Origin of the sequence: Virgibacillus indicus, from assembly GCF_002266285.1 — a bacterium.
Lineage (GTDB): Bacteria > Bacillota > Bacilli > Bacillales > Amphibacillaceae > Virgibacillus_K > Virgibacillus_K indicus.
Genome location: NZ_NPMS01000016.1, coordinates 1 through 43,154 on the forward strand (window position 1 = coordinate 1; position 43,154 = coordinate 43,154).

The 43,154-nt window shown below is 38.0% G+C and carries 31 protein-coding genes, 14 tRNA genes, 2 rRNA genes and 2 pseudogenes; 9 read left to right on the forward strand and 40 right to left on the reverse strand.

Annotated elements, in window-relative coordinates; genetic code table 11:
- Window positions 1-297: 297 nt before the first annotated feature.
- The 8 genes from CIL03_RS18635 to CIL03_RS18680 all read right to left on the reverse strand — a co-directional run bounded on the left by CIL03_RS18635 (window position 298) and on the right by CIL03_RS18680 (window position 9,199).
- On the reverse strand, window positions 298-603 hold the full coding sequence (locus CIL03_RS18635) for a hypothetical protein (protein ID WP_094887393.1): 306 nt from the start codon (window positions 601-603) through the stop codon (window positions 298-300).
- Between the two features lie 635 nt (window positions 604-1,238).
- A complete protein-coding gene (locus tag CIL03_RS18645; RefSeq protein WP_094887395.1) occupies window positions 1,239-1,655 on the reverse strand; it encodes a DUF3888 domain-containing protein in 417 nt (138 codons plus the stop codon).
- A gap of 1,319 nt (window positions 1,656-2,974) precedes the next feature.
- Entirely contained in the window at window positions 2,975-3,745 is a 771-nt protein-coding gene (srtB, locus tag CIL03_RS18655; protein WP_094887397.1) for a class B sortase, read from the reverse strand.
- Window positions 3,746-3,775: 30 nt separating this feature from the next.
- Complete coding sequence (locus tag CIL03_RS18660; protein ID WP_094887398.1) at window positions 3,776-4,546, reverse strand: ABC transporter ATP-binding protein; 771 nt, start codon at window positions 4,544-4,546, stop codon at window positions 3,776-3,778.
- A complete protein-coding gene (locus CIL03_RS18665) occupies window positions 4,536-5,519 on the reverse strand; it encodes a FecCD family ABC transporter permease (RefSeq protein WP_094887399.1) in 984 nt (327 codons plus the stop codon). The genes CIL03_RS18660 and CIL03_RS18665 overlap by 11 nt, the downstream gene beginning before the upstream one ends.
- 23 nt (window positions 5,520-5,542) lie before the next feature.
- Entirely contained in the window at window positions 5,543-6,493 is a 951-nt protein-coding gene (gene isdE, locus CIL03_RS18670) for a heme ABC transporter substrate-binding protein IsdE (RefSeq protein WP_094887400.1), read from the reverse strand.
- A 243-nt stretch (window positions 6,494-6,736) separates the two neighbouring features.
- Window positions 6,737-8,542, reverse strand: coding sequence for an NEAT domain-containing protein (locus CIL03_RS18675; protein ID WP_094887401.1), 1,806 nt, complete (start codon window positions 8,540-8,542; stop codon window positions 6,737-6,739).
- Window positions 8,543-8,569: 27 nt separating this feature from the next.
- Window positions 8,570-9,199: an NEAT domain-containing protein gene (locus CIL03_RS18680; RefSeq protein ID WP_094887424.1), complete on the reverse strand. Its 630-nt coding sequence runs from the start codon at window positions 9,197-9,199 to the stop codon at window positions 8,570-8,572.
- Between the two features lie 569 nt (window positions 9,200-9,768).
- On the opposite strand from CIL03_RS18680, the gene CIL03_RS18685 reads away from it, so the two are divergent.
- On the forward strand, window positions 9,769-9,999 hold the full coding sequence (locus CIL03_RS18685; protein ID WP_094887402.1) for a hypothetical protein: 231 nt from the start codon (window positions 9,769-9,771) through the stop codon (window positions 9,997-9,999).
- Between the two features lie 251 nt (window positions 10,000-10,250).
- On the opposite strand, the pseudogene CIL03_RS18690 reads toward CIL03_RS18685, so the two are convergent.
- From CIL03_RS18690 to CIL03_RS18715, 6 genes and pseudogenes are all read right to left on the reverse strand, one after another.
- Window positions 10,251-10,490: pseudogene (locus CIL03_RS18690) on the reverse strand (GMC oxidoreductase); the annotation flags it as partial.
- Window positions 10,491-10,539: 49 nt separating this feature from the next.
- Window positions 10,540-12,198: a glycerol-3-phosphate dehydrogenase/oxidase gene (locus tag CIL03_RS18695; protein WP_420855433.1), complete on the reverse strand. Its 1,659-nt coding sequence runs from the start codon at window positions 12,196-12,198 to the stop codon at window positions 10,540-10,542.
- 170 nt (window positions 12,199-12,368) lie between these two features.
- The gene (glpK, locus tag CIL03_RS18700; RefSeq protein WP_094887404.1) at window positions 12,369-13,859 is read right to left on the reverse strand and encodes a glycerol kinase GlpK; all 1,491 of its coding nucleotides are present in this window, start codon (window positions 13,857-13,859) and stop codon (window positions 12,369-12,371) included.
- Between the two features lie 22 nt (window positions 13,860-13,881).
- The gene (locus CIL03_RS18705; protein WP_094887405.1) at window positions 13,882-14,715 is read right to left on the reverse strand and encodes an MIP/aquaporin family protein; all 834 of its coding nucleotides are present in this window, start codon (window positions 14,713-14,715) and stop codon (window positions 13,882-13,884) included.
- 221 nt (window positions 14,716-14,936) lie between these two features.
- Window positions 14,937-15,491: a glycerol-3-phosphate responsive antiterminator gene (locus CIL03_RS18710; protein WP_420855434.1), complete on the reverse strand. Its 555-nt coding sequence runs from the start codon at window positions 15,489-15,491 to the stop codon at window positions 14,937-14,939.
- Between the two features lie 230 nt (window positions 15,492-15,721).
- On the reverse strand, window positions 15,722-16,912 hold the full coding sequence (locus CIL03_RS18715; RefSeq protein WP_094887406.1) for a DUF4317 domain-containing protein: 1,191 nt from the start codon (window positions 16,910-16,912) through the stop codon (window positions 15,722-15,724).
- A gap of 225 nt (window positions 16,913-17,137) precedes the next feature.
- Between CIL03_RS18715 and CIL03_RS18720 the strand changes: the two genes are divergently transcribed.
- The 3 genes from CIL03_RS18720 to CIL03_RS18730 are packed head-to-tail and all read left to right on the forward strand — an operon-like array spanning window position 17,138 to window position 19,265.
- On the forward strand, window positions 17,138-17,704 hold the full coding sequence (locus CIL03_RS18720; RefSeq protein ID WP_338061902.1) for a GbsR/MarR family transcriptional regulator: 567 nt from the start codon (window positions 17,138-17,140) through the stop codon (window positions 17,702-17,704).
- Window positions 17,701-18,378, forward strand: a complete 678-nt coding sequence (locus tag CIL03_RS18725; RefSeq protein WP_094887408.1) for a cysteine hydrolase family protein — start codon at window positions 17,701-17,703, stop codon at window positions 18,376-18,378. The genes CIL03_RS18720 and CIL03_RS18725 overlap by 4 nt, the downstream gene beginning before the upstream one ends.
- Window positions 18,375-19,265 (forward strand): glycine betaine ABC transporter substrate-binding protein, encoded by an 891-nt coding sequence (locus tag CIL03_RS18730; protein WP_094887409.1) that lies wholly within the window; start codon window positions 18,375-18,377, stop codon window positions 19,263-19,265. Before CIL03_RS18725 ends, CIL03_RS18730 begins: the two co-directional genes overlap by 4 nt.
- A gap of 129 nt (window positions 19,266-19,394) precedes the next feature.
- Here the strand turns inward: CIL03_RS18730 and CIL03_RS18735 are convergent, their stop codons facing one another.
- The 4 genes from CIL03_RS18735 to CIL03_RS18750 all read right to left on the reverse strand — a co-directional run bounded on the left by CIL03_RS18735 (window position 19,395) and on the right by CIL03_RS18750 (window position 23,725).
- Complete coding sequence (locus CIL03_RS18735; protein WP_094887410.1) at window positions 19,395-19,739, reverse strand: LysM peptidoglycan-binding domain-containing protein; 345 nt, start codon at window positions 19,737-19,739, stop codon at window positions 19,395-19,397.
- 274 nt (window positions 19,740-20,013) lie between these two features.
- Window positions 20,014-20,454: a YbaN family protein gene (locus CIL03_RS18740; RefSeq protein WP_338061903.1), complete on the reverse strand. Its 441-nt coding sequence runs from the start codon at window positions 20,452-20,454 to the stop codon at window positions 20,014-20,016.
- A gap of 176 nt (window positions 20,455-20,630) precedes the next feature.
- Window positions 20,631-21,290, reverse strand: coding sequence for a DUF429 domain-containing protein (locus CIL03_RS18745; RefSeq protein WP_094887412.1), 660 nt, complete (start codon window positions 21,288-21,290; stop codon window positions 20,631-20,633).
- A 152-nt stretch (window positions 21,291-21,442) separates the two neighbouring features.
- Window positions 21,443-23,725 carry an ATP-dependent DNA helicase gene (locus tag CIL03_RS18750; RefSeq protein ID WP_094887413.1) on the reverse strand — a complete coding sequence of 761 codons (2,283 nt, stop codon included), beginning with the start codon at window positions 23,723-23,725 and terminating at the stop codon, window positions 21,443-21,445.
- 237 nt (window positions 23,726-23,962) lie between these two features.
- Between CIL03_RS18750 and CIL03_RS18755 the strand changes: the two are divergent.
- A pseudogene (locus tag CIL03_RS18755) lies at window positions 23,963-24,166 on the forward strand (IS1595 family transposase); the annotation flags it as partial.
- A gap of 173 nt (window positions 24,167-24,339) precedes the next feature.
- Window positions 24,340-24,792 (forward strand): hypothetical protein, encoded by a 453-nt coding sequence (locus CIL03_RS18760; protein WP_094887414.1) that lies wholly within the window; start codon window positions 24,340-24,342, stop codon window positions 24,790-24,792.
- Window positions 24,793-25,086: 294 nt separating this feature from the next.
- On the opposite strand, the gene CIL03_RS18765 is transcribed toward CIL03_RS18760, so the two are convergent.
- Window positions 25,087-26,421 (reverse strand): amidohydrolase family protein, encoded by a 1,335-nt coding sequence (locus tag CIL03_RS18765; RefSeq protein WP_094887415.1) that lies wholly within the window; start codon window positions 26,419-26,421, stop codon window positions 25,087-25,089.
- 126 nt (window positions 26,422-26,547) lie between these two features.
- Between CIL03_RS18765 and CIL03_RS18770 the strand changes: the two genes are divergently transcribed.
- The gene (locus CIL03_RS18770) at window positions 26,548-27,438 is read left to right on the forward strand and encodes a helix-turn-helix domain-containing protein (RefSeq protein ID WP_094887416.1); all 891 of its coding nucleotides are present in this window, start codon (window positions 26,548-26,550) and stop codon (window positions 27,436-27,438) included.
- A gap of 782 nt (window positions 27,439-28,220) precedes the next feature.
- Here the strand turns inward: CIL03_RS18770 and CIL03_RS18775 are convergent.
- The 5 genes from CIL03_RS18775 to CIL03_RS18795 all read right to left on the reverse strand — a co-directional run bounded on the left by CIL03_RS18775 (window position 28,221) and on the right by CIL03_RS18795 (window position 38,626).
- On the reverse strand, window positions 28,221-29,501 hold the full coding sequence (locus CIL03_RS18775; protein ID WP_094887417.1) for a TIGR02679 family protein: 1,281 nt from the start codon (window positions 29,499-29,501) through the stop codon (window positions 28,221-28,223).
- Between the two features lie 12 nt (window positions 29,502-29,513).
- Window positions 29,514-33,650, reverse strand: a complete 4,137-nt coding sequence (locus tag CIL03_RS18780) for a TIGR02680 family protein (RefSeq protein WP_094887418.1) — start codon at window positions 33,648-33,650, stop codon at window positions 29,514-29,516.
- Window positions 33,640-34,806, reverse strand: a complete 1,167-nt coding sequence (locus CIL03_RS18785; protein WP_094887419.1) for a TIGR02678 family protein — start codon at window positions 34,804-34,806, stop codon at window positions 33,640-33,642. Before CIL03_RS18785 ends, CIL03_RS18780 begins: the two co-directional genes overlap by 11 nt.
- Complete coding sequence (locus CIL03_RS18790) at window positions 34,803-36,290, reverse strand: TIGR02677 family protein (RefSeq protein WP_094887420.1); 1,488 nt, start codon at window positions 36,288-36,290, stop codon at window positions 34,803-34,805. Before CIL03_RS18790 ends, CIL03_RS18785 begins: the two co-directional genes overlap by 4 nt.
- Window positions 36,291-37,150: 860 nt before the next feature.
- Window positions 37,151-38,626, reverse strand: coding sequence for a sodium/proline symporter (locus CIL03_RS18795; RefSeq protein ID WP_094887421.1), 1,476 nt, complete (start codon window positions 38,624-38,626; stop codon window positions 37,151-37,153).
- Between the two features lie 158 nt (window positions 38,627-38,784).
- On the opposite strand from CIL03_RS18795, the gene CIL03_RS18800 reads away from it, so the two are divergent.
- Window positions 38,785-39,492 carry an L-2-amino-thiazoline-4-carboxylic acid hydrolase gene (locus CIL03_RS18800; protein ID WP_094887422.1) on the forward strand — a complete coding sequence of 236 codons (708 nt, stop codon included), beginning with the start codon at window positions 38,785-38,787 and terminating at the stop codon, window positions 39,490-39,492.
- Entirely contained in the window at window positions 39,485-40,705 is a 1,221-nt protein-coding gene (locus tag CIL03_RS18805; RefSeq protein WP_094887423.1) for a Zn-dependent hydrolase, read from the forward strand. Before CIL03_RS18800 ends, CIL03_RS18805 begins: the two co-directional genes overlap by 8 nt.
- 329 nt (window positions 40,706-41,034) lie before the next feature.
- On the opposite strand, the gene CIL03_RS18810 is transcribed toward CIL03_RS18805, so the two are convergent.
- The 16 genes from CIL03_RS18810 to CIL03_RS18885 form a co-directional block, all read right to left on the reverse strand.
- A tRNA-Leu gene (locus CIL03_RS18810) sits at window positions 41,035-41,118 on the reverse strand.
- Between the two features lie 14 nt (window positions 41,119-41,132).
- Window positions 41,133-41,206 (reverse strand) — tRNA-Cys (locus CIL03_RS18815).
- Window positions 41,207-41,221: 15 nt separating this feature from the next.
- Window positions 41,222-41,293: transfer RNA gene (locus CIL03_RS18820), tRNA-Gly, on the reverse strand.
- Window positions 41,294-41,297: 4 nt separating this feature from the next.
- Window positions 41,298-41,372 (reverse strand) — tRNA-Gln (locus CIL03_RS18825).
- Between the two features lie 14 nt (window positions 41,373-41,386).
- Window positions 41,387-41,462, reverse strand: a tRNA-His gene (locus tag CIL03_RS18830).
- Between the two features lie 12 nt (window positions 41,463-41,474).
- Window positions 41,475-41,548, reverse strand: a tRNA-Trp gene (locus CIL03_RS18835).
- 18 nt (window positions 41,549-41,566) lie between these two features.
- Window positions 41,567-41,651 (reverse strand) — tRNA-Tyr (locus CIL03_RS18840).
- 25 nt (window positions 41,652-41,676) lie between these two features.
- Window positions 41,677-41,752, reverse strand: a tRNA-Phe gene (locus CIL03_RS18845).
- 71 nt (window positions 41,753-41,823) lie between these two features.
- Window positions 41,824-41,900, reverse strand: a tRNA-Asp gene (locus CIL03_RS18850).
- 135 nt (window positions 41,901-42,035) lie between these two features.
- Window positions 42,036-42,112, reverse strand: a tRNA-Met gene (locus CIL03_RS18855).
- Window positions 42,113-42,143: 31 nt separating this feature from the next.
- Window positions 42,144-42,219, reverse strand: a tRNA-Val gene (locus CIL03_RS18860).
- Between the two features lie 6 nt (window positions 42,220-42,225).
- Window positions 42,226-42,300, reverse strand: a tRNA-Glu gene (locus tag CIL03_RS18865).
- Between the two features lie 16 nt (window positions 42,301-42,316).
- A tRNA-Ser gene (locus tag CIL03_RS18870) sits at window positions 42,317-42,408 on the reverse strand.
- Between the two features lies 1 nt (window position 42,409).
- Window positions 42,410-42,484: transfer RNA gene (locus tag CIL03_RS18875), tRNA-Asn, on the reverse strand.
- Between the two features lie 279 nt (window positions 42,485-42,763).
- Window positions 42,764-42,879, reverse strand: a 5S ribosomal RNA gene (rrf, locus tag CIL03_RS18880).
- A gap of 154 nt (window positions 42,880-43,033) precedes the next feature.
- A 23S ribosomal RNA gene (locus CIL03_RS18885) occupies window positions 43,034-43,154 on the reverse strand; the annotation flags it as partial.

Here is a 43,154-nt window from a genome sequence, read left to right on the forward strand (position 1 = left end):
GAGATTTGCCGCCGACTTCCTTCAGATTCTGGGTCGCCCCAGACACCCTTGTCTTAAGCTAACCACTACTACTGCCTTCGTGGCTCGGGACTTCAACCCTAAAGAATGTGTGCATGCCTGGCACACACTAAAACGCTCAGAAAATATTCTGAGCGTTTTTATCTTAATATTTAATTTTTCTTCTTCAACTAAACTGCCACTTACCTCAATGTCGCTTCTTTCGCTAATGCACCCGTTAGTAAAGTAGAATGACAAAAACAATATTTATTACTTCTATTATTCTGTATGGTTGCGGGCTTATCTTATAAAAACGTCGTAAAAGAATGGTATGCCTACATCCAGGATAAGCAAAGTGATGGCGATGAACAGGGCGGTTCCAGCTATTGGTGGAATCCATTTTCTTTTCTTGACTTGGAACCAGTAATTGATTGCCCACATTGCAGTTAGGAAAACAAGAGTAACGAATGCAATCATACCAGAGGTGAGGTTTTTGTTTGGGCTAATATTTACTACAGAGAAAAACGCAAGAAAACCGATAACTCCCAATAGAATTAAATTAACAGTATGCACGACAATATAATAAATAGTACCCTTATTTTTCATTAAATCTCCACCCCGAACATTTATAGTTTACAATCACATTTTATTATTCTTTTTCCCGTCCCACTAATCTTCGACTGCCATCCCTTTAACAAGATAGTCATCTTTGAGTAAAGCACCGGTTAGGTCATCATTGTACTGAGTGAATCAGCTTTGTATTTATCCCCCGAACGATAAGAATGCAATTATATACAAAACTATAGATACCACATATAAGTAGGGTAATTTAAAATTAAAGCGTAAACAAAAGTTTTTAAAATTATTAGTAACCTTGTTATTGATAAGATTTGTGAGAAGAAAAACAATAACTAATACAAATATCAATTGAAGGAAAAGGTTAGTTAAAAAAACCTGAAATATAGGAAGTAACCTACTAATGAATAAGAATGCCAAAAAGTACAAAAAAGATTCATACGGTTTTGTATTATATTCAATTTCGTTTATTTTTTTCAAATTCATCCCCCTCTTTATGTGTAACACAAGATTTCTTTTTTTCCCCACCTACTTCTTGTTCCATTAAACTGCCATAGCTAAAAAGACCACCACAATGGCGATTTTATTGTTGTGTTAAAGCACCATATAGTTTAAGTACAAGTTGTCACAAACTTGTTAGTTAAATTAAAATGCTAACTTATCCATTATGCAGGTTCTCTACATTCATATTCTTGATTATTTGGATCATACTTTCTCACTTTGTAATCCTTTAGTACCCAATTACTATCTTCCCAATCTTTTTTTACTGTTACTGTAAAAATATCGTGTGGTGGGCTATGTGCCCCAGAATATGTCATCCCTTCCAAGGTAGCTTCAAACATCCACGATCCTGGATGATGGAGTTTTTTAATGTCCACCACCTTTAAACATTGAAAAGCCTTATCATATGTAGTTCCATAGAATTCTTTAACTGCTTCATACATTTGTGGTTGTAGGAGATCAATCACTGCATCTTCTAACAAATTTTCTCTTGTTGCTTCCGTTTTTGTTGGCTGGATAGCATTAGCTGTTGGCGTTAACAAAAAGAGAAAGCAAAAGAAGAACAAAAAAATTCTTTTCAATTTTTTCACCTACTGTTTTAGTAGGTATTTTCCCCAAATGAAGTAGTTACATTCACCTAAATTAAATCGTCTCACTACCGCTACTTAAATTAGACTAATATAGAAGTAAACTGCCTTTTTAGCACAATAAGCGATAAGAGCTGAAATGACAAACCTTTCTTTCGTTAACGCACCCATAAATTAAAGAAAAATATAGATACTTACTGCCAAAATCGTTGTACTGGGTTACATTAAAGCAATATCACTTCCACTTCTAAGTCTATTTTATATTTATCATGTTCAACCTCGACTTGTATAACTGAATAAAACTGCACAAGTACCACATGCTAAGATAAAACAAAAGGTGGGTATTTTTGATGGCAAATTTTTTTAGGATAATAAATGCAATCGTTTTGTGGGCTATTGTATTATTATTTCTCCCAAAACACTCCTTTAAAAAGTATTTACCAGTTACATTATTTTGCTCTTGTATTTTGTTAATACAATCTCTACTAAACTCCAACTTCAAATGGTGGGTGGTAAAAGGAGGAAAAGGATACAGGATATTTGATGACCTAGCCTTTATATTTGGACCATTTTTTACTATTAACTTGTGGGTGTTTCATTTTACCTATGGAAAATTCTCCTTATATGCAATATGTAATTTAATAATCGATCTTGTTTATGCCTACCCCTTAAATGCACTTTTTCAAAAAATGGGCCATTATAAATTAATAAAGTTTAATTCAACAGTACTTTTTTTAAAAACTGTTTTACTATCCTTATTGAACTATGGTTTTCAAAAATTCATCAAAAAGACAAATTCTTAAAAATCGCCTACGTAATTAAACTTTTTTTGTTTAATGACAACCTTTAGATTGACTCAAATTATGGGCACTACGCACAATAACAACCTAAAGTTGCTTGTTAAATTAACCTGCCAGTTAGTTTAAGTGTAATCGTTCACAATATCTATATTTATTTTAACATAAATATTCAGATTACCTTGTAAAATCAAGTGGAAACTAATCAACTTTCAATTTATTGGTAAATTTATGTATGCCAATTTGCATATGAATTTGTAGTACAAAGTGTAGTAGACATACACTGGCTATTGTTATCTAACAAATAGGGGTACAAATCGCACTACAATTTTAATGTATATTATAAAGAAAACACTATTAAACCAGCAAAAAATGACCATCAAATTAGCATACAAATAGATGGTCATTTTACATTACATTTTTAATGTTTGCGATAGGTAACGGAACCCGTTAGTAATATACGTTCTCCTCTTTTATGTGTATTGTTGATATATCCGTATGGTTCAGGAGAAGGTGTTATCCCTTCTTCACCAACTTCGCCTGCACGACCAGCCTTCCATCATTATCATCACGATCGTAATCACAGGTAGATAATGTAAGAATGCGGTCATCCGAAGTTACTTCTACGTCTGTTTCATACATGGATTCCTCTCGAATTCCTGTAAGCAGCTGTTCGTAGTCTTCATCACTTGCAAAGTCCGTTTGAATATAATTAAAATCAATCGTTGTATTGTAAACAGCGAAAATCTCTGCTTCATAACTATCATATAATGTATCAAATTCAATTGTTTGATGGTTCTTGAAAAATTCCCGATCCTCATACTTGGATAAATGTTCAAACATGGAACCATCCTTCGTGCGATGTCCATATACAATTGTATTTAAACCTGGGGATTTAACGTTATTCCGAAAATCCATAAAAATGCTGCCAACAATGTTGTCCTCTTTATAAAAATCTTGCCTTAAATAATCAGTATTATTATCTGCTTTCAGGATGGGGTAATCAATTTGTGTATCCTCTATCGCAATCCAGCCGACAAGTTCCTTATTTTCCTTTAACAAGATATCAAACCCTGAACGGACGGAATTGGGATTGGTGCCATTTTCACGCTTATTTATTTCACCAGGATCAGACGCATAGAATGTTTCCTGGATATTGTTCAGTACTTTGCGGTTTTTATAGTAATCTATCGCCGTATCAATCAGTCCATTTGCTGCATAAATAAATACACCTAAACATAGAATCGTGAGCATTACAGATAAAACCTTCTTCATTTTTACGCTCATCCAAACGTCACCCCATTCATCGTCAATCCATTAAATTCCTAAAGGAACAATATACATTCCGACATCCGCTTCATTTTTCACAACAACATTCACACCGTAAACCTCTTGCATCAATTGTTTCGTAACAATCGTTTTCGGATTGCCCTTTTTGATTACTTTCCCTTGTTTCATCGCAATAATATGATGGCTATATTGAATGGCCTGATTTATGTCGTGCAGAACCATTACAATGGTCAGGCCGTGTTCTTTACATAATTGTTTAACTAATTCCAGTATCTCATATTGATAATACATATCCAGGTTAGAAGTTGGTTCATCCAAAAATAGAAATGGTGTATCCTGAGCAAGCGCCATTGCTATCCATACACGCTGCTGCTGACCACCGGATAATGTATCAATCGCTTCATTTCTTTTTTCATACAAACCTGTACATTCAAGCGCCCACTTCACCATCTCTTCGTCCTTTTCGACCTTCGGGGAGAACGTATTTCTATAGGGCAGGCGTCCATAATAGACAAGTTTTTCTACTGTCATATCTGCTGGCGCGGTATTTTGCTGGTGGACAACGCCCAGCTTTCTAGCAAGTTCCTTCGGCTTATATTTATTAATCGCTTTCCCGTCAAGAATAACTTGTCCAGCTTGCGGCTGATGATTATTCGTCAGCACCCCAAGCAGTGTAGACTTGCCACAGCCATTTGGCCCAATAATCGTTGTGATTTGACCTGGTGTAATTTCTGCAGCTACATTGTGCAGGCGTTTGATTTTATCTTGATATGAAAAAGATATATCCTTAATTTCCATAAATACGATCACTCTTTCTAAGCAGGAATATCAGGAATGGTCCACCAATAATAGCCACGATAATCGAAGCTGGAATTTCGATTGGTGAGACAAGCGTTCTTCCCAGAGTATCTGCAGTCAGGATTAGCAGCGCCCCCGCTATTGCGGAAAATGGAATAAGCAGTTTATGATCATTGCCAATAAGCGTGCGGCCAATATGCGGGATAAGCAGTCCGACGAAGGTAAACATTCCTGCAATTGCAGTGGCAATGGATGCAAGCAATACAGCGACGATGGAAATAATGAAACGTGCCCGGTTCACACGGAATCCTAGATTTTTCAATGTTTTATCCCTTAATCCCAAATGGTTGCACCAGGCAAAAAGGAGCATGCTGAGAATCAATCCAATCGAACCATACAGGACCATCACTTCAACGTCTCCCCATGTTTTCATCGTAAGTGTTGAGGACGTAACCGAAATACCGGACATCATGCTGCTCGCATTTTGGGAGGTAATAAATTCACTTAATCCCGTAAACACCGCATTGATGGCAACACCAATTAAGATCATTCTTAGTGGATTGAGTCCAGATTTCCAGGAAAACATATAGACGAGTAAAAAGGCAATCGCTCCACCGATAAAGGAAAACAATGGTGTATAGAAATACAATGTGGGAAAGAATGTAATCATAATAATGGATACAAAGCCTGCACCAGATGAAACCCCGATAATCCCAGGTTCCGCCAGCGGGTTACGCATGACGGCCTGTAAGAGCACACCGGAAACTGACAAGGCTGCCCCGGCAAAGATGGCAATCACAATGCGCGGTAAACGCAAGTCTTTTATAATTTCCACATTTTCATTGGTGCCTGTAAAAAGTCCTGTAATCAATTCCCCTGCTGTGATCTCAATACTCCCAGTTATCATCGAATAGATTGTTACGACTAGAAGCAAACCGATTACGACGATAAAGCTGATAATCTTTTTATACATCATAAAAACCTCTTTCGCAGGCCCTATTCGGCTAATTCTGGGTAAAGCATCCCGACTAATTCTTCCAATGCTTCAGCAGCAGCTAAGTTCGCAGTTGTTCCAAAAAGTGTTTCCTCTAAATCATAAACTCTGTTCTCTTGGACTGCTTTAAAATGACTCCATATATCATTTTCTTTAAATTCCTTATCAAACATTTCCACAACTTCTTCAGGCATACCGTGTGCCATGCGCAATATAACGTCAGCATCGGATTGCTGCAGGTTTTCTGTATTTGCTGCGACGTATTCCACACCTTTTTGGGCAATAGCATTTACCCCACCAGCACGTCTTACAAGGTCACCAACATAGGAATCCTCTGTCGCAACAAGATAGCTTCCCGGGACCCCAAGTAAAATCAGCACTTTTGGAGATTCTTTGCCTTCGACTTTTGCCTCGATCTCCGTCATTTTTTCTTCAAAGTTGTTTACGATTTCTTCCGCTTGCTGCGTGCGTCCATATTTCTCACCAAGAGACAAGATACTCTCATTCATTCCTTCTACACTTTCTAAGTCGATATATGTTGCTGGTGTATTTGTTTGAGTAAATGTTTCTTCTACATATGATGTCAATGTCGTAACCGTTAATACATCTGTTGGTTTCAATGATCTAATTAATTCCATGTCTGGTGTCATCGCAAGTCCAACCTCAGGCAATCCTTCATATCGCTCAGGTAAATCCTTATACGATGTAGGAACACCAACAAGATCTAATTCCAATTTATCCATGATTTCTGTTAAAGCGACGGTTGTTGAAATAATTTGACCATCCGTATCGAGTGCATCTGTTTCTTCATTTGAATCTGCTTCTTCTGTATTTGTTTGAGTATCAGCGCTTGAGGATTGACTATCTGCTGCAGTAGATTTTCCATCTGTGCCACAGCCAGTTAAAACAATTAGAAGGATGATGGAGAGTAAAAAACTAATTTTATTTTTCATGACGGCTACACCTCTTTTCAATATATGCTTCAAAAAGGAGGATAAAAAGGACCGAGAAGTTCGAGGCAGCTTAGCTTTGAGTATCGGAACGTATGCAATTAATACGTGAGTAACGCAAAAGCAAGCTAACGAAGAAATTCGAAGTGTCATTTTTACCGGACTTTTTGAACAACCTCTATATGAAACTTGGAGTCTTACTGCCTGTTAGGAACAGTAAGACTCACTTGTTTGGAAACTTATCAATTAAATAAAACGTCTTCTTAATTTGAATGCCAGCGGAATAGCTGAACCAATCAATAGGATGACATAAAGCAAGGTGTTTGTTGTTTCACCTGTTTGTGGGTTTGTTGCTTGTCCATTAGTTTTTGTTTGGCCAGCTTTATTAGTATCATCATCAGAACCAAATTCAGGTTTTTCTGGAATTGTTTTGTCATCGTCTTTAGGTGTTTCATTACTGTCACCATCAGTTACTGGTGGATTGTTCTCAGGGTCAGGTGTTTGATTTCCGTCACCATTTTCTCCTTTAACAGTTGGTCCATTTGCATTGTCAGAAGCTGCCAGGCGATAATCACTTGCATCGGCTTCTTTCATGCTGCTTTCATCTAGGAATAGTCGTGCTTTATGATTCTGTCCCTCATAGATTCCTGGAACGGTAATAATCATATCTAGTAAAATAACTTCAGATAGATTACCATCTAATTTAAATTGATAAACGATTGTATCTCCATTTTCTTCGACTACAACCATTTCACCGAATTTATTCTTCAATGATTCAATATATTGTTTACCTGTTACAGTAATCTGAAGATACTTTTGTCCATCTTTTTCTAATAACACAGCCGGTCCTTTAAAGAATGAATCAGCTGCAGATGCTTGATCTTTGGTTTCATGTTTGATTTCAAAATCAATTTCATGCGCTTTATCTGGTGCTAGCTGATCTTTTACTTCAGGATTTTTCGGTTGTTTTTTGCTGTCATCCTCTACATCAGCTGAATCTTCATTATTAACTGGTTTGTCGTTATTTACCGGTTTATCGTTATCTTCTAGTTTTTCATCATCTGCTGATTCTTCTTTACCACTGTCTTCGTCTTTATTTTCTTCCTCATTTGCAATGCCTGCACCAGGCTTTTGTGATGCGTTAGATGGAGTAATACTTGTTTCATTTAATGATACATCGAAATTGGCTTTGCCTTCATATACGCTGCCATTATAAGGTGCTTGATATTCAACATACGCATGAGAAAGGGAGGTTAAACTATCCACATTAAAAGTTTCATAACGCTTGTCTCCATCTACTTTCTTTTCTGCAGCGTTCTTTCCATTGATCTGTAACAATGTTACCGTATCATTTGCATTTACAGTTATGGTTACTTCCGCTTTTCCTTCTGTGACAGATAAGAACAAGGAACTGCCCAAATATCTGCCCATTGTGGACGCTTCATCACTGTCACTTTTTAGATAACTGGCATCAATTGTATAGTATCCATCCTGCAGGTCAGCAAGGCTTGGTTCAGTTGGTTCTTCTTCAGGAGCATTCGGTTCCTCTTCTGGTTCGGTTGTTTCTTCTGCAGGAGGAGTAGTTTCTTCTTCTTTTTCTTCTTCTGCTTTTAGTGGTACTTCACTTACATCAAAATAGGCACGAGCAGTATGGGTTTTTTCATATACACCTGGAACAACCACGTGCATCTTCATTACTACAGGTTCAGATAAATCTCCTTCTACCGGAAAACCTACCACTCTCGTATCATTTTCTTTATCTTCAATTACATCAACCTCACCACTTGGAGCAGATAATGATTTAATCATGCTGCTGCCTTTGAGTTCAAGCTGAATATACTGGTTTCCATTTTCAACAATCAGTGATGCTGGTTTAGTCATGAAATTATCGGCTGCTGATAGGTCATCTTCCGTCGCATGCTTTACGATATAATCTATCTCATCATAGGTGCCGTCTTCAAACTGGCTTGTTTCTTCTGCAAACACTGCACCACTAAAAAATGGCAGTGCAAGTATTGTTATTATTAAGGATAAGATCCATTTATTTCGCATCTTTTTCTCTCCCTTACAGGTTTCTATTTAGTTTCGTACAGGCCGCAATTTCCAAATTGCAACTAAAGCAATTGCTGATCCAAGCATTAATAGAGCATAAAGTGCAATGGATGAGTCTTCGCCAGTTTGTGGATTTTCCACTGTTTCACCTGTACCATTGCCCGTTTCAGCTGCAGCTTCAGAAGCCTGATCATTTGAATTATTTCCTGCTGGTGCAGCAGCTTGTTCTAATCCACTTACATCAAAAACAGCACGTGCCGTATGAGTCATATCGTACATATCTGGAACGATGATATGCATATCCATATTTACTGGTTTAGATAAGTCACCATCCACTTTGAACTTCACTGTTCTTGTATGGTTTGCTGTATCCTCACTAATGACGCTTAAAGGGCCTGATGGTGCTGTAAGTGATTCTATATAATTGCTGCCAGTAACGGTTAGCTGAATCGTTTGAACCCCATTTTCCACGATTAATTTCGCAGGCTTTGTAAAGTAACCATCCGCAATCGATGTATTCTCACTATCAGCCTCTTTCACTTCATAATTCACCTCATATGTACCGTCAGCAATTTGTGCAGATACCGGAGATGCAATAAAGAAAGCAGTTAAAATTAAAGCAGTTAAAGCCATGAATAACGGAAATCTATTTTTCATTCTCTTTTTCCTCCTAACGATTTATAAAAAGTTTGACTAGAAGTAAAATATCCCCTCAAATTTATGCCAAGCTACACTGTGAATACTGCCTTCGAATATAATTTTAGAAAGCTTAAACACATGAGTTCGCCCCTAGGACCTCCCAGCTATTAATTTGGTAATATTCTCGACATTATTAAATGTACCAATGAGGGTTTGACAGAACAACAGACGAAAGGTGAACAAAAAACGACTTATTTCCGAACGTTCTCGTTAAACATGACATTTTAGTAGCATTTATTCTGCTTCTCTGCTACTTGTCGCCCCTCGAATATTGCCGAAATATAAGTACATCCAAACTATAATACAGTTTCAAAGGGAAGAACGTGATGTAACTCACGCAATGTACAGCGTATACGTGAAGTTTTTATGAACTTAGTAAACTTTTCAGTATAACTTTTTCCACATTTCAGAATAAAAACTTATATGTTATAATGCGCGTAGCACTTCGTGAAGAAAAGTACTTAAATTAAATGACAGGTTGGCAGAAGAGTGTAAGATATGCAATTCACCAAAGAGGAGGTATAAAAGTGGACTCATTACTTTGGATAACTATTGGTTTCATCATATCCGGATTTGTTGTTCTCTTTTCTATGAAAAAAGGCATGGAAAGTAAGCTCGCTTTTATAAAAGCAAATATGGAGAGCGAGGAAAGTTCAGGTAAAACTAAATCCATAGTTTGGTGGATAGTGAGTACCATAGCTTGGGGAATAGTGAGTATCATTCTTATTGTTTGGTGGTTTCATAATCACTTTGGATAACCACTGGTTTCAAATGTACTAAAACGAAACTGGTGCGATTGTTGAACTTTTTATAAAAACAAAACTGGGCTTCTCCAGCAAGTTAAGGATATAGACCTCGTATGGATCCTTGTCCTGCAGCACGGATAATACGTGAATAAGAAAATGCGATCCTATTACGTTCTAGTGAAGCCCTATAATATGTTAAATTTATCCATTTTCAGCTATATTTTATGCCTGTATTATTTCCATTACATGCTACCCCTTTATTCCTATGTTCTAATACTGTTCTTTGCTTTAACAAGTTGTCCATCTTCTCCCCTAAATTTTAAAATGCCTTCGGCTGCCCGATAAGCTAATGCTCCTACTGTGCCTATAGGGTTATAACCTCCATTATGAGGAAAGGCAGAAGCACCGATTACGAATACATTATCCATATGCCACATTTGGAGATAATTATTGAGTGCAGATGTCTCAGGGTCCTCTCCAATGATGACACCGCCAGTAATATGACCATACCAAAACTTCCCGATAGTATCTTAAAATGATGTCCATAAAATGTTATTCCTCTGGATGTGTTGCTTCATACATAAGCTGATTTAATTCTTTCACGTAATCTGCTGTTTGTTCGTCTGACCAGTTGAAAACTTTTGCCATATATGCAATTACCCGGTCTTTATGCAGGTCCACCCAATCTATGTCGAAGAACAATGCTCCTGTACGTCTGATGAAAAAGTCAACTGGTTTGTATGCTAATTCGTACTTGATGGCATAACGAAGTACAGCAAATACTGCCGGGTCAATATTTTCAGCTTTGGCATCGGCTTTTTCGCGTTGATAGATATCAAAAATCACATCGATATTTGAACCGTATTTTCCCACTAAACTTTTAGCTGATTTTTCTTCCATCCCCAGGTGTACCGCTTCAGATACCTTCTCATTTACAAACGTTTCAAAGCCTGCAGAACCTCCTACATCCCCACCTGAAATGCGCAATTCTTTTGTTTGTGTAACGGGGAATGATCTTCCTTCTTCCTCTTGCAATTGCTCTCCAACCAGATTTACAATACTTTCAGCCATTTTGCGATACCCTGTCAGCTTACCGCCAGCAATAGAAATAAAGCCTGAATCGGATACAAAGATTTCATCTTTACGGGAGATCTCTGAAGGATCTTTCCCCTCCTCATGAATAAGGGGGCGTAAACCAGCCCAGCTTGATTCAACATCCTCGGGCTTAATATTAACCTCTGGAAACATATAATCAATGGCCTTTAAGACATAATCACGATCTTCTATTGTCATTTTTGGATGCGCAATATTTCCTGTATAAACTGTATCTGTAGTACCGACATACGTTTTACCTTCCCGGGGAATAGCAAAAACCATCCGTCCATCAGGTGTGTCAAAGTATATCGCTTGCTTTAATGGGAAACGTTCTCCGCCGAATACAAGATGAATCCCCTTCGTAAGATGTAAATATTTCCCTCTTTTTGAGTTATCTATTTCACGTAATGTATCAACCCATGGTCCAGCCGCATTAACAATTTTCCTGGCAAAAAGCTTTTGGGTGGAACCATCGATCTGGTCCTCTGCTTCAACTCCAATAACCTTGCTATTTTCATAAACCAGGTTCGTCACTTTCATATAGTTTAAGGCGAGTGCCCCTTTTTCTGCTGCTTTTTTCATAACCTCGATGGTTAAACGGGCATCATCTGTTTTGTACTCTACATATACACCAGCACCTTTAAGGTCTTTAGCGTTTAATAAGGGTTCCCGTCTAACAGCTTCTTCCGGTTTAAGCATTTTCCTTCTTTCGCTTTTCTTTACACCTGCAAGGAAGTCGTAAACACGTAAACCTATATTTGTAGTAAATGGACCAAAAGTTCCTCCTTTGTAAAATGGAAGCATCATCCGTTCCGGTGTTGTAACATGTGGTCCATTTTCATAGACAATCGCCCGTTCCTTTCCGGTTTCTGCAACAACGCCAATTTCAAATTGTTTTAAATAACGAAGACCTCCGTGAACAAGCTTGGTTGAACGGCTCGATGTACCTCCGGCAAAATCCTGCATTTCTACAACAGCAACTTTCATGCCTCTTGTTGCAGCATCAAGTGCAATTCCGGCACCTGTAATTCCTCCACCGATCACAAGCAAATCAAGGGATTCATCATTTATCCTAGTTTTTATATCATTTCGATTTAAGCTTGAAAACATGCCCATTCTCTCCTTTTTATCATTATCTGAATAACTTAATTTTTAAAGTCAGGCAAAACAAAAGAGACCACAAAACACTCTATGAAAATAGAGTACTGTGGTCTCTCAGGAATCTCCGTCCGACTTATTAACTTGCCTTTATTATAACACATTTCAATGCTTTAAGATAGACATTTCTATTTAAATACTCTTGTTGCTTCTACAGCCTTTTTCCATCCACTGTATAGTTCGTCACGTTTCTCTTCAGATAAGTCTGGTGTGAAAGTACGCTCGACATTCCAATGTTTAGCAATTTCCGCCTTATCCTTCCAGTAGCCAACAGCCAGACCCGCTAAATAAGCTGCACCTGATGCGGTTGTTTCATTAATACCAGGGCGATCCACTTGAACTCCTAAGAGATCGCTTTGGAATTGCATTAGGAAATTATTTTTAACTGCACCACCATCTACGCGTAATGATTTAACATCAATACCTGAATCAGCAACCATTACATCTACAAGGTCTTTCGATTGATAAGCCAGGGATTCAAGCGTCGCACGAATAAAATGTTCTTTTGTTGTACCACGGGTTAGACCGAATACTGCTCCACGTGCATCACTATCCCAATATGGCGTACCTAACCCCACAAACGCGGGGACAACATAAACACCATCAGTTGAATCTACTCTTGCAGCATAGGCCTCACTCTCAGGTGAGTTATCAATTAATTTTAATCCGTCACGAAGCCACTGGATAGCAGAACCCGATACAAAAATACTGCCTTCTAAAGCGTATTCAACTTTTCCGTCAACACCCCAAGCTAGAGTTGTTAATAGACCATTTTTCGATTGAACGCCCTCTTCGCCAGTGTTCATCAACAGGAAGCCACCTGTACCATACGTATTTTTAACCATTCCTTCTTCAAAGCAAGCTTGTCCAAATAATGCAGCTTGTTGATCCCCTGCCATACCCGCAATTGGAACTTCTTTTCCGAAGAAATGATAATCCACTGTGTTTGCATATACTTCAGAAGATTGCCGAACCTCTGGCAGCATACTTTTTGGGACAGTTAAAATTTCCAGCAGCTCATCATCCCACTTTAAATCATAAATATTATACATAAGGGTACGTGATGCATTCGAGTAATCCGTTACATGGGCTTTTCCACCAGATAGTTTATAAACCAGCCAGCTGTCAATGGTGCCAAACTGTAGTTCCCCTCTATCTGCTTTTTCTCTGGCTCCTTCTACATTGTCTAAAATCCATTTAACTTTTGATCCAGAGAAATACGGATCTAATAGAAGTCCGGTTTTTTCCTTAAACAAATCGTTATACCCTTGCTCTCTAAGTTCTTGTACAATGCTCTCCGTTTGGCGGGATTGCCATACGATTGCCTTATAAATTGTTTTTCCGGTATTTTTGTCCCAAACAACTGTTGTTTCTCTTTGATTCGTAATTCCAATTCCTGCAATTTGATCCGGTCCAACATTTGCTTTTCTAAAAACTTCTGCAATACACGCAAGAACAGATGTCCAAATTTCATTCGCATCATGCTCCACCCAACCAGGCTTTGGAAAAAATTGCTCAAATTCTCTTTGTGCCGTTTCGACAATCTCTCCTTCATGGTTAAACAATATTGCACGGGAACTAGTTGTTCCTTGATCTAAAGATAAAATAAATTTACTCATTATTAGCTCTCCTCCTTATTATCTATGAAGCTTTATAAATTTCATTCTCCGTTGAATCTTTATTTACCTTTTTTAACTCTATTGATGCGGCGGCAATTAAAATAATTGCAATAACTGCACTAAATACCCAAAATGCTGCTGAATATCCGCCTGTAAAAATAGCCTTATAAAATAATGCACCATAAATACCGCCTATTATTGGACCAACTACTGGGACCCAAGCATAGCCCCAGCCAGAGCTTCCTTTACCAGGGATAGGGAGTAAAGCATGTGCAATTCTTGGACCTAAATCCCGGGCCGGATTGATTGCATAGCCAGTAGGTCCACCTAAGGACATTCCTATTGCACAAATCAATAAACCAACAACTAATGGATTTAATCCTTCTGTAAACTCATTAATTCCGATAAATAACAGTCCAAAAACAAGGACAAATGTTCCAATTAATTCTGTAACCATGTTTGATAATGGACTACGGACAGCTGGTTCTGTTGAGAAAACAGCTAATTTCGTGCCCGCTTCTTTTGTTTCTTTCCAATGAGGTAAATATGCAAAGTAGACGATTACTGCACCAATAAAGGCACCAATTATTTGGGCCGAAATATACGTTGGAACTTTCCCCCAAGGGAAATCTCCAATTGCTGCAAATCCAAGTGTAACAGCCGGATTAACATGTGCACCTGATACACTTCCAACAGCATAAACTGCGAAAGCTACCGCAAGTCCCCAACCGATTGTGATCAGCACCCAGCCCCCACCGTTACCTTTTGACTTATTTAATTCACTAGTTGCTACCACGCCACCACCAAAAATAATGAGGATCATGGTACCAATAAGTTCCGCTGAAAATTCTGACATCATTATATCACCCTTTGTAGAATCGATTTCTAAATACAACAAGTTGCTAGCGCGCGCTATGATTAAACACAAAAAACCACACTAAACCATGCATATCTCTGGCAAGAAATATGCTTGTAGTGTGGGCTCAAAGTCTCTATCACATTAATATTAATTAACTTGTTAACCCTAGTTTATACATCTTTGAAAACGTTGTCAACAAATTTCCGCAATATTTACATTTACATTAGTTTCCAAAGTTCAGGATTGGACGTACTAACTGCTTTAGCACCATCTTCAAGGGCGTTTATAACATCTTGCTCAGACCGGATTAATCCACCAGCAATTACAGGTATTCCTGTTTTCTCATGAACCTCTGTAATAATTTTAGGGACAACACCAGGTAAAACTTCAATATAGTCAGGCTGAACTCTATTACATATTTTTAAATTATGATCGAGTGCATGACTATCCAACGCAAATAAACGCAGAATACCAATTACTTGATATTTTTTTACAAATGAAATTGCTTTCCCTCTTGTTGAAATAATACCATCCGCTTTCACATTATGAATCAAAAATTCAATTCCATATTCATCAGCTTTAAGGCCTTTGACAAGATCAGCATGTATAAACACTTTTTTAGAGTGTTGGTGGGCATATTTCACCAAATCCTTTAGTTGGGAAACACGGGTTTCTAAAAATACAACAATTTCATGTTGACTTTTAAGGATTTTTTCAAAGTGCCTCATATCCTTAAGAACTGGGAAAATACTTTTTTCAATATTATTCAAAATAACACTCCATTTCAGTGAAATACTTCAATTCTGGTATATTGGGGACAAGTCACTTTTCCCACTATCTAACCTAAGACAGTGGACCGTTCCATAAATAATCTAAGGTTGTGTGCCACCCCTCTGTGCTGAAAGCCGCGCGATATTCTAACAAAGTGGTACTATTGCACGATCTTCCATGGCTGTCGCACAACTTCAACTGGTCTTCGCACGACTTCAAAATATCATACAATTTATTCTTCAGTCTCTTTGGCTTTGCCAAATAAAGCTTCCGGAATCATTTCAAAGCCTTCAATCTCCGTATTTCCTTCCACTTCAATCATTAAGAAAAGCTTTCCGTTAAACTCGACTTGGCGAAGATGTCGCAGGTCTTGTGGACTGACAGATATATCGGCTGCTTTTGTCTTAATTTTGATAGACTTTGATGTGTATTTTGGGACGATGCTGCTTGCTTTTAACTCATATTTTTCATCATCGATCACTGTCTTGAATGCCTCTTCTACCTTTTCCGATTCGACATCGTTTACTCCACTGCTTTTTAAAACGTTTTCTACATCCTTGTAGTCTAATTTAGGTATCTCTTCCTCTTCATTCTCTTCCATGACTTGGTGGATCTCTTCATATACATTGGAAAGTGTGGATGTATTCATTTGGTCCCCTGCTACTTTTTTAACGATTTCCTCAAAGACAATTTTATCCTCCTGTGCAGTCATTGTTTCTTCCGCATTTAATACTTCCTCTATGAAATGATAATTCAGTTCATATGCTTTTCCTGCAGAATATAGTACGTGATTGACATCCTGAGCATTATCCGTGAAGCACGGGAATAAAAATCCGGAAATTGGGGCTTTCAAATTGATAATTGGATCTACGACAAAATTATATTTGAACTCCTTTTCCACATAGTCAAACACTAATTCCTTTTTCGGATCTTGCGTTTTATTCATACTGCATAAAATAAAAGAATTGGAATAAACCGAATCCCGTTCGCTTTCGTCTGACTCTTCACTCTTACGCTTCGCCGCTTTCATATATTCTCCGCGAATAAAGGTTACGACAATATCCATTTCGTATTGCTTATCCTTCAGCATTTTCTCTACCATTTGCAGCATTTGGCTTTTCCATTCTTCGGAATCATTACTTAATAGACCCTGGTGAAGAATGAACTGACTGCTATTTTCCACGTCGCGCTGGAACTTTAATTCAAATAATTTCTCGTCCAATTGGCCTGACAATACTTTCTTGAAATTTGCCATGAACAACTCTTTCTGTTCCTCTTCCAGCAAATCAAACGGCAGGCTTTCCTGATGATAGATTTCACTCGATTCTTTCATAATGTACACATTAAAGATTTCATGGATTTTTAATAAATCATTATTTATCTTAAATTGTTTACGTATATTTGCGATGTCTTTTTTATTCAATCCTGTTTCACTCCTAGGTTTGTTATCAGCATGATGTATTTTCCTATATACATTCTATCATTCTATCATTTTATTGCACTAATCCACTCTATTTTTGGATTAATTTTGTTATTCCTTTTCGTTCTTCCAATTCATCTTCATCGTACCTCTCATCGAAAAGTTGATTTTTTAATTCAATTAGTTTAATATGTACAATATGAATTAAATAAATTGAATGATCAAGGGGTGATTCTATTGTCTAATGAGCATGAATCAATTGAGCAAGCAAGAGACATAATGATCAGCGCGATCGCACAATCCATGGTTATCTATGGTGTGACTCCATCTGTTGGCAGGATCTACGGTGTGCTTTATTTTTCTTCCGAACCGTTGACCCTTGATGAGATCAAGGATCAGGTAGCCATGAGTAAAGCAAGTGTAAGCAATGGAATGCGGGAACTCTTAGAGACAGATATGGTCACGAAAGTCTGGAAAAAAGGTGATCGAAAAGACCATTATGTGGCAGAGAAGGATTATTTAAGAAATTTTATCACGTATTTTATTAACAAAATACGCCAGGAACGTAATCTGATTATGAAGGCCACTGAACAAGTTGAGCCTGCTTTAGAAAAAATTTTGCTTGAAACATCTGATGAACAAGTAAAAGAAAAAGCAGCCAAAGACCTTGCTCTCATTAAAAATTCTTATGATTATTTTGATTGGACAATGCGCCTTGCAAACAGATTTGAGTCCGGGGAGATATTTGATTATTTACCAAAAAAACAGAATAGAGGAGACTCGGATAGAACATGAACAAACACAACACCGCTTTGGTGCTTATTGATCTTCAGAAGGAAAGTAATTTTGGACTAAAGCAAATGGATCAAGTAGTTACCAATGCAAATAGATTAATTAATGGTTTTAGAGAAATGGACATCCCGATTATTTATACACGTCAAATCAACCGGGCAGATGGTGTTGGGCTTTCCTTAAAAGACCCTTTAAACGACGATGGTACTCCATTTTATTACAACTCAGCTAGTGAAAATATAGAAATTCTAGATGAAATAAAGCCAAAAAATGGGGACATTGTCATCGATAAATATCGATGGAGTGCTTTCCACGAAACTAGTCTGGATCTTACACTTAAGAGCCTGAATGTTAAAAATGTTGTGATTGGCGGCGTGGTGACAGATGGCTGTCTAGTAACCTCTGTATTTGATGCCTATTTTAGAGATTACCAAATCCATCTTATTAAAGATATCTGTACAGCATCCAATACAGGTTCTCATATGGCATCGCTGATGATGATTGCCAATTGGGTATACGCACTTAAAATATATGATACGGCGAATATCCTCAAGTGTATGAATGGGGAAGAATACGAGGCGTGGGAAGCTGATACCGTCGATCCACTGCATTATACACCAGAAAATATGCAAGAAATCTTTAATAAACTAAACGAACAGAGGAGATATTCATCATGAAAAAGTTTTTATTGCTATTTATTTCCTTAACTTTATTGACACTTGCCGCTTGTGGCAATGCCGAAGAGGAAGATAATGCTGCAAATGAGGGAGCAGCAAATGAAGAAAAAGGAACCATTGTTTTAGGGCAAACCCCATGGTCAAGTACTGCACCACCAACACAAATTGCCAAGCAAATTTTAGAGGAACAAGGATATAAAGTAGAAGTAGAAAGTGTTTCGCAGCCAATCATTTGGGAAGGTATGAGAAATAAAGAGATTGATTTCTTTATGGATGCGTGGTTACCATATACAGAAGCAGCTAGATGGGAAGAGTTTAAGGATGATTTAGTTAAAGTAGCTACAAGTTATGAAAATGCAAATCTTGGTTGGGTTGTACCTTCTTATGTGGAAGAGAACTCAATTGAAGATCTAAAAGAAAATGCCGAAAAATATGATGGAGAGGTCGTTACCATTGCTGAAGGTGCAGGCCTTGTTGAAATTTCAAAAGAATTAATGGCAGGGGAAAATATGGAAGAACATGGATTTGAGTTAACCCCTTCTAGTGAAGGTGCGATGCTTTCCATTGCACAAGATAAAATTGATAATGAAGAGCCTGTTGTATTCACTGCCTGGAGACCACATTCTGTGTTCGCACGTAACGATTTGAAATTTTTAGAAGGTCAAGAAGACTATTTTAAAGCAGATAACGTCTATGTACTTTCTTATAAAGGGATTGAAGAAGAGCATCCAGAAGCATATGAAATTTTATCCAATTGGAGCATATCTATCGATGAACTTGAAGCGATGATTAGTGAAAATGAAGAAAACAATACTCCCTTTGAAGACTTAGCTGCCGAATGGATTGAAGAAAACCGTGAAAAAGTAGATCAGATGATTGGTGAATAGATAGACACGTTAAAATAGTAAGCAGGTCAACTCCAAGTTGATCTGCTTATTTTTGTATAAAAGACAGGCACCATTTTTGAAAGACTTTTCTCTAATAAAGCAACTGAACATTAACAGTCCATTTCCCTATCACTCCGCACAACCCGTCGGAATACAAATCCGCTGCCCAACTCGAAGGTAGTTTGGATCAACACTTGGATTTGCTTCCAGAATACTATCTATCGTAACTCCATATTCCCTTGAAATTTGGTAAAGGGTATCGCCAGTTTGAATAATAATTGGGCTATGGTTTGGCGGACATGCCGGGATACAGATTACTTGCCCCACCCTTAGGTTATACGGATCAATTCCCGGATTAGCTGCCATAATTCTTGAAACACTTTTCTCTAATCTTAACGCAATATAGTTTAAGGTATCCCCCGGCTGAATCGTATATGGATATTGACCTTGTGGACATTGTCGATAAAAATACATCGTGAACACTGCTCCTTTTTCTTTACTTTTTACAAAATATGTTTGAAATGGGCTTTTAGTGTATCCTAAAGAAATATCTCACCTTAATTCTGTTTCGTGGGTCTATATAATTGATTAGACTTTTGAAATGGCATATACATTAGTTTTAAAGATAACTATGAAGGGACAATGGGGACAGGTTCATTTGTCCCCATTGTCCCTCTTATGGGAATGTAACTTTTTAGAAATAGTTATAAATATACCCTTAAGAAAAAACCTCATAAGCTAAATCCATTCAGCTTGTGAGGTTTGTATTTTCCCGGTTACTCAACATAGTAATTATATTTTTAGCCTCTTCAGGAGTAACCGTTGGAATTCTCTTGATAAAGTAATAATGCTTAATAACACAAAGAACAACCATGATGATTTTGACAACTAGAATGTCCACATATATGACAGAAAATAGAATAAAGGAATCGGCAATCAAGTTGATGCGGATTTTTTCTTTTCTAGTCATGCCTTTATTTTCCCGAAGCCGTACGACATATAATTTGTAAAAAGATGTACGCTTGAACCAGTTTTCCACTCGTTTGGAGCTTTTACCAAAGCAGAAGGCTGCAAATAAGAAAAACGGCCCACCTGGCAGTACCGGAAGTACTACACCAGCCACACCGATTCCAAACGAAATGAAGCCTAAAACAACAAAAATAAAGCTTTTTATATTTTTTATGGTAATTCACCTTACCTGGTTTATGATATCGTATACCTGAAATATGACTCCAGGATACTGCTGCATAGATAATTGTACAATGAATTCCGTTTTAAATCAAAGAAACGGACAATTAGGACAGGTTTATTGTACCGCTCCCTGCACCATACACATCATGAAACTGATGATGTATTTTGTTCCCATTAACAGCAAAATTCATAAGGATGTAAGGGCGGTTTAGCTAAAGTTCTCCATTTTGGTGTAAATGCGGGGTCACCCCAATGCCAGGCACCTAAGGCTGCTGCACAGGCATCAATCGAATGGCATTGTTCAGCTGCTGTTTCTGGAATTCCGATAAGCTGTTGTTGCTCTAGCCAACCTAGAAGAACCTTTCTCACTTCGAAATCTTTTTTATATGTTAAAAGATAATCCATTTCTACTTGGGACAATCTTGAACCGATCACTGCACCAGGATGCACTTCCACGATTGAAATGGGGTGGAGTGATGGTTGTGCTGCGATTTCTCTGCTGAGCTTTATCCCTCTCAATGTTAAATATACCATTCGATTTAACGTAGGAGGCATGATTGATCCGGGTTTCATCCCGATTTCGACAATAAATTTTCTTAAATTTCGATCCGATTCCCTGTCCCCTCCTCCATCTTCATAAGACAATGGAGCGTCAATGCCGATTACGACTTCATCTACTTGAGATTGTACTGAAATCTCTTTTAAAATTTCTTCATCACTCAAATGACTCCTGCTCTTGAGAAATCTCAATTGCCTATTTTCTGCTTCGAACACCGTAAGTACCGTATCCTTGTGGTTACTCGGGCCTGATAAATCAATTCCTATGACTCTCATCGAATCCTACTTTCTTTTATAGTACTGCCGATTTCTGGCAACTAACGCTTCGAACAGCAACGAGGCTATTCCTGAATTTGAAGCACTCATCAAAATAGTACCAGATTACTTTCTTTTTTGATTGATGAATACCAAATAAATTTCCTTCTGTATTACTTCTCCAAATAATCCTTTAACATACCAATTGTAAAATGCTGCCATTCATAAGGTAATAGTTCCTGATACTTCTTCTGTAAAAATCGATCATCAATCAAGGCTATCACGCCAGTATCAGAATCCGAGCGAATAAGTCGTCCACCAGCTTGAAGTACCTTATTCATTCCAGGATAAACATAAGCATAATCAAAGCCATTCCTTCCAACCGATTGGAAATAGTCCTTCATAATATTTCTTTCAAAACCAATCTGTGGCATTCCGACCCCAACAACGATAACACCTTGCAGCCTTTCCCCTTTCAAGTCCACACCCTCAGAAAAAATCCCGCCAAGTACAGCAAAACCTACGATTCTTTCGGCACGTTCAGACTTAAACTCTGCCAAAAATTCCTCCCTTTCAACTTCCGACATTCCCACATCTTGAATAATTGTAAACACACTTGGATAGTTATATGTAAATTGTTCATACGCATTTCTCATATATTGGTAGGACGGGAAGAAGATTAAGAAATTCCCATCTTTTTTATCTATCACATCTTTGATAAAGTGTACCATTGGCTCCATTGTCTTTTCTCTATCCCGATATCTCGTCGATAACGGTTGAATGATAATCTCTGTGTTTTCTCTCGCAAAAGGAGATGGAATAGAGACAACATAATCATCAGATTGTCCGCCAAGTAAATCTTTATAATAATCTGCAGGTGTTAACGTTGCTGAAAAGAATACCCTTGCTCTAAACCCTTTGCCCATTTTTAGAATTTGCTCTGATGGGTCAAGGCAAAATAACTTCATCCGCACTTCACTCTTATGAACTTCTACATAAGTAACAAATTGCTCATTGAATAGTTTAGCGATTTTCACAAATGTTTGAGCGGAAAAATACGTATTTAACAGCAATTCATGATCAATCCTTACCAACTCTACATCCGCCTCGATGATGAACGTTTCTAGTAATTCGACTAGCCCCGTATCTAACTCCTTCCGTAAGTACTCCTCAGACTTCTTCACATGTAATAAGTGGTCATTAATAGCTTTAGCGGCTGCAGCAAGAGAACTATTTTTAAATTCTCTTTTCAGCTGCAAAAAGTTGGATTTATGAATTTCAGCAGAATACATTTCCCTCGCACGATCAACTAAGTTATGGGCCTCATCTACTAATATTGCAGTTTTCTTTTTTTGTTCTTCCATCAACCGCTTCAACGATACTCTCGGGTCAAAAATATAATTATAATCACAGATTACGGCATCTACTGCATAAGCCAATTCGATGGAAAATTCAAAAGGACAAACCCGATGCTTTCTAGCGTAACGTTCGATAACGCTGCGATCCATCATCTTTTCCTGCTCCAAAATATCAACAACCGCCCCATTGATTCGGTCATAAAAACCATCTGCAAATGGACAGTTTTCACTTGTACAAATCGTTTTCTCTTGAAAGCAAATTTTATCTTTGGCGGTTATAGTCAGAACCTGAATATCGAGACCATGATGAATCAATAGTCGAAATGCTTCTTCTGCAGCTGTTCTTGTAATCGTTTTTGCAGTCAAATAAAACATTTTTTCCAGCTTCCCTTCACCAATTGCTTTGATGGCAGGAAAGATGGTGGAAATGGTTTTACCAATCCCGGTGGAGGCACTTGCGAATAACGTCTTTTTATCTGCGATAGTTTTATATACTGCACCCGCAAGTCTTCGTTGACCATCACGATACGTCTTAAATGGAAATTCCAGTATTTTGCTTGTCTTATTTCGCTTTTCCTTCTGCTTTAACTTCACTTTTAAAAAAACAGCATATTTCCGGATAACTTCATAAACGAAGGATTCCATTTCCTCATACGTCATAACACGCTGAAATTGCTTTTGTTCGAGCGTTTTTACTTGTACATAGGTAAGCTGAATGGTTACCTTTGATAAATCATGGTCTCCTGCATAAATAAACCCGTAAAAAATTGCCTGTGCCCAGTGCACAGGATGTGTAGCTTCCTGAACCTCATCCAATGAATTTATAGTGGACTTTATTTCATCAATTGTTATAGCGTCCCCATCTTTTAATAATCCATCACAACGTCCATCCACTCGAACAACGAAGTATTCAAAAGGTATCTCCGCTTCCACAAGCACTTCCTTTTCATCTTGTTCACGATAGCCTTTTTGGACGAATTGATGGATTCGAGTACCTTCTGTCATCGTTGTTGCAGTACGAAATCCAGACTCAATACTGCCACTTCGATACACGTATTCCACTAAATTTCTAACTGAGATTTTCACTACGTTTGTCATCTTATCACCTAATATTATTCATTAACCCTAGTTTATCAGAGATTGATGGGAACGGACCGCTTAAATTTAGGAAGGTACTTCCTTTTTTGCGTTCGTAATGGGGATTTACAAATGATTGATGTAAAAGGACTACCATAAGTGTCACAAAACCAAAATACTTAGCAAATAAAAATGAAATAAAACATATTAAGATAGGTTATACAATAGAAGATTATTCACCTTTTTGAATAATGTGCACATCGAAGACTTAAAGGGTGGATACAACGATTTAATGGTGTTGCTACCAAGTATTTAAACAATTACCTTGCTTGGTTTCAAGTTTTAGAAAGCATCCAACACCAAAGAAATAAAGTTACAATGAATGATTTGATTATTAGAGCGAATTTAGTACAAAATTTGGAAACTTATGATATGCTTAGATTAACCAAATTCGCAATATAATCAACGACTGCTCATTCAACTATCAGGGCAGGACTGTAGATTAAGAAGTATTTAAGTTGGTATTTTGCATAAAAACATTATATTTTTTTATGCAAATTGAAACTTTACGCCATACTCTTTCGTATATAAAGATAACTAAATATTATGTATAATAACTGAAAGTAGGATACATTATGAATAAGCAATTTATTTTTCCAATACTTTTATTTGTGTTTTTGCTATCAGCTTGTACCAGTGAAGATGAATTATCTGGTCAAACTTTTGATGTTGCATATATTCCAGGTCCAGTTTCTCAAGAGGATTTTGATAACCCTAATCGCTATGATTCCATTATGACATTAGAATTTTTAGATGGTAAAGTAATCACTAACTCCATTGATTATAAAAAAGGAACGTATGAGTTAATAGATGATGAGCTTATCGTTCATTTCGAAAGCGACAATGAATATCTAAAAATAGAATTTAAAGTTAACGAAAGCGATAAGGATTTCAGTAAGTATTCTGCAACAATTCATAATGCTGAATATGAAATAACAGATACGGAGCAAATAAGTCGTTTTAAAAATTTGACCAACAGACTGATTAAAGATATGCCGATTGAATTCCTAAGAGAAGAGTCCTTATAGGTCAATCTCTATATAATAGAACTTCCATATAATTGGAAGTTCTAATTTTTTCTAATATCAACAATAAACTTTAACAGAGCCTATAAAAAAGAAGCAACCAATCCAACTAAGGATTGTCAGAAACCTCAACATTGTACATTTTCATTCAATAAGATGTTATTTTCATATTCACCCACAAATGCCAATTACTAATATTCATTTCCTATCTATCACTGTTTTATCATTAAAAACAGGTGCTCAGGCACTTGTGAATTCGACAAGTTCCTGGCACCTTTACTATATTTATACCAACACTTAATTCACATTTACCGCTTCCCATTCCTCCATAAATGCTTGGACTGATCTGTTAACAGCTTCCTCACTTGGAATACTACTCAAAATTTCATCTTGATTATATGCTTTACCACCTTTAATTACGAAATCGATTTCTTGTGTATGCTTAATATTCTCTAATGGATTTTCGTTTAAGATGATTAGGTCTGCTATTTTCCCTTCTTGGATGGAACCAACATCATCTAGATGAATAGACTTAGCCGCATTTACTGTTGCTGCTTGCAGAGCCTCTATTTCGGTAAATCCGATCTCCGCAAATATTTCCAGTTCCCGATGTAAAGCCATTCCTGGGTATGTATACATTAAGGCCGGGGTATCGGTTCCAGCAACTACGGTTCCACCCATATCATAGTAGGTTTTTGCAACAGCTTTCGTTAAATTGTTTATAATAGCATTATTTTCTTTTATAACGTCTGCAATTTCTTCATGACTTTTCCAATATTCTACTGGATGCTTTCTACTTTCAATAGATTCTATCACCTTATTTTTAGGTGACCAAATGTTTGGATAGCTCATTGCTTGATCGAACAGAACCATCGTTGGGCATAGCTTTACATTGTACCCTAGCATTTTCTCACAAAGTTCCTTTACTTTTTCTTGATCGGGATTATCCCAATTTATATGACTCCACTCTGCTTGGTCAACTAAAGGACTCCAGCCTTTATAAAGCGCCTGCGCAAAACCAGATGCATGCTCGAACCATGTAACACCCGCTTCCGCTGCATCTAATGCTGTCAATTCCTTGGAATTTATTAAATCAATAGATACTTCCAAGCCAAATTTCTTCGCCTCATCAGCTGCCGCTTCCATCGCATCTCTCTTTATCCACCCATATAGCTTTATAAACTTTGCTCCCACTTCAACTTGTCTGCGAACTTCTTTCCTTGCCTCTTCTGGATCATCTGTTACGAAATTACCATAACTCGTTGGCCCCCATTGTCCAGGTGTTCCATCAATCATTCTATCTGACGCATACACTCTCGGCGTTGGTACATCATCTGGCTTTTGAATTAAGTTATTAAGTAAGAGGACATTACCTGCCGTGTTCCGTACGGTTGTTACTCCTGATGCTACAAAATGAGGCGCGAATCCCTCATTTATATGGCAATGCATATCGATTAAGCCTGGAATAATATATTTTCCTTTTGCATCGATTGTTTCAAGCCCCTCAGGCAACATCTCTCCCTGTTGTATCACTCGTTTAATCATATTTCCCTCTACTTCAATTGCTCCTACAAAAGATACTCCGTTCACCACATCGATAATCGTTCCATTTTCAATTAATAATTTTTCCATTTGTTTTTCCTCCTATAATTTGTTTAACGGTATTCATTGTTCTGATTTTATTGTATATTGAATAATACAAACACATTTCAAAATTATCATATAGTGGAATTTTCACTTTTTCAGGAGGGAATCAAAATGATGGTGGAATACGGAAAAACACTACGAATGATTCGGAAACAAAAAGGGATCACGTTAAAAAGATTAGCAGATGGGGTCTGTTCTGTCTCTTTTCTATCAAAGTTTGAACGTGGCGATTCAGATATTACGCTTGGGCTTATGACAAGACTATTAGAAAAGCTAATGATGAACTTTGATGAGTTCTTATACATACATCACGATTATCAGCCTGACAACCTGGAACAATTTTTTAAAACAGCAAGTACTGCCTATTTAAATAGAGACGTGAAACAACTGAAGCAATTAAAAAGCGGACAAATAAAAAAGTGGAGGCAATATGGCGTGGAAACCTACCACTATAATGCTCTATTGATCGAAGTATATGAAAGTATAGTAGATAAGGATTATAGGAATGATGACGTACAAGAAAAGGATATTCAGCTCCTTTCCGAATATTTATTTCGGGTAGAGGTATGGGGATATTATGAATTAACCCTTTATAATGGAACGTTATTATTACTCCATCCAGATATGGTCATTATGCTGTCAAGAACTGCTTATGAGAAAAGTGCTCGTTTCAAAGACTATAATAAGGTACATGATGCGATCACCTCTGTGCTTTTCAATACTATTATTTATTTGCTTGGACCTGTGAATCAATTTCACGAAGCGTTTTCCTATCAGAAGGAAATGAGTGAATTTTTATCGTATCTCGAGATAATTACCATTCCTGAAAGCAACTTAACGGAAAGAGTACATCTATTACAGCTCAAGGGTGCCCTTGACATCAGAATTGGCAATAAAGATGAAGGTATTGCAAAAATCAAACAAGCAATCCAACTATTGCATGATCTCAATTCTACGAAGATGGCGAATAATATAGAGCAATACCTTCAGCTAATTATATAATGGGACCACATGGACAGGTACACTGGTACTTAGCCAGTTTTCTAGATTAAGCAGAAGTTCTCTCACTTGAAACAATTCGTTCATAGAATTGTTGTACATTGGGAATCCGAAGTTTCTTTTTAAGTTCCTCAAGTAGCAGGTAATTTTCATCTTCTGTTTGGTATAGTGTTTGATTCCGAATCATTCGATTTCCTAAAGCAATGCAGCTTGACCACTATATTTCCCGCGTTCTTTTAGGGCTAAATTATCGTTGCTTCATTGCAGGGTTATTCTGAGCAAGTGTTCTTCCAAGTTGAGAGGTAATATCTGTGAAAGTCCTCCTGCCTTGTTTTGAAATGCCATAGTATGCCCTTGCCCCTTTCAATATATGACTCAAACGAAGCAACGGCATGTTTAAATTCTAAATTCTCTTTGGAACTTCTGCTATCCACTTCCAACAGTAACACCTCAACTTAGCATTCTTATGTATTACATCGAAACTTCCTTTAAACGCAGTATATAATACTAAAATCCTTGTGAAAAAATGTGAAAACACATTCAAATTCTACCTTTTTCACCTCTTTTCTATAAAATCAAAAAACACTCACAAACATTGATATATCAATGTTTGTGAGTGTTTAATCATTTCTTAATTTAACTCGTTTTTATTTAAAGATACCGGTGGACCGTTCTCTACATTAACACACAATAATTAAAAGGGTGAATACCTAAATATTACATATAGGATCACACCACGAGTGAATGAATGTATTTGTCCTATTCATTCGCTTTTAATTTTCTCTTTAATTATATTTTAAATCCAAGTCATCAACCATCTCTGTAACGAGGGCCTCTTGGTAACCCGCTCGTTTCCTTTGCTTTAATTCCTCCGCAACGGGTAATAATTCCGGGGTTACAATCGACTCTAATTTTTTTAATCTTTCATTAGAAAGTTCTATATTTGCTTCAGACTTTCGATATGCAGGCACATCCATTTTCCATAGCTGCACATTTTCTGGATGCCTTAACAATAGCCTCTCTGCCATACTAATTCCTTCGGGGTCTATGTCTCCGGCATAATAAAACGTACAATCTTCCTTCGCCAATAAATCAATTAATAGAAGTGCAGCCAGTTTAAACTGCCCATGTGTGCAAATTAAAGGAACACCTGGTAATTTATCCAAAATACTTGAATAAACGCCGGAATTTTCTACTACCCACACTTCTTTCTTTTTCCCAATGGGATATATCCTTGATAATCCTATCAATTCCCGAAGTGGTATATTCATTACACTATGTGTTTTTGCTGCCGCTTGCCACATTGGATGTAAAGCATCATGTGATTCTGCTAATAAGTTTGCACAAGTTACATAATTGGTAATATCATCTCGCAAGATGTTGTAAACTAGTAGTAAATCATTGATACTTTCACTATCTGCTGGTGGAACGATAGAATCATCTTTATAGTGATCTACTGCCAAAAGATGAATGAATAGTTTTCCTAAATTTGTATTTAAATCAAAAGCATGTGGATTACGAGTAATTCGCTGACTAAACAACGGTAATCGTTCAAAGTGACTTGGCAATCGATTAAATGCACGTTCCAAATAAGTAACTTTAATCAAGAATTCCTCTGGTGAATCAGTGATTAACCGGTAAATCCAGTACGTATCAGGTGTCTTTTTTCTTAAATGGTTAAACCAAGAACAGAGCCTTGGGAATTTATTTTCCAACAGATCAAAATACTGCCCTTGCTTTTGTTCCTCTAGCTGCTTTTTTTCCTTCTTGGAAATAAGCGGTTCTTCAAAATAAGCCTCTAGCAATTCTTTTAAACCGATACTAGCAAATTTGGTAGATTTTAATTGCTTTTCAAAACTTTCCAGTGTCACTTTCCCTTTTTGTTGCAGGTCAGTGGCAGTTAGTCCGAAAAAGCGGGCTACTGCTTCAAGCCCATCCTCACCCAGTGAATCAAGCTTCACTGCCCCACCAATGCGACCTAATGACTCATATTTTTTCCTGAACAGAGTAAATAGCTGTTGATATGCATTGTATTCACTAAAATATGTGATTGCTTCCTTAATCATTATTTTTCACCTTCAGACGAAAGACTCTATTTCTTCTGTTTCACCAGGGACCTTAACATCCATTTTATTACCATCCCAATGGTAACGAATCACACTTACAAAATCTGCATTTTTAGGTCGTACTAATTCACTAATAGATAATTCACTAATCGTGTCATAGTCACCCCATAGTACTTGTGAATTCATGATAAAGTTAAATCCTAACTGCTCCACAATTTCAAACATTTCACGGATATTATTTTCATCTACTCCCGCAAAGGCTTCATCTAAAGAAATGATATATGGTGCTTCCCCATCAGCTTCTAAATAACGGGAATAGCATGCAGTAAACAATGGAATGTACATCGCCATTGCTTTCTCACCACCACTAAATTTATAAAACTGATTATTCGTAAGCTCGCGTTTTTTCTCCCCTTCTCTTTGGAAGTAAAGGGAAAATGAAAACCATTTACGATAATCGAGCACTTCTTTTAACACTTGAAGCAATGTTTGCAACTCACTGCGATCGCCAATCATTTCTTTCGCTTTAGCAATTTTCGAACGGAAATGAATCGTGATTTTCTCAATGTCTTCTTCTTTTAATAACTTCGAATCCTGTCTTAATAAATGCACCAAATCAACCGTATCCATTTCTGTTTCCGAATCAGCTGTCCGAGGTTTCCACTTGATTGAAAATGATAAGCCTGAGGATGTATCCCTCGTTTCCATGAGATGTTTCATTTTTTTCACCCATTGTTCAGCACGGCGAATTCTTGCCCGTAACTTTTGTCCAACAGAATTAAATAAAATTTCCTCATATAATGCCTGATCTTGCTCATCCAGGAAGCTTTCCTGACGTTCCTGCTCCATTTCAATCTTTTGTTGCACCGTATATGGACTCACCTGCTTGCCTTGATAGTCTAATTCAATCAATTGTCGAGTCATTTTTTGTCTCCACTGCTCGATATAAGGGGTGTTTTCTTCATCTGCCTGCTCCGGTATCCACTTCGGCGTTGTAAAGGGAGCGTTGAAGCTATTCGGACGATATTCCATTAAATCATTATGCTGTCTAAAATATTCCTGGGTCAGCTGAGAGGTCAAGTTTCCGTGGTTCTTTTCCTTGAGTACGTGTCCATACTCTTTGAGCACAGCAGTTGCCACATCCAGTACATCTTTATCCGCTTCCAGCTCCATAAATCCACGATGAACCTCCAGTTTAAAGGAAGATTCCCATGTTTCATTCATGTTTGTCCAGAACTCCACTTGTTGCTTTTTCGTTTCTATCTCTTTTTGCACATGCGCTCGTTCAGTTTCTTTTCGAGGCTTGACTGTTTCCTTTTCTTTCAAATTCCCCTCAATATCTTTTAAAGCTTGCTGCACATTGTAGATTTGTTCCCGTATATCGCCAACACCTTGTTTCTCTAATTGCTGTTCGATATAGCCAATATTTTGTTTGATTCCCGCAACAAGATCTTTAGAGCTATTAACCTCCCCTTGGATCTCTATCATCTCTTGTACTAACTCATCCAGTCTCCCAAAAATATCTTGTTGCCGTTTTAGATCATTCACATACTGAATATGCTGTTTTTCCAAGGCTGACAAATCTTTTTCGTATCGTTTCGTAACCAAAATAGCATTTTGGTATGCGTCCAGATGGACTTCCAGATTAAAAACCCTTGCCTGCTCATTGATCAGCTGTTTCACTTTTGAATAATTGCCATGTATGTTTTTTAATTCATTGGACAGCCTTTCCACTTGTGTTTTATGGTGAGTTATTTGTAACCTGACATCTTTCATTTGACGAAAGCTTTCTTGTAAGTCTTCATCATTCGGAAACTGGTCAAATCTTACTTTTGCCTGAGAAATCGTTGCTTGAACACGTTCTATTTCCGTTGAAACTGATTGCTCCCTTTCACGTAATGCAGCAATTTCTGTTTGAATAAACTTCATTTGTTCTTCCCTAAATCTTTTTCTCGCATTACGTCCAATATACCTGATTTCATTTACTGGCAGCGCATGCCCTTTCAATAAGCCTAGCTGATAATGCCCTTGTTCTGTTATGGAAAAAATCGCATCATCCGCTTCACCAATAATAATACTGCTTAACACATCGGCTATAAGAGCTGCAGAAATATCGCTATTTGCCTCCGGATCAGGTTGTAAATAATCCGCCAAGGTATGTGCCATCATTTGAGGATTTGGTATGATAACCCTGTCATGCTCCACCTCGAGGTTTTCCCCAGCTATCAGTGCATCCAATATACCACTGTCAATGATTGCCGCTTCAATCCTTCTTCGAACATCTGTATCTACGTGTTCCTGAAACTCCACAGCTGCATAAAACGGGGTGTAGGGAACCCCTTTGGCATTCAATTGTTGTCTGGCCTGTTTTGTAAGCACGTCCATTTCTGGTTCGGGGTCTTTTTTTCCCTTCCATTCCTGGAGTAACCTTTCCTGTTCTTTTATTTCTTTATCTAGCTGATCAAGTTCAAATTTTTGTTCTGATAGTAACTGTCCCTGCTTCCTTTCAAATTCAAGAATTGCTTGTCTAAAAGGTGCTTTCACCATTTCATAACTGGTTGGTTCGTATAAGGAGTGAATATTCCTGGATACTCCTTGCAAGGATCCATTTTGAAATTCTAGGCCGTCCGTAGCTCCCAACCATGTATGGATTTCGCTTAGTTTCTGCTCCTTATCCTCTTCAAATAAACGTGTCCACTCTTGTTCCTGGTATGTTACTTCATCGAGCAATTTATTTTCGTCAGCTAATTCCCTATCCTTTTCTTGAAAACGTGCTTTTAAAGTCTCAAATTGTTGCAAGTCATCTTTAACTTTTTCCAGTCGGGTTAAATGATTGCTTGTCTCTTTCACCCACAGACTAAAATCAAAATTCCCCTGTTGATGTCGTTCAAAATCTTGCCTATTTAATTGATGTGCTTCTATTATTGATGACTCCTGTGCATCATTTGTCATATCAAGGAGTCTGTTTTCCATTGTGTCTTTACGTTCAGCAATGGTCGCTTCCAGCTTATTTCTTTCAACAATCAACCCATTTTCTTTTCCACGGTGATTTTGTAGTCGATTTAGCTTTTTTTCTAGTGCTTGGGATTCTTGGTGGAGCTTTTCTGCTTCATCACTACGTTCCTTTTCCAGATCCCATACTTTATGTGACTGAAGTCGCTCCCTATGCTTTTTATTTGTCTCATGTTGCAAGCTCAAATCTCTAATCTGTTCATCTAATTGTATAATCTCATCGTCTAAGTGAGTCCGTTTATCCGTTAATTGCTTGAACTCTATTTGTTCCTTTTTTAATCGTTTACCAGATATAATATACTCATTCGCCTGATCAGCCAATACAAGCTGATTGTAAAGATGATACACTTGATTCAGGCTTTTTATGGCAGTTGCTTCTCGTTCTAATTGTTCAATCTGTTGTTTTGTTTGATCCATTTGTTCAATCGTATCAGACAAATGGCGTAAGTCCTCATCTGACAAAGGTGGTAATGCAGTTTCTAAAATTTCGTAAATGACGGAAGGCCTAAAATCCTTCGATAATTTCGGGCTTCTTAACTGAATTAACAATTTAATTAAATCTTCATAGGCCTCAATCGTTTCAAATCCAAATAAATACTTATTTACAAGCTTCATATATTCGGATTTTGTTTGGACCACATGCCCACCATCTTGAATTAAATTTTCTAATTCGGTGCGTGATAAAGGTATTTTCTGTTTTTCTCCTGCATTATTTTCCAATTTAAATAGTTGCATTTCATGACCAATGCGACGATTATCTGTAATTACGAATCCCCAGAATTTCATTTGCTTATGGCGTTTAGCTTGCAGGCCAATTCCAATCGTCATAAATTGGTCGTTATCTTGTCGCTTAAACTCCATAAACAAATAGCCAGTCCTCTCATCACGGTTTACAATATCCTTTTCTCCAAGCAAATAGTCCTCCATCCGGCGCGCTTTTGAACCAAATGGATCCAGCCTATCTGGTGATGTTTTACCATCCAATAAAACTGGCAGGAAACTTTGCATGGTTACAGATTTACCAGACCCGTTACTTCCACGCAGCAATAACTTACCGTTAGCAAACGTAAAAAACTCCTCATCATAGTACCAAAAATTCAACAAACCAGCCCGATTCATTTGCCATTTATTCATCATTGTCGTTCAACTCCAATACATAATCACTTGGATATGCACCCGTCATACGTGCAATTGCCGGTTTCAATACAAGCATCCCTGTATCACCCTCAACCTCAGCTATTTCCCATTCCTTATATAATTGTAAAAGTTCATCAGCAATAGTTGTATAGGACATTTCACGGTATTTCTTACTCCAACCATGACCATAGACTTTTTTTACGGCATCTGCCAATTGGGTGAAATCGGCCGCAGTTAATTTAATTTCTCCCAGTGAATTGATGGTAAAATGGTCCTTTCGCTCTCTCAGATAAAACTGGAAATGAAGTGCGATATTCATGATTGCTTTTTGATTCGGAAACAAAGTATAGCGTTGTTTACGTTCTGGCAGGACAAGCATGGCCGCATTTTTAAAAACTTCCAAATGAAGAGGAGTGTTTTCCTCTAAGTCGTCACGCAGCCTATTTCGGTAATTGCGGATATAGGCAAAATCTGGGTCATCTTCGCTTTCCCGATAGACGACTGGGGAAAACATTAGCTTTCGATATACTCTTTTCCTTCTTGCATCCACGTGATGCCGCTGCCACTCACTATCCAGTATCTCTCTTGTTGTTCGGTAGCGGAATAAGTCATCCGGATAAGAGCGCATAAAGTAACGAGCATATACAGTCACTTCATACAACACTTCTTGTTCTTCATTATTGGCAAACATCTCGATGTCACCATCCACTGCCTTAATAATATGCAAATCGACCATTTTTTTTAAAGCCCGAACGAGCGATTTACGATGTTGATAGTTTGTCCAATCTAATGGGAATTCACCTGGGTATATATCTTGGATATCTATAGTAATATCTGATAATAAAAATTGCTCATCGACTGACCGCTGCTCTGTGAAAGCTAAACCACAGCAAAAAATCGCATAGTCCCGGGGTTCTAAAAAGTCCTGGATTCCCATCCATGCTTTCGGGTCCACAGGGATTTTTTCGAGTTTAATAAAATATTGATGTACGATTAAATCAAAACCGAACTTTTCCGAGACATATTTCTTTAATCCTTTTTCGCGTTCACGGATTAATTGATATGCTTCTGGTTCTTCTTGACGTAACACCCAAAACTGTTCAAATAGTATTCCTAAAGCCTCTTGAGTTTTCTCATCGAAACCTAATTGATTCATTGATTATTAACTCCCCTATCGACAAACTGAAAGATTGCTTTAGGCATTTCCAGCATTCCATCTTCTGCTTGTAACAAAACACGCTCTTCACTTAAAATAACCCGGACCCTTGTACCGAACTCGGTTTTTATTGTATTGTCTTTTCGCGCCATTGCCCTGCCAATCCATGAGAGCAATAGTTTACGTACGTGCGTTTCAACGACTAGTGAATCGTCAACCCTAATTTCATTCCCATGAATGTATTGTTCTATAAGCTTTTTCTCTTTTTGTTTTTGTTCTAAGTGAATACGCTTCATTTTTTCTTTTTTTTCCTGGTTGTTGGTTACTGCGCCTGGACGAATCTTTTCACGATAATGTCGAACAATTGGTTTTGTTTCATGTTTCATTGGTTGTTCATCCCAAACATCGGTATAGATGTCTTCGGTTGGAATGTGATCGATATAAAAATGGCGGGTATGAAAGACACCAAATGCTACAGATGAAAGTTTGTGTGCTTCTTCCGTTTGGTCCATTGAATCAAACCATTCCGCAAGATGAAGATAGTCTTTCTTTCTGCTGCGAAAAAGTCGATGCCGTTCCCCAAGTCGTTGAACCACTCTAGTAATGCGACGAATGGATTCATTCGTCCGCTGTTGCAGCATCTCATATTCACTATCTCCATGTTCATTACCTAGAAACCAAGCCTTAATACTTAACCATTTTTCCTGATACTCTTCATATGGGTCCTGCACTTCTTTTTCTGCCTTTTCGAAACGGAAAGCTTGTTTTTGATGCTCCATCACCTTTTCAAAAAGGATATGGAGTTGTTGAGGATGGATTTCCTGGAGCAAGTCCTGAATTTGTAATGCGGTACCTTGTAGGGCGATGATAAAATCCCTTAAATAAGTAGTGAATTGATCTTTATAGACAAGAAATGCTTCGGTTTGCATCCTATCCTCAACATCTTCACTATTGATATAGGCAATATAATCAGAAGTATTTTGTGTTATTTGGCGAAAGTATGATAAAACGTCTTCCCATACTTGGGCACTCTCTTCATTAGACTCTTGTGATTTTCCAGTTATAATTTGTTCAATTTTTAATAGGGACTGGTATAAACGTTCAAATTGGGTCCTTTCCAGGGAGCCTCCAAATGTTTCTCCCATCCCCTCAAGGCCAACTAACATCCGTTCAAATTCAACCGTATAAGGCGTACATTGATATCGAAAACGTTTCTTTTTAAACTCTTCCACGGTTTTGGATTTGCCCATTTCCTGTCTAGCAATTAAGTTGCGCCATTTGACCAATGCATCTAAATCGAGATGCAGCGCTTCCTCTGTATATTCTTTGAATTCACTAAATTGGGTTAGATATTCATAGATTTCTTCAGGAAAAAGAAATTCCCTCATTCTTTCGTGTTGAATATAAAAGTATCTTAATATCGCCCGATAGCTCCATGCCTTCTCAGCTGTCAAATATGTTGCTTCTTTTACACGTTTATACATACTTACACCTACCTGTATACTTCCTTGATAATCCTTCTATCATTTTAACTTCTTTATAGAAAATAGTCTATTTATGTCGTCTTTTTCGTTTTATAGTAAATTATCATGTCCTTCGTAGGCTCCTCCGTTCTGGCTTTTATAAAACCACCGCCTCACCGCCCTATCATATGAATGTCTCCCATTCAATCCGCCCGGTTACTATGTCGACATGCGGTACTAATTCATTGTATCTGAAGCATAAAGATACCCGTCACCTTCCGAAATAAAATCATTAAAAAGGGCTGCTAGGATTCAGAGCAAATTCCGCACGTTCGGCACAAATAGCACACAAAAAAAACAGCGCCCAAACGGATTAAATCCGAATGAACGCCGTCATGTCAACGGGGCTAAACAACATTAGAAATACTGATTTTATAAGGTTTTATGTGTGTGAAGTGTAAAATTTGTGTAAAATATATTTATTATTAGATTTTCTATCTTTCTTCCCGAAACAGTCTTGTTTAAAAGATAGGAATATAATCCTTTAATTTCTTGCGAAGCATTTGAATAGACATCAGTATTCATCCATATACCCTATCTCTCAGCGGGTAGAATAATTGAACCCTTCCTAATTTTTTTGCTGACCTCTAAAATTACTTTAAAAACTGGAATAATTATTATGCTTTCAAACCTTTGAAGATAAAATGTATTTGTTTGATTTATAGGCGGTTTAGGGGAATAGCTTCAGGCAGTGGTCATTCTAGGGATACGACAAGAGAAGTCCCCACAGCCGCTTTAAATAATGATGTTTATCACGGCAAATAAAAGAGAACTGTTTATGTAACATACAAATCCATAAACGGGTCTCTTATTCCCCTAAATTAATGCTTGACAGTAGCAGCAGTGTTAGTCAAACCCCTATCAGAATCAGGATACAATAAGCTAAATACAATTCCAATTATTAAACAGATAAAGAAAGTACTTGCTTTGGCTGAAACAATTGCTTCGAGTGGCGACATTGTCCACAAGATAGCACTGATAAAACCGGAGACAATTGTTGCGATAACGCCAATTCCTGAAGTTTTCTTCCAAAAGAAAGTCAAGAGAACTACAGCAGAGAACGTGTTACCCATACCGGCCCAAGCAAAGCTAACTACACCGTAAATAAATGATTCAGAAACTAGCGAAATTACAATCCCTGCCAAACCAGCAATAACCAATGTCCACCGGGATACTTTGACAATCAGTTTATTATTCATTTTAATTCCCATCGTTTTATGGACAATATCTTCACTAACAGATGATGTCACAACCAATAATTGTGATGATGCTGTCGACATTATCGCAGCCAAGATGGCGGAAAGAATAATACCGGCTACCCATGGTGGCAATAGTTCAACAACCATATGCGGCAAAATCATTTCCGAATCCGCAATTGTGCCTTGTCTATATAAAACAGAACCGAATATCCCAACCAAAAAAGCTCCAACATATACGATTAATGTCCAAACAATCGCCACCCATGTAGCTGTCTTACGCTCCTTTTCATCTTTGAGCGCCATAAATCGCGAACTTAATTGTGGTTGTCCACCAAGGAACCCAAAGAACCAAGAAAAGTTTGTCAGAAGCATTGCCCCTAACGCCAAACCAGTTAACCCACCAAACCATTCATCAGCACCATTCCCCATAGCTGCCAGTGACCCAGAGATGGATAAATCATTACTTTGAATTTCAAAATAAGCAACAATCGGTACAATAATGAAAGCCAATACCATTAAGAAACTTTGGACCGTATCTGTCCATACAACAGACATAAATCCACCCATAGAAGAGTAAGCAATGATGATGATCGCAATGATAATTGATCCCCAAGTAATATCAATACCAGAAATAGAGAATAATGTTTTCCCAGTACCTGAAAATTGCCCTGCTATGTAAAAAAGAGAAAATGATCCCATAATTAGCGCGGACAGCAAGCGTATACTTCTTCCGTGTTTTGGAAACTTTACAGAAAATAAATCTGGTAATGTATATACATCATATTTTTTTCGTTCATTCATAAATATTTTTGCCAGAAATAACCAGGAGAAAAGTACTCCCAGAAACATACCGGATAATATCCAAATTCCTGATAAACCTGTTACATAAATAAAACCAACCGCACCTAAAAACATATAAGCTGATTCAGCAGTTGCCCTTTCGGAAAACGCCAATGCCCAGCCAGGCAATTTACTTCCGCCTAAATAATAATCTGCTTGATTTAACTTCTTTCTACTGAAATATACTCCTATCCCAAGTGTTATTAATAGGTATATAACTATTTCAGCATAAATGATAACGTCACCTGCAACATTCATGTTGTCTTACCTCTCTCTTTTTTTAAATCCCCATAAAACAGATATGTTTAATGATAGAATAATTTCTTATATAATAGAATTTGTTAGTTCAATTGTCAATTTAATAGTTTCAAACTATAATTCTATTTACTTAGTTAATAAAAAAGGAGAGTTCATAAATGAATGATACGAAAATAAATATTCCGCCACTATCCATGCATAACATTACCGCAAAGCTTTTTACACATGTAGAAAAATCAGTTGTAAATCAATTTGGAGATGCAGGAAAAGAACTAATTCAGCAAGGGGTTAAAAATTTCGGTTATAAAGATGCAGAGGATATCGCTAAAGATGCAACTGCCAATAATGAAAATCATATCTTATTTAACTATATTCCAATGGATCACCAAACGGAAAACAACTATAAAAATCTTACTATTTACGCATTAATGGCTAAATTATTTGCTCAGATAACGAAGGCTGTTGTTGATGAATACGCTGGTGCTGGTGAAGATGCTATTCGTGAAGGCGTCCGGACATTTGGTGAAGAACGGGGACGTGGAATCGCGCAAAGAGCACGCACAAATGGAAAGAAAAATACGATTGATAATTACCTAACCAATTATGACATGGGCAGAAGTGATTTATTTGAATATACAACCGAGTACAAACACGAAGAAATTGAGCAAAACTTCACTGTATGTCCATTTGGTCAGCAATGGGCGGATGATAACATGCATGAGTATGGTATTTTATATTGCCAAATGATCGATCCTGCTGTTGCCAAAGGGTTTAATCCTAAATTCGAGGTTGATCATGATAAGTATATTTTAAGGGAAGGAAACTGTCATTTCCGCTTTAAACTAAAGGAAGAAGCAAATGATTAATGGCAACCGTTTAAACAAACATCTAGATGAACTCGCCACTATCGGTAAGAGTGAAGACGGGGGTATTAATCGCTTTTCATATACGAAGGAAGAGAAAGATGGTAATGAACTCGTCAAGAAATATATGGAAGAGGCCGGCTTGACGGTTCAATATGATGCCGTGGGCAATTTAATTGGAAGCAAGGACGGTACAGAAGACTTACCAACTATTTTGCTTGGATCACATATCGATACGGTTCCAAATGGTGGAAAATATGATGGAAGTTTAGGTGTATTGACTGCAATTGAAGTTATCCATTCATTAAAAGAAAAAGATAAACAGCCCAGACATCCTATTAAGGTGATTGCATTTAAAGATGAAGAGGGTACTCGATTTGGCTTTGGTATGATTGGCAGCAGGGCTATCGCAGGCACATTAACAAAAGATAATTTACAAATTACAGATGGTGATGGGATAACCATCGACCGGGCAATCCGGGAGTATGGGCTTGAGAAGAAATCACTGCATCGTGCTAAATTAGAAAATATTAAGCTCTATCTGGAATTGCATATTGAGCAAGGTAAGATTCTTGAGAGTAAACATGCCGCGGTTGGAAATGTAACAGGGATTGCAGGTCCTTTATGGCTCAAATTCACATTAAAAGGACTTGCCGAGCATGCCGGTACGACCCCAATGAATCAGCGTCAGGATGCGCTTACAGGTGCCAGTCTCATTATTGCTGAAATTGAAAAAATCGCAAAACAATCCGGTTCCACTGTGGCCACGGTTGGAAAACTAGCAGTAAAACCGAATGGTGTTAACGTCATTCCAGGCGAGGTAGAATGGACAGTTGATATTAGGGACATTGACGAAGCAAAAAGAGATCATGTGGAAAAAAAGATCAAGCAATTTGCTGAAAAGATTGCAGATGAACGAAAACTAATCATAGAATTCGAGGAGTTACAGCGTGTTGAGCCTATCCTCTGTGAAGAATCGATTCAACGTGTTATAAAGGAAAGTATCTGCGAAGAACTAGGCGAAGATGCTGTATCCCTGCCAAGTGGTGCAGGTCATGATGCCATGCAATTTAAAAATAGCTTCCCAGTCGGAATGATCTTTGTGAGATCTAAAGATGGAATCAGTCATAATCCGCAAGAGTTTTCAACGGAAGAAGACATAGAAAAAGCGGGAAATGTACTGTACAAAGCGTTGGTACAATTGGATGAAGATTAACATAGCCCCAGGGACTGAACTGGCATTTCTCGAATTATTGCATTAACATAAAAGCTAGTAGGACTGGGACAGGTCTTTATTCCGAAGTAAATGAACCTGTCCCTGTGTCCTTATCATTGATTTCGGGTGCCTAGTATTTCAGCTCATTTCCCTAGGAAAAGTTGTGCAACATGTTATAGAATTAAAACTCCCTTTTCTTATTATACATCATACATTCACTCTAATGAACAAATCAAAGATCATTTTTTTGTACTAAAAGAGACAAGGAATCATATCCTGTCTCTTTTGTTACGATAGTAATATTTAATAATTTGTGTGCTCAGGTTAGATACCGGTGGTCGGGGTCGAACCGACACTCCCGTGAAGGAACGGGATTTTGAGTCCCGCGCGTCTGCCTATTCCGCCACACCGGCATGTGTGTATGAGTTGGAGGCGGTAACCGGATTTGAACCGGTGATAGAGGTTTTGCAGACCTCTGCCTTACCACTTGGCTATACCGCCATAGTCAATTATAAGAGCGGAAGACGGGATTCGAACCCGCGACCCCCACCTTGGCAAGGTGGTGTTCTACCACTGAACTACTTCCGCAAAATGGCTGGGCCACTAGGATTCGAACCTAGGATACACGGGATCAAAACCCGATGCCTTACCGCTTGGCTATGGCCCAATGATAGTAAAATATGGGGCGACCGGTGGGGATCGAACCCACGTATGCCGGAGCCACAATCCGGTGCGTTAACCACTTCGCCACGACCGCCATATTTTGAAATGGCAGGGGTAGTAGGAATCGAACCCACATCAAAGGTTTTGGAGACCTTCGTTTTACCATTAAACTATACCCCTATAGCTATAAAAATAAAATGGTGGAGGGGGGCAGATTCGAACTGCCGAACCCTGAGGGAGCGGATTTACAGTCCGCCGCGTTTAGCCACTTCGCTACCCCTCCATTTTATTATTTGTAAATAAAAAAATGGTGGCTCGGGACGGAATCGAACCGCCGACACAGGGATTTTCAGTCCCTTGCTCTACCGACTGAGCTACCGAGCCATATTATATTTTAAAAGTTTAAATGGATTAATCATATATCAGCATTTATGCTGCATTATATAATTTTAAAGTGGCGGTCCGGACGGGACTCGAACCCGCGACCTCCTGCGTGACAGGCAGGCATTCTAACCAACTGAACTACCGGACCAGATTAATAGATGATTTTCAACTAGCATTGATGTAATTTCGACGCAGACAGTTGAAATAATTTGGTTGCACTCCAAAGTACTACATATCTTCAATTAGCAGTGATGCAAATTCGACGTAGTTAATTGAAGTAATTTGGTTGCGGGGGCAGGATTTGAACCTGCGACCTCTGGGTTATGAGCCCAACGAGCTGCCAGACTGCTCCACCCCGCGATATAGTATAATATAATCTTTTGAAAGAACATGGTGGAGGATGCAGGGCTCGAACCTGCGACCCCCTGCTTGTAAGGCAGGTGCTCTCCCAGCTGAGCTAATCCTCCATATGTTGGTGACCCGTACGGGATTCGAACCCGTGTTACCGCCGTGAAAGGGCGGTGTCTTAACCGCTTGACCAACGGGCCAATAATATTTTAAAAGTGGCGGAGAGCGAGGGATTCGAACCCTCGAGGCCGCGTTAACAGCCTACACGATTTCCAATCGTGCTCCTTCGGCCACTCGGACAGCTCTCCATGGCTCCACAGGTAGGATTCGAACCTACGACCGATCGGTTAACAGCCGATAGCTCTACCACTGAGCTACTGTGGAATAATCCGATATAGCTTATCAAAGTATTATAATCAAAATTAATGTGCTCGTCGTGTTGCAAGTAATCTCGGTGATGCTGCACTCCTCGCAGGCCTGCATATAGATGTTTCTCATAGATGCTTGCGGCCAGCTACTGTGGAATAATCTAGAATATCATTGAAATTTGACAAGGCATTGTTGACGCTTGTCCTGATACAAATCAATTCATAACAGATTCATTATTCAAGACCTTCATCAGATTATATAATCAATCTGGTCAAGATAATGTGGAATGTATATGCCTGGCGGCGTCCTACTCTTGCAGGGGCAAAGCCCCAACTACCATCGGCGCTGGAGAGCTTAACTTCTGTGTTCGGGATGGGAACAGGTGTGACCTCTCCGCTGTTACTGCCAGACCATATAATTGTCAATCCAAGTGTCAGCAAGAAAATTAGTGACAACCAATATTATAATTGTTTTTGGGAAAAAATCAAGTATATTTAAAAAATATGTATGAATTATACCCTAAAAACTAAATAAGAGTAGTATCAACGATCATCAAATAAGAAGTTAGTTAAGTCCTCGATCGATTAGTATCCGTCAGCTTCACGTGTCACCACGCTTCTACCTCGGACCTATCAACCTCATCGTCTCTGAGGGATCTTACTCACTCGAAGTGATGGGAAGTCTC

Excerpts from the sequence above, each read along its gene's own strand:
- CIL03_RS18635 (WP_094887393.1), bottom strand. The coding sequence starts at position 603 with ATGAAAAATAAGGGTACTATTTATTATATTGTCGTGCATACTGTTAAT.
- srtB (WP_094887397.1), bottom strand. The coding sequence starts at position 3,745 with ATGAGCGTAAAAATGAAGAAGGTTTTATCTGTAATGCTCACGATTCTA.
- CIL03_RS18660 (WP_094887398.1), bottom strand. The coding sequence starts at position 4,546 with ATGGAAATTAAGGATATATCTTTTTCATATCAAGATAAAATCAAACGC.
- CIL03_RS18665 (WP_094887399.1), bottom strand. The coding sequence starts at position 5,519 with ATGTATAAAAAGATTATCAGCTTTATCGTCGTAATCGGTTTGCTTCTA.
- isdE (WP_094887400.1), bottom strand. The coding sequence starts at position 6,493 with ATGAAAAATAAAATTAGTTTTTTACTCTCCATCATCCTTCTAATTGTT.
- CIL03_RS18675 (WP_094887401.1), bottom strand. The coding sequence starts at position 8,542 with ATGCGAAATAAATGGATCTTATCCTTAATAATAACAATACTTGCACTG.
- CIL03_RS18680 (WP_094887424.1), bottom strand. The coding sequence starts at position 9,199 with ATGAAAAATAGATTTCCGTTATTCATGGCTTTAACTGCTTTAATTTTA.
- CIL03_RS18695 (WP_420855433.1), bottom strand. The coding sequence starts at position 12,198 with ATGGGCATGTTTTCAAGCTTAAATCGAAATGATATAAAAACTAGGATA.
- glpK (WP_094887404.1), bottom strand. The coding sequence starts at position 13,859 with ATGAGTAAATTTATTTTATCTTTAGATCAAGGAACAACTAGTTCCCGT.
- CIL03_RS18705 (WP_094887405.1), bottom strand. The coding sequence starts at position 14,715 with ATGTCAGAATTTTCAGCGGAACTTATTGGTACCATGATCCTCATTATT.
- CIL03_RS18725 (WP_094887408.1), top strand. The coding sequence starts at position 17,701 with ATGAACAAACACAACACCGCTTTGGTGCTTATTGATCTTCAGAAGGAA.
- CIL03_RS18730 (WP_094887409.1), top strand. The coding sequence starts at position 18,375 with ATGAAAAAGTTTTTATTGCTATTTATTTCCTTAACTTTATTGACACTT.
- CIL03_RS18735 (WP_094887410.1), bottom strand. The coding sequence starts at position 19,739 with ATGTATTTTTATCGACAATGTCCACAAGGTCAATATCCATATACGATT.
- CIL03_RS18745 (WP_094887412.1), bottom strand. The coding sequence starts at position 21,290 with ATGAGAGTCATAGGAATTGATTTATCAGGCCCGAGTAACCACAAGGAT.
- CIL03_RS18750 (WP_094887413.1), bottom strand. The coding sequence starts at position 23,725 with ATGACAAACGTAGTGAAAATCTCAGTTAGAAATTTAGTGGAATACGTG.
- CIL03_RS18760 (WP_094887414.1), top strand. The coding sequence starts at position 24,340 with ATGAATAAGCAATTTATTTTTCCAATACTTTTATTTGTGTTTTTGCTA.
- CIL03_RS18765 (WP_094887415.1), bottom strand. The coding sequence starts at position 26,421 with ATGGAAAAATTATTAATTGAAAATGGAACGATTATCGATGTGGTGAAC.
- CIL03_RS18770 (WP_094887416.1), top strand. The coding sequence starts at position 26,548 with ATGATGGTGGAATACGGAAAAACACTACGAATGATTCGGAAACAAAAA.
- CIL03_RS18775 (WP_094887417.1), bottom strand. The coding sequence starts at position 29,501 with ATGATTAAGGAAGCAATCACATATTTTAGTGAATACAATGCATATCAA.
- CIL03_RS18780 (WP_094887418.1), bottom strand. The coding sequence starts at position 33,650 with ATGATGAATAAATGGCAAATGAATCGGGCTGGTTTGTTGAATTTTTGG.
- CIL03_RS18785 (WP_094887419.1), bottom strand. The coding sequence starts at position 34,806 with ATGAATCAATTAGGTTTCGATGAGAAAACTCAAGAGGCTTTAGGAATA.
- CIL03_RS18790 (WP_094887420.1), bottom strand. The coding sequence starts at position 36,290 with ATGTATAAACGTGTAAAAGAAGCAACATATTTGACAGCTGAGAAGGCA.
- CIL03_RS18795 (WP_094887421.1), bottom strand. The coding sequence starts at position 38,626 with ATGAATGTTGCAGGTGACGTTATCATTTATGCTGAAATAGTTATATAC.
- CIL03_RS18800 (WP_094887422.1), top strand. The coding sequence starts at position 38,785 with ATGAATGATACGAAAATAAATATTCCGCCACTATCCATGCATAACATT.
- CIL03_RS18805 (WP_094887423.1), top strand. The coding sequence starts at position 39,485 with ATGATTAATGGCAACCGTTTAAACAAACATCTAGATGAACTCGCCACT.